This is a genomic window from Streptomyces sp. MI02-7b, assembly GCF_033793585.1.
GTDB lineage: Bacteria > Actinomycetota > Actinomycetes > Streptomycetales > Streptomycetaceae > Actinacidiphila.
Genome location: NZ_JARAWX010000007.1, coordinates 1 through 56,629, shown reverse-complemented (window position 1 = coordinate 56,629; position 56,629 = coordinate 1). Strand labels below are relative to the sequence as shown.

The 56,629-nt window shown below is 72.4% G+C and carries 48 protein-coding genes and 1 pseudogene (1 of these 49 cut by a window edge); 19 read left to right on the top strand and 30 right to left on the bottom strand.

From position 1 onward, the window contains the following. Both PV364_RS13245 and PV364_RS13240 read left to right on the top strand, forming a co-directional pair. Positions 1-1,150 carry the 3' portion of an MFS transporter gene (locus tag PV364_RS13245; RefSeq protein ID WP_319660104.1) on the top strand. It extends 101 nt beyond the left edge of the window, so the window shows 1,150 of its 1,251 coding nt (coding positions 102-1,251); its start codon lies off the left edge, out of view; it ends in the stop codon at positions 1,148-1,150. A gap of 322 nt (positions 1,151-1,472) precedes the next feature. Next, positions 1,473-2,960, top strand: a complete 1,488-nt coding sequence (locus PV364_RS13240; protein ID WP_319660103.1) for a cellulose-binding domain-containing protein — start codon at positions 1,473-1,475, stop codon at positions 2,958-2,960. A 57-nt stretch (positions 2,961-3,017) separates the two neighbouring features. Here PV364_RS13240 and PV364_RS13235 read toward each other — a convergent pair whose 3' ends face one another. The 3 genes from PV364_RS13235 to PV364_RS13225 all read right to left on the bottom strand — a co-directional run bounded on the left by PV364_RS13235 (position 3,018) and on the right by PV364_RS13225 (position 8,023). Then, positions 3,018-4,664, bottom strand: coding sequence for a glycosyl hydrolase family 18 protein (locus PV364_RS13235; RefSeq protein WP_319660102.1), 1,647 nt, complete (start codon positions 4,662-4,664; stop codon positions 3,018-3,020). A 148-nt stretch (positions 4,665-4,812) separates the two neighbouring features. After that, positions 4,813-7,335, bottom strand: a complete 2,523-nt coding sequence (locus tag PV364_RS13230; RefSeq protein ID WP_319660101.1) for a SpoIIE family protein phosphatase — start codon at positions 7,333-7,335, stop codon at positions 4,813-4,815. A gap of 424 nt (positions 7,336-7,759) precedes the next feature. Then, the gene (locus PV364_RS13225) at positions 7,760-8,023 is read right to left on the bottom strand and encodes a chaplin (protein ID WP_319660100.1); all 264 of its coding nucleotides are present in this window, start codon (positions 8,021-8,023) and stop codon (positions 7,760-7,762) included. 370 nt (positions 8,024-8,393) lie between these two features. Between PV364_RS13225 and PV364_RS13220 the strand changes: the two genes are divergently transcribed. Further along, positions 8,394-9,404 (top strand): magnesium and cobalt transport protein CorA, encoded by a 1,011-nt coding sequence (locus PV364_RS13220; RefSeq protein WP_401973426.1) that lies wholly within the window; start codon positions 8,394-8,396, stop codon positions 9,402-9,404. A gap of 31 nt (positions 9,405-9,435) precedes the next feature. Here the strand turns inward: PV364_RS13220 and PV364_RS13215 are convergent, their stop codons facing one another. After that, positions 9,436-9,705, bottom strand: a complete 270-nt coding sequence (locus PV364_RS13215; RefSeq protein WP_319660098.1) for a DUF1876 domain-containing protein — start codon at positions 9,703-9,705, stop codon at positions 9,436-9,438. A 127-nt stretch (positions 9,706-9,832) separates the two neighbouring features. Between PV364_RS13215 and PV364_RS13210 the strand changes: the two genes are divergently transcribed. Next, positions 9,833-10,255 (top strand): CBS domain-containing protein, encoded by a 423-nt coding sequence (locus PV364_RS13210; protein WP_319660097.1) that lies wholly within the window; start codon positions 9,833-9,835, stop codon positions 10,253-10,255. Here PV364_RS13210 and PV364_RS13205 read toward each other — a convergent pair. After that, positions 10,252-10,605: an STAS domain-containing protein gene (locus PV364_RS13205; RefSeq protein ID WP_319660096.1), complete on the bottom strand. Its 354-nt coding sequence runs from the start codon at positions 10,603-10,605 to the stop codon at positions 10,252-10,254. The genes PV364_RS13210 and PV364_RS13205 overlap by 4 nt on opposite strands. A 132-nt stretch (positions 10,606-10,737) precedes the next feature. Then, positions 10,738-11,607 carry a helix-turn-helix transcriptional regulator gene (locus tag PV364_RS13200; RefSeq protein WP_319660095.1) on the bottom strand — a complete coding sequence of 290 codons (870 nt, stop codon included), beginning with the start codon at positions 11,605-11,607 and terminating at the stop codon, positions 10,738-10,740. Between the two features lie 193 nt (positions 11,608-11,800). On the opposite strand from PV364_RS13200, the gene PV364_RS13195 reads away from it, so the two are divergent. Further along, a complete protein-coding gene (locus PV364_RS13195) occupies positions 11,801-12,289 on the top strand; it encodes an ATP-binding protein (protein WP_319660094.1) in 489 nt (162 codons plus the stop codon). Between the two features lie 40 nt (positions 12,290-12,329). Here PV364_RS13195 and PV364_RS13190 read toward each other — a convergent pair whose 3' ends face one another. The 4 genes and pseudogenes from PV364_RS13190 to PV364_RS13175 form a co-directional block, all read right to left on the bottom strand. Next, entirely contained in the window at positions 12,330-12,569 is a 240-nt protein-coding gene (locus PV364_RS13190; RefSeq protein ID WP_319660093.1) for a DUF397 domain-containing protein, read from the bottom strand. 234 nt (positions 12,570-12,803) lie between these two features. After that, positions 12,804-13,757: a pirin family protein gene (locus PV364_RS13185; protein WP_319660092.1), complete on the bottom strand. Its 954-nt coding sequence runs from the start codon at positions 13,755-13,757 to the stop codon at positions 12,804-12,806. A 147-nt stretch (positions 13,758-13,904) separates the two neighbouring features. After that, a complete protein-coding gene (locus tag PV364_RS13180; protein WP_389249720.1) occupies positions 13,905-14,378 on the bottom strand; it encodes an SseB family protein in 474 nt (157 codons plus the stop codon). Positions 14,379-14,399: 21 nt separating this feature from the next. After that, a pseudogene (locus PV364_RS13175) lies at positions 14,400-16,492 on the bottom strand (ATP-binding SpoIIE family protein phosphatase). Between the two features lie 117 nt (positions 16,493-16,609). On the opposite strand from PV364_RS13175, the gene aspS reads away from it, so the two are divergent. Beyond that, positions 16,610-18,388: an aspartate--tRNA ligase gene (gene aspS, locus PV364_RS13170; protein ID WP_319660091.1), complete on the top strand. Its 1,779-nt coding sequence runs from the start codon at positions 16,610-16,612 to the stop codon at positions 18,386-18,388. 200 nt (positions 18,389-18,588) lie between these two features. On the opposite strand, the gene PV364_RS13165 is transcribed toward aspS, so the two are convergent. Together PV364_RS13165 and metG are read right to left on the bottom strand one after the other, a co-directional pair. After that, a complete protein-coding gene (locus tag PV364_RS13165) occupies positions 18,589-19,143 on the bottom strand; it encodes a hypothetical protein (RefSeq protein ID WP_319660090.1) in 555 nt (184 codons plus the stop codon). Further along, complete coding sequence (gene metG, locus PV364_RS13160) at positions 19,143-20,870, bottom strand: methionine--tRNA ligase (protein ID WP_319660089.1); 1,728 nt, start codon at positions 20,868-20,870, stop codon at positions 19,143-19,145. The genes PV364_RS13165 and metG overlap by 1 nt, the downstream gene beginning before the upstream one ends. Before the next feature lie 135 nt (positions 20,871-21,005). Here metG and PV364_RS13155 point away from each other — a divergent pair, with 135 nt between their 5' ends. The 4 genes from PV364_RS13155 to PV364_RS13140 all read left to right on the top strand — a co-directional run bounded on the left by PV364_RS13155 (position 21,006) and on the right by PV364_RS13140 (position 25,719). After that, on the top strand, positions 21,006-22,082 hold the full coding sequence (locus PV364_RS13155; protein WP_319660088.1) for an AI-2E family transporter: 1,077 nt from the start codon (positions 21,006-21,008) through the stop codon (positions 22,080-22,082). 112 nt (positions 22,083-22,194) lie between these two features. Further along, positions 22,195-24,024, top strand: coding sequence for an acyl-CoA dehydrogenase (locus PV364_RS13150; RefSeq protein ID WP_319660087.1), 1,830 nt, complete (start codon positions 22,195-22,197; stop codon positions 24,022-24,024). Positions 24,025-24,120: 96 nt separating this feature from the next. Further along, positions 24,121-25,410 carry a M18 family aminopeptidase gene (locus PV364_RS13145; RefSeq protein ID WP_319660086.1) on the top strand — a complete coding sequence of 430 codons (1,290 nt, stop codon included), beginning with the start codon at positions 24,121-24,123 and terminating at the stop codon, positions 25,408-25,410. Between the two features lie 87 nt (positions 25,411-25,497). Continuing rightward, complete coding sequence (locus tag PV364_RS13140; RefSeq protein ID WP_319660085.1) at positions 25,498-25,719, top strand: hypothetical protein; 222 nt, start codon at positions 25,498-25,500, stop codon at positions 25,717-25,719. A gap of 16 nt (positions 25,720-25,735) precedes the next feature. Here the strand turns inward: PV364_RS13140 and PV364_RS13135 are convergent, their stop codons facing one another. Then, the gene (locus tag PV364_RS13135) at positions 25,736-27,553 is read right to left on the bottom strand and encodes an NHL domain-containing thioredoxin family protein (RefSeq protein ID WP_319660084.1); all 1,818 of its coding nucleotides are present in this window, start codon (positions 27,551-27,553) and stop codon (positions 25,736-25,738) included. Positions 27,554-27,621: 68 nt separating this feature from the next. Here PV364_RS13135 and PV364_RS13130 point away from each other — a divergent pair, with 68 nt between their 5' ends. Beyond that, complete coding sequence (locus PV364_RS13130; protein WP_319660083.1) at positions 27,622-28,374, top strand: hypothetical protein; 753 nt, start codon at positions 27,622-27,624, stop codon at positions 28,372-28,374. 69 nt (positions 28,375-28,443) lie between these two features. On the opposite strand, the gene PV364_RS13125 is transcribed toward PV364_RS13130, so the two are convergent. The 6 genes from PV364_RS13125 to pdhA (PV364_RS13100) form a co-directional block, all read right to left on the bottom strand. Further along, positions 28,444-31,920: an IPT/TIG domain-containing protein gene (locus PV364_RS13125; protein ID WP_319660081.1), complete on the bottom strand. Its 3,477-nt coding sequence runs from the start codon at positions 31,918-31,920 to the stop codon at positions 28,444-28,446. Positions 31,921-32,076: 156 nt separating this feature from the next. Further along, positions 32,077-32,574 (bottom strand): DUF4240 domain-containing protein, encoded by a 498-nt coding sequence (locus PV364_RS13120; protein ID WP_319660080.1) that lies wholly within the window; start codon positions 32,572-32,574, stop codon positions 32,077-32,079. A 42-nt stretch (positions 32,575-32,616) separates the two neighbouring features. Then, complete coding sequence (locus tag PV364_RS13115; RefSeq protein ID WP_319660079.1) at positions 32,617-32,811, bottom strand: hypothetical protein; 195 nt, start codon at positions 32,809-32,811, stop codon at positions 32,617-32,619. A gap of 104 nt (positions 32,812-32,915) precedes the next feature. Then, complete coding sequence (locus PV364_RS13110; protein ID WP_319660387.1) at positions 32,916-34,325, bottom strand: dihydrolipoamide acetyltransferase family protein; 1,410 nt, start codon at positions 34,323-34,325, stop codon at positions 32,916-32,918. A gap of 52 nt (positions 34,326-34,377) precedes the next feature. After that, on the bottom strand, positions 34,378-35,352 hold the full coding sequence (locus tag PV364_RS13105) for an alpha-ketoacid dehydrogenase subunit beta (protein ID WP_319660078.1): 975 nt from the start codon (positions 35,350-35,352) through the stop codon (positions 34,378-34,380). Between the two features lies 1 nt (position 35,353). Beyond that, positions 35,354-36,496, bottom strand: coding sequence for a pyruvate dehydrogenase (acetyl-transferring) E1 component subunit alpha (pdhA, locus tag PV364_RS13100; protein WP_319660077.1), 1,143 nt, complete (start codon positions 36,494-36,496; stop codon positions 35,354-35,356). 310 nt (positions 36,497-36,806) lie between these two features. On the opposite strand from pdhA (PV364_RS13100), the gene PV364_RS13095 reads away from it, so the two are divergent. The 3 genes from PV364_RS13095 to PV364_RS13085 all read left to right on the top strand — a co-directional run bounded on the left by PV364_RS13095 (position 36,807) and on the right by PV364_RS13085 (position 39,586). Further along, a complete protein-coding gene (locus PV364_RS13095) occupies positions 36,807-37,529 on the top strand; it encodes a response regulator transcription factor (protein ID WP_319660076.1) in 723 nt (240 codons plus the stop codon). A 78-nt stretch (positions 37,530-37,607) separates the two neighbouring features. Further along, positions 37,608-38,282 (top strand): GntR family transcriptional regulator, encoded by a 675-nt coding sequence (locus PV364_RS13090; protein WP_319660075.1) that lies wholly within the window; start codon positions 37,608-37,610, stop codon positions 38,280-38,282. Further along, complete coding sequence (locus PV364_RS13085) at positions 38,282-39,586, top strand: MFS transporter (RefSeq protein WP_319660074.1); 1,305 nt, start codon at positions 38,282-38,284, stop codon at positions 39,584-39,586. Before PV364_RS13090 ends, PV364_RS13085 begins: the two co-directional genes overlap by 1 nt. 15 nt (positions 39,587-39,601) lie before the next feature. Here PV364_RS13085 and PV364_RS13080 read toward each other — a convergent pair whose 3' ends face one another. After that, a complete protein-coding gene (locus PV364_RS13080) occupies positions 39,602-40,432 on the bottom strand; it encodes a maleylpyruvate isomerase family mycothiol-dependent enzyme (protein WP_319660073.1) in 831 nt (276 codons plus the stop codon). Between the two features lie 131 nt (positions 40,433-40,563). On the opposite strand from PV364_RS13080, the gene PV364_RS13075 reads away from it, so the two are divergent. From PV364_RS13075 to PV364_RS13065, 3 genes are all read left to right on the top strand, one after another. Then, the gene (locus PV364_RS13075; RefSeq protein ID WP_319660072.1) at positions 40,564-41,379 is read left to right on the top strand and encodes a carbon-nitrogen family hydrolase; all 816 of its coding nucleotides are present in this window, start codon (positions 40,564-40,566) and stop codon (positions 41,377-41,379) included. Between the two features lie 73 nt (positions 41,380-41,452). Beyond that, entirely contained in the window at positions 41,453-41,824 is a 372-nt protein-coding gene (locus tag PV364_RS13070; RefSeq protein ID WP_319660071.1) for a pyridoxamine 5'-phosphate oxidase family protein, read from the top strand. Further along, positions 41,818-42,873 (top strand): phosphotransferase, encoded by a 1,056-nt coding sequence (locus PV364_RS13065; protein ID WP_401973424.1) that lies wholly within the window; start codon positions 41,818-41,820, stop codon positions 42,871-42,873. The genes PV364_RS13070 and PV364_RS13065 overlap by 7 nt, the downstream gene beginning before the upstream one ends. On the opposite strand, the gene PV364_RS13060 is transcribed toward PV364_RS13065, so the two are convergent. After that, positions 42,863-44,506 carry a protein kinase domain-containing protein gene (locus PV364_RS13060; protein WP_319660069.1) on the bottom strand — a complete coding sequence of 548 codons (1,644 nt, stop codon included), beginning with the start codon at positions 44,504-44,506 and terminating at the stop codon, positions 42,863-42,865. The two genes, PV364_RS13065 and PV364_RS13060, sit on opposite strands and share 11 nt — an antisense overlap. A 230-nt stretch (positions 44,507-44,736) precedes the next feature. On the opposite strand from PV364_RS13060, the gene PV364_RS13055 reads away from it, so the two are divergent. After that, on the top strand, positions 44,737-46,527 hold the full coding sequence (locus PV364_RS13055; protein ID WP_319660068.1) for a Stk1 family PASTA domain-containing Ser/Thr kinase: 1,791 nt from the start codon (positions 44,737-44,739) through the stop codon (positions 46,525-46,527). 152 nt (positions 46,528-46,679) lie between these two features. On the opposite strand, the gene PV364_RS13050 is transcribed toward PV364_RS13055, so the two are convergent. From PV364_RS13050 to pdhA (PV364_RS13010), 9 genes are all read right to left on the bottom strand, one after another. Beyond that, positions 46,680-47,240, bottom strand: coding sequence for a bacterial proteasome activator family protein (locus PV364_RS13050; RefSeq protein ID WP_319660067.1), 561 nt, complete (start codon positions 47,238-47,240; stop codon positions 46,680-46,682). A 250-nt stretch (positions 47,241-47,490) separates the two neighbouring features. Then, entirely contained in the window at positions 47,491-47,847 is a 357-nt protein-coding gene (locus tag PV364_RS13045) for a hypothetical protein (RefSeq protein WP_319660066.1), read from the bottom strand. A 51-nt stretch (positions 47,848-47,898) separates the two neighbouring features. Further along, positions 47,899-48,870 carry an NAD(P)H-quinone oxidoreductase gene (locus PV364_RS13040; RefSeq protein WP_319660065.1) on the bottom strand — a complete coding sequence of 324 codons (972 nt, stop codon included), beginning with the start codon at positions 48,868-48,870 and terminating at the stop codon, positions 47,899-47,901. Positions 48,871-48,880: 10 nt separating this feature from the next. Further along, entirely contained in the window at positions 48,881-49,903 is a 1,023-nt protein-coding gene (locus tag PV364_RS13035) for a potassium channel family protein (protein ID WP_319660386.1), read from the bottom strand. 104 nt (positions 49,904-50,007) lie between these two features. Further along, complete coding sequence (locus PV364_RS13030) at positions 50,008-51,441, bottom strand: molybdopterin molybdotransferase MoeA (RefSeq protein ID WP_319660064.1); 1,434 nt, start codon at positions 51,439-51,441, stop codon at positions 50,008-50,010. Next, positions 51,438-52,340, bottom strand: a complete 903-nt coding sequence (locus tag PV364_RS13025) for an NTP transferase domain-containing protein (RefSeq protein ID WP_319660063.1) — start codon at positions 52,338-52,340, stop codon at positions 51,438-51,440. The genes PV364_RS13030 and PV364_RS13025 overlap by 4 nt, the downstream gene beginning before the upstream one ends. 28 nt (positions 52,341-52,368) lie before the next feature. After that, positions 52,369-53,721 carry a dihydrolipoamide acetyltransferase family protein gene (locus tag PV364_RS13020; RefSeq protein ID WP_319660062.1) on the bottom strand — a complete coding sequence of 451 codons (1,353 nt, stop codon included), beginning with the start codon at positions 53,719-53,721 and terminating at the stop codon, positions 52,369-52,371. Continuing rightward, positions 53,721-54,743 (bottom strand): alpha-ketoacid dehydrogenase subunit beta, encoded by a 1,023-nt coding sequence (locus PV364_RS13015; protein ID WP_319660061.1) that lies wholly within the window; start codon positions 54,741-54,743, stop codon positions 53,721-53,723. The genes PV364_RS13020 and PV364_RS13015 overlap by 1 nt, the downstream gene beginning before the upstream one ends. Next, the gene (gene pdhA, locus PV364_RS13010; RefSeq protein WP_319660060.1) at positions 54,740-55,840 is read right to left on the bottom strand and encodes a pyruvate dehydrogenase (acetyl-transferring) E1 component subunit alpha; all 1,101 of its coding nucleotides are present in this window, start codon (positions 55,838-55,840) and stop codon (positions 54,740-54,742) included. Before pdhA (PV364_RS13010) ends, PV364_RS13015 begins: the two co-directional genes overlap by 4 nt. 151 nt (positions 55,841-55,991) lie before the next feature. On the opposite strand from pdhA (PV364_RS13010), the gene PV364_RS13005 reads away from it, so the two are divergent. Next, entirely contained in the window at positions 55,992-56,534 is a 543-nt protein-coding gene (locus PV364_RS13005; RefSeq protein WP_319660059.1) for an Lrp/AsnC family transcriptional regulator, read from the top strand. The last annotated feature ends 95 nt before the right edge of the window (positions 56,535-56,629 follow it).

Genomic DNA, 56,629 nt, shown 5'->3' with positions numbered 1-56,629 from the left:
CGCGCTGGCGTTCGCCGTGCTGGAGAACGGTGGCGGCGGTACCGAACTCGGCCTCGTCCTCACCGCCCGGATCCTGCCGCTGGTCCTGGTGCTCCTCGCCGGCGGCGTCCTCAGCGACCGCTGGGGCAGCCGGCGGGTGATGCTCACCGCCGACATCACGCGCTGCCTCACCCAGGGCGGCCTGGCCCTGGCCCTGCTGGGCGGCGCACCGCACCTGGCGACGCTGACGGCGCTGGTCGTCGTCTGGGGCGCCGCCGAGGCGTTGTTCACCCCGGCGCTCGACGCGCTCGTGCCGCGCATCGTGCGGGGCGACGCGCTGTCGGACGGCAACGCGCTCCTGGGCGTGGCCCGTTCGGCGGCGTCGGTCGCCGGGCCCGCGCTCGCCGGCGTGCTGACCGCGACCGCGGGCGCGTCGGCGGTGTTCGCGGTGGACGCCGCCAGCTACGGCGTCAGCGTCGCGGCGCTGCTCCTGCTGCCCCGTACGGCCGGACCCGCCGGACCCGCGGCTTCCTTCCTCACCGACCTGCGGGAGGGCTGGACGGAGTTCCGCTCCCGGACCTGGCTGTGGGTCACCTCCCTCCACGTCTGCCTGTTCAACCTCTTCGTGTGGGCGCCGTTCCTGGTCCTCGGCCCCCTCGTCGCCCAGCGCCGCCTCGGCGGGGCGACCTCGTGGGGCCTGGTCATGGCGCTGTACGGGGCGGGCGCGGTCGCCGGCGGCACGGCCATGCTGGGCCGCAGGCCCCGCCGGCCGCTGTTCGTCGCCACGGCCGCCACGGTGTGCTGGGCCCTGCCCTCGGCGGCCCTCGCCGGCGGGTGGCCGCTGCCGTGGGTCTGCGCCGGCGCGCTGGCCGCGGGCATCGGCTCGTCCGTCTGCGCAACCCTCTACGCCACCGTCACCCAGTCCCAGGTCCCACCCGGGGCCGTCGCCCGCGTCAGCGCGTACGGCGCCTTCGGCGCGTTCGCCCTGGGCCCCGTCGGCCTCGCCGCCGCCGGGCCGCTGTCGGTGCTCCTGGGCACCTCCGGTGTCCTCGGCTTCGGCGCCGTCTGGCAACTCGGCGCGGTGGCCGCGGTCCTGACCCTCCCGGCCATCCGCACCGCCCTCCCACGCCCCGCCGCTCCCACCTCCGCCCCCGCCGACGGAACGGCGTGACGCTCCGGGAGGGCCCGCCCTCGGCACCGCACACCAACGGCGCACGCGCCGACCGGACGGCGTGCGGGTCCCGGTGGGCGCCGCGTCGCACTGCGAATGCCCTCGGCACCGCCGATCCGCGTCGGGGGCGGCGCGGTGGCCTCGGGCGCCGCACCACGGGCCGTCCTGCGCGCGCACGGACGTCGCGCATCCCGTCAAAGCTGCATCAACACCCCCTGCACGCAAGGGACATCGCGTCTTGCTGCTTGTGCAGGAAGCGTGAAAGGCTCCCGGCACCACAAAGGCGCAGCCTCCCCGACGCCGAAGGGTGGTCCCCCGCTCCATGACCCCCGCAGCCCCGGTCCCCGAGGCCGTCCTGCTGTCCGAGTACTGGGGGGAAGTGCTCTGCCTCGCGCAGCTGTGCACCCTCACCCGCGAGGCCGGCGATCGGTTGGCCGCCGACGCCTTCGACCGCGGGCTGGCGGCGGCCAAGGAGCCGTACACGGCGCACGCGCCCGGTACCGGTACCGGTGGTGCGGGGCTGCCCTGCCTGCCGTTCCTGCTGACGGCCGTCCGGGACACCACCGCGCACTGGGCGGCCGCCGGCGACGGCGACAGCCTGCAGCCCGAGTTGCGGATCTGGCTGAACGCCGAGCGTGCCGCCCGCCGGGCCCGCACCGGGGCGCGGCGCCCGGAGCCGCTGGCGCTGCGCGGGCTGCGGGCGATGCCCGAGCGGGCCGCGGAGACGCTCTGGTACGCGGAGGTGGAGCGCCACCCGGCAGTCACCCCCGAGGAGACCGACCGCGCGCGCGAGTTCTTCCGCGAGTACTGCCTGCGCACGCACATGGCGGAGCCCCCGACGCAGGAGTGCGGAGGCTACGCCGGGCTGCTGGACACGGCGAGGTTCCTGCCGCAGGAAGCGCTGCCGGAGGACCTGCGCCGGCACCTCGACCGGTGCCCGGACTGCGCGAAGGCGGTGGTCTGCCTGACCCCGCACGGCGACGGCGACGCCCTGGCGCAAGCGCTCGCCGAGGGCGTGCTGGGCTGGGCGGGCCCGGCGTACCTGGAGGCCCGCCGGCAGGCGACCCGCGTCGGCGGGGCGCAGCCGCCGTTGCGGCGTGCGGACCGCAGGCCGCCGCGCCGCACCGCCCGCCCGGCCGGGCGGGCCCGCGGGCACCTGCCCGGCGGCCGGATGGCCGTGGTGGTCGTCGCGGGCCTGCTGGCCGCCGTGGTCGGGCTGACGGTCCTGGTGACGGCCGACGACTCCGCGCCGCGGGCCGCTTCCGCCGCGCCCACCCCGCAGGGCGGCACCGACCGAGGTCTGCCCCCGCTGCCCGGACCCGGTGTGCCCAGTGCCCCCGCGACGGCCGGGACCCAGGACCCCTCCGACGGCGCGTCCTTCCCCGGTGACGCCGAGCCGTCCGCCGCGGAGCACACGATCCCCGCCGTGCCGGCCCGCCGCCCGTCGGACGCCGCCCCGCCCGCGCGGTCCCCGCACGGCTCGCCCTCCGCCCCCGCGGCGACGTGTTCCGTCACGTACACCCTGGTCGACGAGTGGGACAGCGGCTTCCAGGCGGCGGTGACCGTCACGACCCGCATCCCGCGGTCGGACTGGCGGCTGGACTGGACGTTCCCCGACGGCCGGCGCGTGACGCAGATGTGGGACGCGGACTTCCACCAGTCGGGCGGGTCGGTCACGGTCCGCGCCAAGGGCTACAACCGCTCGCTGGGCACGGGCGGTTCGGCGACCTTCGGCTTCATCGGCGCCCGGTACTCGGGCAACGCCGATCCCGCGTCCTTCTCCCTCGACGGCTCCCGCTGCACGGCCTGAGCACGCGGAAGGCCGGGGAGGCGGCTGGACCGCCTCCCCGGCCTTCCTCCGGCCGGACTAGCTCAGGCCGTTGTTGATCGCGGTGACCAGCTCACCGTTGCTGGTGTCGCCGCTGAACTCCCAGAAGAACGCTCCGCCGAGGCCCTGGCTCTTCACGTAGGCCATCTTGCCCGCGATGGTCGCCGGGGTGTCGTAGCTCCACCAGTTGCTGCCGCAGTGGGCGTACGCGGTGCCGGCGATGGTCCCGGTGGCCGGGCAGGTGTTCTTGAGGACCTTGTAGTCCTCGTTGCCCGCCTCGTACGTGCCCGGCGCGGCACCGGTGGCCGAGCCGCCCGGGGCGTCCTGCGTGACGCCGGTCCAGCCGCGCCCGTAGAAGCCGATGCCCAGGTTGAGCTTGTTCGACGCGATGCCCTTGCTCTTCAGCTTCTGGATCGCCGCGTCGGAGTAGAACCCGGCGATCGGGATGCCGCTGTAGGAGGTGAGCGGGGAGTGCGGGGCGGTCGGGCCGTCCGCGTCGAAGGAGCCGAAGTAGTCGTACGTCATCACGTTGTAGTAGTTGACGTACTGCGCGGCGCCCGCGTAGTCGGCAGCGTCGATCTTGCCGCCGTTGGTGCCGTCGGCGGTGATGGCCGCGGTGACCAGGTTGTTGGAGCCGAACCGGGTGCGCAGCGCGGACATCAGCGTCTTGAAGGACGAGGCCCCGCTGGTGTCGCAGGACAGGCCGCAGGCGTTGGGGTACTCCCAGTCGATGTCGATGCCGTCGAAGACGTCCGCCCAGCGCGGGTCCTCGACCAGGTTGTAGCAGGAGTTGGCGAAGGCGGTCGGGTTGGCGGCCGCCTGGCCGAATCCGCCGGACCAGGTCCAGCCGCCGAACGACCACAGGATCTTGATGTTCGGATACTGCTTCTTCAGCTTGCGCAGCTGGTTGAAGCTGCCGCGCAGCGCACCGGTGTCCCAGGTGTCGGCGACGCCGTCGACGCTCTGGTCCGCGGTGTAGGCCTTGTCGTAGTCGGCGTACGAGTCGCCGATGGCGCACTGGCCGTTGGTGACGTTGCCGAAGGCGTAGTTGATGTGGGTCAGCTTGCTCGCCGTGCCGGAGGTCACCAGGTTCTTGACGTGGTAGTTGCGGCCGTAGACGCCCCACTCGGCGAAGTAGCCGAGACGGATCTTGCTGCCCGCCGGGCCGGTGGGGGTCGGCGTGGGCGTCGGGGTCGGGGTGGGCGTGGGGGTGGGGGTCGGCGTGGGCGTCGGGGTCGGGTCGCCGCCACCGCCGCCGGTGCAGGAGCCGCCGTTGAGCTTGCAGCCGCTGGGGCTTCCGGCGCCTGCGCCGTTGAATCCGAAGCTGACGCTGGCACCGGGAGCCAGGGTGCCGTTCCAGCTCTTGTTCTTGGCGGTCCAGTGGGTGCCGGTGCTGGTGACGTCGGCGTCCCACGCCGAGGTCACCGAGGTGCCGGCGGGGTAGTCCCACTCGACGGTCCAGCTACTGATGCTGGTGGTGCCGCTGTTGGTGATCGTCCACTTGCCCTCGAACCCCGTTCCCCAGTCCTGGGTCTTGGTGTACGTGGCGGTGGTGCCCGCGGCGTGCGCAGGGGTGGCCAGACCGACGAGAGCCGCGACGGGCAGCAGCAGCGCGGTGAAGCCCGCGACCGCCGAGGCCCTGAGGCGTCTGGTCCGTGAGGTGCGTGGGGTGTCTCCAGTGCTCAAGGGGTGCTCCTCGAGTGGGGGGCCGACGGGGAAACCTTGCCGCCTGGCGGGCCGTTGACACGATGTCATGCCCACCACAGTTCACTCGCAGAGCGTAGAAAGGTCTGGACCAGCCGGTCAATAGGTCTGGACCATAGAAAACGGAGCGTCAGACCCGTGCGCGCACCGGGATCTCGCCCAGGTCCAGGCCGGCACCGGCGCCCGGGCCCTGGCCGTCCAGGAACTGCTCCGCCCAGATGATCTTCCCGTCGCCCGTGTAGCGGGTGCCCCAGCGCTGGGCGAACTGCGAGATCAGGAAGAGCCCCCGGCCGCCCTCGTCGAGCGTGCGGGGATGGCGCAGATGCGGCGAGGTGCTGCTGGCGTCCGAGACCTCGCAGATCAGCGCCCGTTCCAGGATCAGGCGCAGCCGGATGGGGCCGGAGGCGTGCCGGATGGCGTTGGTGACCAGCTCGCTCACCACGAGCTCGGTGGTGAACGCGAGGCCGGGCAGCCCCCACGAGTCGAGCTGCCGGGTGGACATCTCCCGGGCCCGGCCGACCACCGCGGGATCGCTGGACAGCTCCCAGGAGGCGACGCGGCTGGTGTCGAGGCTGCGCGTCCTGGCCAGCAGCAGCGCCACGTCGTCCGTCGGCCGCGCCGGGGCGAGTTCGTCGACCACGCTGCGGCACAGTCCGTCCAGCGGGAGGTCGCCGCCCTCCAGCGCCGCGCGCAGCCGCTCCCGCCCGGTGTCCTGCAGGGTCATGGTGCGCGGGGCGCCCGGGGAGGCGAGCAGTCCGTCGGTGTAGAGGGCCAGTACGCTGCCCTCCTCGAGCGTCAGCTCGGTGGCCTCGAAGGGCAGTCCGCCCAGCCCGAGCGACGGGCCGATCGGCACGTCGGGAAACCGCACCGCGTCCCGTCCCGGCGACAGCACGGCGGGCGGCAGATGCCCGGCGCTGGCCATGACGCAACTCCGGCTCACCGGGTCGTACGTGACGTACAGGCAGCTCGACCCGAGCACGCCGCCGTCCGTCCCCGGCGGCAGGGCATCGCGCTGCTCCCGGGCCACCTGCACCACCAGGTCGTCCAGGTGCGCCATCAGCTCCTCGGGCGGCAGGTCGAGATCGGCCAGCGTGCGCACCGCCGTACGCAACTGGCCCATGGTCGCGGCCGCGTCGATGCCGTGCCCCACCACCTCGCCCACCACCAGGGCGACCCGCGCCCCGGACAGCGGGACGACGTCGAACCAGTCCCCGCCGACCCCCGACAGCTCGTCGGCCGGACGGTAGTAGGTGGCCACGTCCACGGCGTCCTGCGGCGGGAAGACGTGCGGCAGCAGGCTGCGCTGCAGCACCAGCGCGGCATCCCGCTCCCGCGTGTAGCGGCGGGCGTTGTCGACGCACACGGCGGCGCGCGCCATCACCTCCTCGGCCAGCCGCAGGTCCTCCGCGTCGAAGGGCTCGGCCCTGCGCACCCGGAAGAACAGGGTCACACCGAGGGTGACCCCCCGGGCGCGGATCGGCACCACCATGGCGGTGTGCAGGCCCAGTTCGCCGAAACGCTGCGCCCTGCCGCCGGGCGCGCCCGCGCACCACTCCAGGCCCAACGGGTCCAGCCGTGGGGTGAACCAGGACCGGCCGTCGGTCAGCGCCCGGATCGGCGGTGTGCCGGGCAGGTAGGAGACGACCGCCCCGAGGCCGAAGGCTGGTTCCGGCTCGCCCTGCCGCGCGGCCCGCATGCCCGCGCGGCGCAGTGTCGTGGTGAGCGGGTCGTCGATCGGGCCCGGCTGCGGCTCGGCGCCCTTGATGACCGACTCCAGCAGTTCGACGGCCACGTAGTCGGCCAGGTCCGGCACCACGACGTCGGCCAGGTCCTGCGCAGTGTGCATGACGTCCAGCGTGCGGCCGATCTGCTCACTGGCGCGGTCCAGCAGCGACAGCCGCTGGCGGGCCCGCCAGCGGTCGCTGATGTCGATCACGGAGTAGCAGACCCCGACCGGGACGCCGCGCTCGTCCTCCAGACGGACGAAGGACATCGAGTGCGCCTGCTCCCGGCGCGGGGCGGTCCGAAACCGGCCGACGTGCTCGTAGTCGATCACCGGAACGCCGGTCTCCAGGACCTGGCGCATCTGCGCCTCCAGGACCGTGGCGTTCAGACCGGGCTGGATCTCCGCGAGCCGGTGCCCGATCCGCTCCTGGGTGGGGCCGCCGCCGAACCGCTCCAGCGCCGCGTTCGACCACACGCAGCGCAGTTCGGTGTCGACCACGGCCAGCCCGATGGGCGTCTGGCCGACGATCCGCTCCAGCATCGTGTCGGTCAGCCCCGAGGCGGCCGAACGCGCCGTGTGCGAGGACTCGGCGGCCAGGACGAGCCAGCGGACCCCGGAGCCGGTGGCCTCCGCGGGCAGTGCCGCCACCCGGACGCCCAGCGTGCGCACGGAGCCGTCGGCGTGGCGCAGCCGGAGCACCCCCGTCCAGCCGCCCTCGGACCGGCAGCGGGACCGGATCTCCGGCAGCCGCGCCACGTCCTGCGGGGCCAGCAGGTCCTGCGCCGGGTGGCCGACGACCTCGTCGGGGGCGAGCCCGAGCAGCCGCCGCGCGGTCGGCGGCCAGCTCAGCACCAGACCCCGGGCATCGAGCACCAGCGTGACGGCATCCGCCACGCCGGCGACCGCGTGTTCCTCGGGTGTCCCCATGGCCAGCCACTCCGTATCCGCCCGCAACGTTACGCTCCGTCCACCGTTCTTCCCACTCGGCGAGGGCCGCCCACGGGATCACGGGATCGGGGAGTCACGGGACGGGAAGGACGGGGAAGAACGGACCGGTGGCGACGGGGCCGGGTCCGGGTCCGGGGTGCGCACGGAACCCGTCGCGCCCTGTCAGGGATCGCCTGCCGCGGCCCCCGCGACTCAGGTTACTCGTGGCCCCCTGCCACCGCCCGCCGCGTGCGGACCGCCGCTCGCCCGGTGGCCGCGGCCGGCCCGGGAGGGGCGCGGCATGCGAAACGGCGGCCCGGAGGCCGCCGTGGAACCGCGGGACGAAGCAGGGGCACACGACGGGCGCCGCTTCGTCCACGGCCGGGCCGGGCCGGCGCCGGAGATCCGGGGCCGGCCCGCCGCGTCAGCGGTTGATGCAGACGTTGCCCAGGGTCGGGTTGACCAGGGAGATGATGAGGTTCACGGAGTTGCCGCAGACGTTGACCGGGATGTTCACCGGGACCTGGATGACATTGCCGCTGACGACACCGGGGGATCCGATGGCCTTGCCCTCGGCGTGCGAGCCGCCGTGCCCGTGGCCGTCGAGGGCGAGGGCGCCACCGGCGCTGCCGACGACGGCGGCACTCGCAGCGGCGGTGAGAGCGGCGGCCTTGGCGATACGGTTCACGAGCGTGGTTCCAATCAGTGATCACGGATGGGATCTGTCCAACGAGAAGCGCACGGGTGCCGATACGTCGGCGGCCCCGTCGTCACCCGTTCGGCCCTCCCCGACGTGCGGCCGGCCGCGCGGCACGGCAGGGCACGCGACCGCGGGGCAGGGCCTAGGCTGCACAGGTGTCCCGTGAGAGGTGGTGTTGCCGGTGTCCGGGCGTCGCCTGCGTACCCTGCGCGCACTGAGGAACTCGGCGAAGGAGAGGGCGAGGACGGCGAAGCACGCCCGCCCCGCCCCGCCGGCCCCGGCGCCCTCCGGTGAGGCGCACGTACCCCTGGAGCCGGAGTCGTCCGGCGGCGCCGGTGGCGTGAGGGTCAGCAGCGTCATGGACGCGGCCCTCTACCGGGGCGGCCGCCGCATCGCGACCCCGTCGTCCCTGGCCGAGGCGTACGCGCAACTGCGCGCCGAACCGGGCGCGATGGCCTGGATCGGGCTGTTCCGGCCGACCGAGGCCGAGCTGGTCTCCCTGGCCAAGGAGTTCGACCTGCACCCGCTCGCGCTGGAGGACGCCATCCAGGCCCACCAGCGCCCCAAGCTGGAACGGTACGGGGACACCCTCTTCGTCGTGCTGCGCGCGGCGCGCTACCTGGACCTGCCCGAGGAGGTCGACTTCGCGGAGCTGCACATCTTCGTCGGCCCGGGCTTCGTGCTGACCGTGCGGCACGGTTCGGCCCCCGACCTGTCCGCCGTGCGCCGCCGTATGGAGAGCAACCCCGAGCTGCTCAAGCTCGGCCCGGAAGCGGTGCTCTACGCGATACTCGACACGGTCGTCGACGGTTACGCGCCGGTCGTGGCGGGGGTCGAGAAGGACATGGAGGAGAGCGAGATCCAGGTCTTCGGCGGGGACCCGCAGGTCTCCCGCCGGATCTACGAGCTCTCCCAGGAGGTACTGGAGTTCCAGCGCGCCACCCGCCCGCTCACCCCGATGCTGGAGGGTCTGCAGGCGGGCTTCGAGAAGTACGGAACCGGCGAGGAGCTCCAGCGCTACCTGCGCGACGTCGCCGACCACGTCACCCACACCATCGAGCGCGTCGACGGCTTCCGCCAGGCGCTCGGCGACTTGCTGACGCTGAACGCCACGCTCGTCGCCCAGCAGCAGAACGCGGAGATGCGGGCGCTGGCCGAGGCGGGCTTCGAGCAGAACGAGGAGATCAAGAAGATCTCCGCGTGGGCCGCCATCCTCTTCGCGCCCACCCTCGTCGGCACGATCTACGGCATGAACTTCGACCACATGCCCGAGCTGCACTGGCTGCTCGGCTACCCCTTCGCGATCGTGCTGATGGGCGTGGTCTGCGTCAGCCTCTACCTGGTCTTCAAGCGGCGGGGCTGGCTCTGACGGCGGTGGCCGGCGACGCCGGCCGGAGCGGTCAGATCCGGGGGTGCGCCGAGATGTGCGTGACCTCCTCGATCTCGTGCGCGGCCTTGCCCAGCAGCTGACGGGCGAGGTCGTTCAGCGCCCGCGCGGCGGCGAGCTCCTCGCCGACCCGGTCCTGGGAGGGGTCGGCGGGATGCCGGTTGGCGTGGCCGTGCGACCTGACCTCCGTCCCGTCCGGGAGGCGGAGCAGCGCCGCGGCCTTGGTCCTGGACCCTTCCTCACGGAAGTCCATCTCGATGTGCCATCCGACGAGGGTCTGCATGACGTGCACCTCCAGCGGTCCCCGGTGTCGGTGTCCCTTCCAGGGTGCGCCCTCTCGCGGAACTACTCCACCAGGGTGACGATGGAGCCAGGGAAGAGGCGATCCACGCCACGGAGGAGGCGCCGTCATGACCACGGCTCTGGACATCATGCATCCCGGCGCCATGTGCATCGGTGAGCGCGAGAACCTGGCCGACGCGGCCCGGATCATGAGCGAGCAGTGCGTCGGGGCCCTGCCGATCTGCGGGGACGACGACGTGCTGGTCGGCATCGTCACCGACCGGGACATCGTGCTGAAGTGCGTCGCGGAGGGGCGCGACCCGTCCGAGGTGTCCTGCGGCGAACTCGCCCAGGGACGGCCGGAGATCATCGAGAGCGACGAGGAGGTGGACCGGATCCTGGAGGTGATGGAGGAGGCCAGGGTCCGCAGGCTGCCGGTGATCGACCACCCCGCGCACCGGCTGATCGGCATGATCAGCGAGGCGGACATCGCCCGCCACCTCGAGAAGGACCGGGTCGCCGAGTTCGTCACGGCGATCTGCGCCGACTAGGGATCATCCCCGGCGGGCCGGGCCAGTGCCGTGTCGAGGTCGGCGACCGGCCGGAAGGCGGTCATGAGCCCGGTGGCGCGCAGGATGCGCAACGTCATGGGGCGCGCGCAGACGAGCTGCACGGTGCCCCCGTGGGAGAGCACGCGCCGGCGGGCCCGGCACAGCACCGCGAGCCCCGAGCAGTCGATGAACCGCACCGGGCTCAGGTCGATCACCAGGGTAGGGCCGGGGGCCTGGGTGAGATCGTCGAGGAACGGGGTGATCGCCACCGCCGCTTCGACGTCGATCTCCCCGTTGAGCTCCACCACGAGGCACCCGTTGCTCTCGTAGGTGCGCAGGTACCGGTCCACCGGAGCATGAGATCACCGGGCCGATGAACTGATCGGCATGTCAAGGATCACTTCACTCGATCAGGTGAATGGCCGGAAACCCCGTGAAATGACGGCCCGGGATGGGAACGGAATCCGGTCCCCCGGGGGTGGTCACATGGCGTGCAGAATGTCGTTCAGCCGCTCCCGGGTTGCCGCCGGCGAGAGGCTGTCCGTACGCAGTTTCTCCATGACGACGTGGTACTGGTCCACTTCGTCCCGCTTGTCGATGTACATGGCGCCGGTCAGCTGCTCGACGTACACGACGTCGGAGACATCCGATTCCGGGAAGCTCAGCTGGGTGAAGGTGCCGCTCGCGCCCGCCGAGTAGCCGGTGAACTCCAGCGGCAACAGCTGCACCGTGACGTTCGGCTGGTGCGACACCTCCACGAGGTGCCGCAACTGGGCGTGCATCACCCCGGCGCCGCCGAAGCTGCGCCGCACCACGGCCTCGTCCATCACCGCGACGATCTCCGGTGCGTTCTCGCCGGTCAGCAGCTTCTGACGCTTGTGACGCAGGTCCAGCCGGCGCTCGACCTCCTCGGCGGGGGCGTCCGGGTGCCCCAGCTCGATGACGGCGCGGCTGTACTCGTCGGCCTGGAGCAGCCCGTGCACGAACTGGCTCTCGAAGCTGCGGATGACCGAGGCCGACTCCTCCAGGCCCACATAGGTCTGGAACCAGGAGGGCAGGACGTCGCCGAAGCCGTGCCACCAGCCGGCGATATTGGCCTCGCGGACCAGGCCGAGCAGCGTCGAGCGCTCGGCGTCGTCGGAGATCCCGTAGAGGGTGAGCAGATCGGCCACGTCCCGCTCCTTGAAGCTCACGCGGCCGAGCTCCATCCGGCTGATCTTCGACTCGGACGCACGGATCGAGTAGCCCGCGGCCTCACGGGTGATGCCCTTGGATTCGCGCAGCCTGCGCAGCTGCGAGCCCAGAAGGATGCGGCGCACCATCGATCCGCTTCCCGACTGAACTGTGGTCATGTGCGCCTACCTTCTCCCCGTGGCATCCAGCAGTCTGCCATCTCCGCGCTGCGTTGAGTACGCGATCGGTCACTCTCGATCGCCACTTCCGTCCCACCCGTATCGCAGCATGCAAATGCACGTGCATCCGCCCCTTGCATCGTCCTGCGGCCGTACGGGACGATGATGTACGTGCCGATACCGGGTGGTGCGCATGTGGACCGATAGCTCGACCGGACTGCAGCCCTTATGGGACGGGCTGATCCCCGAGCGCCTTTCGTCGTCGAGCGCCACGTCCTGCCCGCTCCCGCCGCGCTACGAGGCCGTCGGTGACGCGCGCCGGTTCACCCGGTCCATTCTCCGCGCATGGGACCTGGAAGCACTCCAGGACGGCGTGGAACTCGTCGCCTCGGAACTGGTCACCAACGCGCTGCGCTACGCGCTGCCCGAGGAGGCCGCCGAGGGGTGCGTCCGGCTCAGCCTGGTGCGGTGGTCAACGCGCGTAGTCTGCGCGGTCCGCGACCCCAGCAGTCACGGGCCGGTCACCAAGGCGCCCGACTTCGTGGCCGAGTCCGGCCGGGGACTGCACCTGGTGGAGTCCTTCAGCGAGACCTGGGGCTGGCACCCGCTGAGCGGGACCGGCAAGGTCGTCTGGGCGCTGTTCACGCTGCCCGGCGAACCCGGGGACTCCGAGGAGCCGTAGGACGTGAGCGGCGCGCCGTCACCGTAAGTGACGGCCGCGGTCAATTCGCCACAAGGTGATCGAACTCCCCGTTCTTCATCCCGAGAATGAGGGATTCGATCTCTTCCTTCGTATATATCAGCGCCGGTCCGTCCGGAAAACGCGAATTGCGGACGGCCACATCACCGTCGGGCAGTGCGGCGAGTTCCACGCACTGCCCGTTGGCATTGCTGTGCCGGCTCTTCTGCCACGCCACGCCGGAGAGATCGGACGCGGCCATGCCGTTGTACGTGTGGCGCATGCTTCTCTCCAGGTAAGTACCGTGCAGGACAGGGGAGATGATAGCCAGAGATCGAAGTCACGTGCATCTGCACGTGCAAGTGCACGTGCAGTCACTCAGGGTGAATGCACCTGCCAACGAACACCGCAACGACCCGCCGCGCGGAACTGTCCCCACCGTATGCGACGGCCCCGGACGGGAATCGGATTCCCGGCCGGGGCCGCGTTATGCAAGGTGCCGCCGAGCGGCGCCGGATCACTCCTGACCGGCGGGAATCCTGCCGAGCCGGCCGGCCTGGAAGTCCTCGAAGGCCTGGGCGAGTTCGGCGTGGGTGTTCATCACGAACGGGCCGTACTGCATCATCGGCTCGCGGATCGGGAGCCCGCCGAGGAGCACGACCTCGAAGTTGGGGCTGCGCGTTTCCTGGCTCTCGTCGGCGGTGATGGTGAGCGAGTCACCGCGCCCGAAGACCACGGCCTGCCCCATCCGGAACGGCCGGCCCTCCGGGCCCGCGGTGCCGCGGCCGGCCAGGCCGTACGCCAGGGCGTTGAAGTCCGCGCGCCAGGGCAGCGTCACCTGGGCACCGGGGTTCACCGAGACGTGCAGCATGGTGATCGGGGTGTGCGTGGCACCCGGGCCCTGGTGGCCGTCGATGTCGCCCGCGATGATCCGGATGAGCGCGCCGCCGTCCTCGGAGGCCAGCATCTTGACGTTGCCGCCGCGGATGTCCTGGTACTTCGGCGCGATCATCTTGTCCTTGGCCGGCAGGTTCACCCACAGCTGCAGGCCGTGGAAGAGGCCGCCGCTCATGACCAGCGCCTCCGGCGGGGTCTCGATGTGCAGCAGGCCGCTGCCCGCCGTCATCCACTGCGTGTCACCGTCGCTGATGGTGCCGCCGCCGCCGTGCGAGTCCTGGTGGATGAAGGCGCCGTCCATGATGTAGGTGACGGTCTCGAAGCCGCGGTGCGGGTGCCAGGGGGTGCCCTTGGGCTCGCCCGGCGCGTACTCCACCTCGCCCATCTGGTCCATCATGATGAACGGGTCGAGGTTCTTGTAGTCGATACCGGCGAAGGCCCGGCGGACCGGGAATCCCTCGCCCTCGAAGCCGGTCGGGGCGGTCGTCACCTGCAGCGCGCGACGCGCGTTCGCGCCCGCCGGAGCGGTGACACGCGGCAGGGTCAACGGGTTCTCGACGGTCACTGCGGGCATGATCCGGATCCTCCTCGGTTAGTTCAACGTTCAACATAGTTGAACCCTGAACTTCCCGCAAGCATTCCCTGGGTGTTTGTCCGGTTACTGCCCTGCGGCAGCGCCGGGGTGGGCAGCCAGGCGCCGGCGACCGACGGCCGGCGGCGGTCAGCCGTACATGCGGCGCATGGTGAACTCGACCATCTGCTCCACGGCCTTGGCGTCGAACACCATCCGGTGCTCGCCCTCCATGTCCAGCACGAAGCCGTAGCCGGTCGGCAGCAGGTCCAGCACCTCGGCGCCGGTGATGACGAAGTACTTGGACTCCTTGCCCGCGTACCGGCGCAGCTGCTTGAGCGAGGAGAACATCGGGATCACCGGCTGCTGCGTGTCGTGCAGCGCCAGGAAGCCCGGGTTGTCGCCGCGCGGGCAGTACACCTTGGAGGTGGCGAAGACCGCCTGGAAGTCCTCCGCCGACATCGAGCCGGTCGTGAACGCCCGCACCGCGTCCGCGAGCGACGGCGGCGACGGCTCGGGGTACCCCCCGCCCATCGGGGCACCGCCCATCGGCGCACCACCCATGGGCGCCCCGCCCATCGGAGGCGCCGCACCCGCCATAGCGTTCTGGTCGTAGCCGTACACGGGGGCAAGCGTATCGGGCCGCTAGCCCGCTGTGGGCGCTGTGGGCGCCTCGTACAGCTCGAACCAGATCGACTTGCCGTCGCCCCGCGGATCGACGCCCCAGGCGTCCGACAACTCCTGGACGAGCAGCAGACCGCGCCCGGAGGAGGCCATCTCCCCCGGTCTGCGCAGGTGCGGCATCTCGTCACCGCGGTCCCGCACATCCACCCGCAGCCGCCGCCGGCCGCCCGGCATCCCGCGCAGCTGGGCGGAGAGTGCCGCGTCCTCGTCCGTGTGCAGCAGGACGTTGGAGGCCAGTTCGGAGACCAGCAGCACGGCCGCGTCGACCTGCTCGGCGCAGGTCCAGTCGTGCAGGAGGGCCCGGACCTCCTCGCGGGCCGCCCCGACCTCCCGGGGGTCGGTCTGGGAGACGGTGAGCACGCTGCGGCGCAGCGGCACCTCGCAGACCGGCGGGTCGGCACGACGGCGCAGCAGCAACAGGGCGATGTCGTCCTGGCGGCGGTCGGCGAGCGGGCCGGTCGTGCGGTGCGAGGCGGGTCCGTGGACCGCCCCGACCACCGCGTCGGCCAGCGCCTCCAGATCGTCGGCCGGGCCGGACTCCAGCACGGTGCGCAGCCGGTCCCAGCCGGTGTCCAGGTCGTGGCCGCCGGTCTCGATCAGCCCGTCGGTGCAGAGCAGCAGGGTCTCGCCGGGCTCCAGGGTGATCCGGGTGGTCGGGTAGTCGGAGTCGGGGGCGATGCCCAGCGGGAGGCCACCCGCCGTCCTGCGCGGGAGCACGGTGCCGTCCCGCAGCCGGACCGCCGGGTCCAGGTGCCCGGCCCGCACCACGTCCAGGGTGCCGTGCTCCGGGTCGACCTCCAGGTAGACGCAGGTCGCGAAGCGGTCGTCCTCCGTCCGCGCGCAACCGGCAGCCCGGCCAGGAAGCGCGAGGTGCGGGACACCACCGCGTCCGCACGGTGCCCCTCGGCCGCGTACGCCCGCAGGGCGATCCGCAGCTGACCCATCAGCCCCGCCGCCCGTACGTCGTGGCCCTGGACGTCGCCGATGACCAGCGCGGTGCGCCCGGAGGGCAGATCGATCACGTCGTACCAGTCGCCGCCGACCTGCAGTCCGCCGCCGGTGGGCACATAGCGCGTCGTCACGGTCATCCCGTCGATGTGCGGACGGCGCGTGGGCAGCATCGTGTGCCGCAGCCCGTCGGAGAGCTCGCGTTCCGACTCGTGCACCTGCGCCCGCCACAGCGCCTGGGCGAGCATCCGGGCGACGGTGGTCAGCACCGAGCGCTCGTCGGGCGTGAAGGCGACGGGCTCCCGGAAGGCGGCCATCCACGCGCCGATCGACCGCCCGGCGACGACCAGCGGCAGATAGGCCCAGGAGCGCCGGCCGAAGCCCCGGACCAGCGGCCAGGTCGCCGCGAAGCGCTCCTCGTAGGCCTCCGGGCTCGGCAGGTAGACCGCCTGGCCGGTACGGGCGGCCACCGCCGCCGGGTAGCCGGTGGTCAGCGGCATCTCCAGGAAGGGCGTCTCGGCGCCGGGCCGCTGCCCGTGGTGGCCGATGACCGACAGGTGGTCGCCGTGCACGCCGAAGACCGCCAGGCCGTCCGGCGAGAACCCGGGCATCGACAGATGAGCGGCGACCCGCAGCACCTCCTGCGTGCTGTCGGCCTCGGCCAGCGCCCGGCCCGCGTCCAGGAGGAACGCCTCGCGGGCCCGCCGCCGGGCGACGGGGCCCACCGCCGCGGTGCCGGCGCCGGGGCCGGGGGGCGCGGGCACCTCGTGCAGGGTGCCGACCATCTCCCGCGGCCGTCCGCCGGCGCCGCAGGTGCCGTAGGCCCGCATGGCGACCGTCCGGACGATCCTCCCGTCCCGGCCGACCACCCTCAGACACGACTCGCACGGCGTGCCCTCCGCGACCGCCAGGGCCACTGCCGCCGACATGTCCACGTAGTCGGAGGCGTCGTAACAGGCGCGGACCACGCCCGAGTGCACCTTCTGCGGCCGTGGCGCCAGCCCGATCAGGCCCGCGCCGACCGCGTCGAGCTCCACCAGGTCCGTGGTGCCGTCCCAGCGCCATACGCCGGTGCCGAGCGCGGAGAGCACGTCCTCGATGCGCATTGGCAGCATTGTCATAGTTCAGGTTTGTTCGCGCCCTTGATACGAATGGGGCCGCGGGTGCGCGGGCCCGTAGACTGGGGGCGCCTCATCCCCGCAAACAGACGACTTGGACGAACGATGCATCGGTACCGGTCCCACACCTGCGGTGAGCTGCGCGCCACCGACGTAGACGCGGAAGTGCGCCTCAGCGGATGGCTGCACAATCGCCGGGATCTGGGCGGCATCCTCTTCGTCGATCTCCGCGACCACTACGGCGTGGTGCAGCTCGTCGCCCGCCCGGGCTCGCCCGCGTACGAGGCGCTGAGCCACCAGTCGAAGGAGTCCGTGCTCCGCGTGGACGGCCGCGTGCTCGCCCGCACCGCGGAGAACGTCAACCCCGACCTGCCCACCGGCGAGGTCGAGGTCGAGGTCACCGAGCTGGAGGTGCTCGGCGCCGCCGACCAGCTGCCGTTCCCGGTCTTCCCGGAGGACAACGCCAACGAGGAGATGCGGCTCACCAACCGCTTCCTCGACCTGCGCCGCGCCCGCATGCACCGCAACATCATGCTGCGCACCCAGGTCATCAGCTTCCTGCGCCGCGAGATGACCGCGCTCGGCTTCAACGAGCTGGCCACCCCGATCCTGTCCGCGACCTCCCCCGAGGGCGCGCGCGACTTCCTGGTGCCCTCCCGCGTGCACGCCGGCAAGTTCTACGCACTCCCGCAGGCCCCGCAGCAGTTCAAGCAGCTGCTGATGATCGCCGGCTTCGACCGCTACTTCCAGATCGCGCCCTGCTTCCGCGACGAGGACAGCCGCGCCGACCGCTCGCCCGGCGAGTTCTACCAGCTCGACGTCGAAATGAGTTTCGTCGAGCAGGAGGACGTCTTCGGCGTCATCGAGAAGGTCATGACGGACCTCTTCGAGGAGTTCGGCGGCGGTCGCCACGTCACCTCGCCCTTCCCGCGGATCCCGTTCCGCGAGTCGATGGTGAAGTACGGCAACGACAAGCCCGACCTGCGCGCCAAGCTCGAACTGGTCGACGTCTCCGACCTGTTCGCCGAGTCCGGCTTCAAGGCCTTCGCCGGCAAGCACGTCCGCGCCCTGCCGGTGCCGGACACGGCGGACCAGCCGCGCAAGTTCTTCGACAACCTCGGCGACTACGCCGTCGAGCAGGGCGCCAAGGGCCTGGCCTGGGTGCGGGTCGGCGAGGACCTCGCCCTCACCGGACCGATCGCCAAGTTCCTCACCGAGGACGACGTCAAGGCGCTGCTCGCCGCCGTCGACGCCAAGCCGGGCCACGCGATCTTCTTCGGCGCCGGCGAGTTCGACGAGGTCTCCAAGATCATGAGCGCGGTCCGCGTCGAAGCCGCCAAGCGGGCCGGGCAGTTCGAGGAGGACGTCTTCCGCTTCTGCTGGATCGTCGACTTCCCGATGTTCGAGAAGAACGAGGACACCGGCCAGATCGAGTTCTCCCACAACCCGTTCTCCATGCCGCAGGGCGGCCTGGAGGCGCTGCAGACCAAGGACCCGCTGGACATCCTGGCGTGGCAGTACGACATCGTCTGCAACGGCGTCGAGCTCTCCTCCGGCGCGATCCGGAACCACGAACCGGACGTCATGTACAAGGCGTTCGAGATCGCCGGCTACACCCGCGAGACCGTCGAGCACGAGTTCGGCGGCATGCTCCGCGCCTTCCACTTCGGCGCCCCGCCGCACGGCGGCATCGCCCCCGGCGTCGACCGCATGGTCATGCTGCTCGCGGACGAGCCCAACATCCGCGAGACCATCGCCTTCCCGCTCAACCAGAACGCCCAGGACCTGCTCATGGGCGCCCCGAGCGAGGTCGACGAGGCGCGGCTGCGCGAGCTGCACCTCGCGCTGCGGCTGCCCCCCGAGAAGCCCGAGAAGAAGGCCTGACGGCCTCGGCACACCGTGACGCGGAGGGGCCCGGACCGTTCTTCGGTTCCGGGCCCCTCCGCGTTCAGGTCGATCTTCACCCGGGCGCCGACGGTGCCCTTGCCGTTGCCGCTGCAACGCCACAGCTCAGTGCCGCTGTCACCTTCGCCCGGCGGGCGGCCGTGCACCTCCGCGGCGACATGCGACGACGGCCCAGCGGGTCAGGTGTCCATGGCGATGAGGGAGACGACCGGGCGGGCGCGGTCGGAGTCGTCGACGGCGATGCCGCGGACGTAGGCGCCGTGGGTCGCGCCGTCGGCCGCGACCTGGTCGCCTGCGTAGCGGGCGTGGGGCAGGCCCTCGGAGTCCTGGCGGCAGGGGTTGGCCTCGGGCTGCCCGGTGCGCAGGACGTCCACATCCCCGCTGAGCTTGGGGAGGCCGGAGCCGGTCAGGAAGTGCTGGAGGCCGGCCGCCGTGGTGCGGAAGCGCAACTCCAGGTCGTACTCCCCGGACAGGCCGCCGGACTGGGCGAGGTAGTGCACGTCCTTCGCGTCGGCGGGGAGCTCCAGCCGGAAGCGCCGGGCGGCCTTGTCGAGGGCGACGTTGCTGCCGCGGCAGGCGCCGCCCGCGTCCGGGGCCGCCCCGGTGCGGGAGTCGTGGTCGCCGGTCAGCGAGACGGCGACGATGACGGCCGCGACCACCAGGGCCAGGGTCAGGCCGACCGACAGCAGGAGCAGGAACGGGGACTTGCCCTGGACGGGCGCCGGCGTGCTCATCAGGCGGCTTCCGGCTGTCCGCCGAAGCGCTCGCGGTAGGACTCCAGGTCCTCATCGGTGATCTTGGCGAAGAGCACCGGTGGGACGGTGAAGGCCGTGCCCGGCGGCACCGCGGACAGGGCGCGGGCCTCGTCGGCGGTGACCCAGACCGCGGTGTCGTCCGCCAGCGCGAAGGCACCGCGCATGGCGGCGGCGGAGGCCGGGATGAAGGGCTCGGAGACCACCGCGTACAGGTGGATGAGGTTCATCGCGGTGCGCAGGGTGAGCGCGGCGCCGTCCGGATCGGTCTTGATCTCCAGCCAGGGCGCCTTCTCCTCCAGGTAGGAGTTGCCGGCGCTCCACAGCGCGCGCAGTGCCTGCGCGGCCTTGCGGAACTGCAGGTCCTCCATGTGCCGCTCGTACTCGCCGAGGAGCTCGGCGATCTGCGCGCCGAGGCGCTGCTCGGCCTCGCCCGCCGCGGAGCCCGCGGGCACCTCGTCGCCGAAGCGCTTGCGGGAGAAGGACAGCACGCGGTTGACGAAGTTGCCGAGGGTGTCGGCGAGGTCCTTGTTGACCGAGGCCGCGAAGTGCTCCCAGGTGAAGGAGGTGTCGTCGGACTCGGGCGCGTTGGCGATCAGGAAGTAGCGCCAGTAGTCGGCCGGCAGGATCTCCAGGGCGGCGTCGGTGAAGATGCCGCGGCGCTGCGAGGTGGAGAACTTGCCGCCGTAGTAGGTCAGCCAGTTGAAGGCCTTGACGTAGTCGACCTTCTTCCACTTGTCCCGGGTGCCCAGCAGTGTCGCCGGGAACATCACGGTGTGGAAGGGGACGTTGTCCTTGGCCATGAACTCGGTGTAGCGGACGTCGGTGTCGACGTCGTACCACCAGGAGCGCCAGTCCCGGGTCTCGCCCGCGGCAGCCGCGTCCGACCACTCCTTGGTGGCGCCGATGTACTCGATCGGCGCGTCGAACCAGACGTAGAAGACCTTGCCCTCGGCCGCGAGCTCCGGCCAGGTGTCGGCCGGGACGGGCACACCCCAGTCGAGGTCGCGGGTGATCGCGCGGTCCTGCAGGCCCTCGGTGAGCCACTTGCGGGCGATGGAGGAGGCGAGGGTGGGCCAGTCCTTGCCGTGCTCGTCGACCCAGGCCTCGACCTCGTGGGAGAGCTTGGACTGCAGCAGGAACAGGTGCTTGGTCTCCCGGACCTCCAGCCGGCTGCTGCCGCTGATCGCGGAGCGGGGCTCGATCAGGTCGGTCGGGTCCAGGACCCGGGTGCAGTTCTCGCACTGGTCGCCGCGTGCCTTGTCGTAGCCGCAGTGCGGGCAGGTGCCGACGATGTAGCGGTCGGGCAGGAAGCGCTCGTCGTCCAGGGAGTAGACCTGGCGGATGGCGCGCTCCTCGATGAAGCCGTTCTCCTTCAGCTCCCGCGCGATGGCCTGGGTGATCTCCCGGTTCTGCTGCGAGGAGCTGCGGCCGAAGTAGTCGAACGAGAGCGCGAAGCCGTCGTAGACCGCCTTCTGCGCGTCGTGCTGCTGGGCGCAGAACGCGTCGACCGGCAGGCCGGCCTCCTGCGCGGCGAGCTCGGCCGGGGTGCCGTGCTCGTCGGTGGCGCAGATGTAGAGGACCTCGTGGCCGCGCTGGCGCAGGTACCGGGAGTAGACGTCGGCCGGGAGCATGGACCCCACCATGTTGCCCAAGTGCTTGATCCCGTTGATGTACGGAAGGGCGCTGGTGATGAGGTGTCGAGCCATTGCCGGCTGCTCCCAAGTCGCTACTGTGGGTGAGGATTTCCTCTACGGACCGTCAATAGCGTATCCGACCGCGCGACGCCACCCGTTCGCCGTGCCCGGCATGCGGACACCGCGGGGCCGTGATCCGGTGGGCAGGTGGACGCGCCCCTCCTGCCGGCCGCCGCGCGCCGGACGGGCGCGTGGTGCGCCGTCGTGCTGCTCCTGGCCGGCGTGGGCGCGCTGGTGGTCTGGCTCGTCGTCACCTTCGCGGCGGTCGTGACGCCCGTCCTGCTGGCGCTGCTGGGCAGTGCCCTGCTGGGGCCGCTGTACCGCTGGCTGCGGACGGTACGGGTGCAGCGGTCGCTGGCCGCGGCGCTGACGTGCCTGGCCCTTCTGGTGTTCGCCGCGGGCGCGATGTACATCGTGGTGCAGAGCCTCATGCACTCCGGGGGCCAGATCGTGGCGTCCCTGAAGGAGGTGGCCCACAAGGTGATGCCGGAGCTCGGCGTGTCGGGGCCGTCGCTGGACAACACCTTCGACAGCCTCAAGTCCTTCGCGACCAAGTACGGCGCCCGGGCCGCCTCCGGGGTGGTGTCCGGGATCAGCATCGTGGGCCAGATCATCGCGACCGCCATTCTGGCGCTGCTGCTGACCTTCTTCTTCCTGCGCGACGGCGGCCGCTTCCCCGTCCTGCTGCGCGAACTGGCCCCGCACGGCATCGGGCCGCTCCTGGAGCGGATCGCCCACCGGGCCTTCGCCGCGGTGCAGGGCTTCATGCGGGGCACGACGCTGATCGCGCTGATCGACGCCGTGTGCATCACCGTCGGACTGCTGATCCTGCGGGTGCCGGGAGCGGTCGGGCTCGGCGCGCTCGTCTTCGTGGGGGCGTACATCCCGTACCTGGGGGCGTTCATCTCCGGCGCGGTGGCGGTCCTGGTGGCGCTGGCGGACCGCGGATGGCTGGTGGCACTGTGGGCGCTGGGCGTGGTGCTGGCCGTGCAGGTGCTGGAGGGGCACGTGCTGCAGCCGACGATCCAGAGCCGCACCGTCCACATGCACCCGGCGGTGGTGCTGCTGGCGATCACCGCGGGGGCGAGCCTGGCCGGCATCCTCGGGATGCTGCTGGCGGTGCCGATCGCGGCCGCGGCCTTTGCGGCCGTGGACGAACTCAGGCGCCGGGGCGGGGGTGTTCCTCCAGAAGTCGAAGGGCCTGCGTCACATCCGGCCGGATAGGGGTTGTTTTTATTACCGGCGGGTAGCATCATTACCGACTGGTAAGTGATAAAGCTGCGAGGACTGCGAACTCCCACCCGCTGTCCGACCGATCCCCGACGGAGCCGTCGCCATGGGCCACTACAAGTCAAACCTTCGCGACATCGAGTTCAACCTCTTCGAGGTCCTCGGGCGCGACAAGATCTACGGCACCGGCCCGTTCGCCGAGATGGACGTCGAGACCGCCAAGGACATCCTGGGCGAGATCACGCGCCTCGCGGAGAACGAGCTCGCCGACTCCTTCGCCGACGCCGACCGCACCCCGCCGGTCTTCGACCCCAAGACCAACACGGCGCCGGTCCCGGACACCTTCAAGAAGAGCTACAAGGCCTTCATGGCCGCCGAGTACTGGCGCCTGGGCCTGCCCGAGGAGATCGGCGGCACCACCGCCCCGCCGTCCCTGATCTGGTCGTACGCGGAGCTGGTCCTCGGCGCGAACCCGGCCATCTGGATGTACTCCTCCGGCCCGGCCTTCGCCCGCATCCTCTTCGAGGAGGGCAACGAGGTCCAGAAGAAGATCGCCGAGATCGCCGTCGAGAAGACCTGGGGCTCCACCATGGTCCTCACCGAGCCGGACGCCGGCTCGGACGTGGGCGCCGGCCGCGCCAAGGCCGTCGAGCAGGAGGACGGCTCCTGGCACATCGAGGGCGTCAAGCGCTTCATCACTTCCGGTGAGCACGACATGGAGGAGAACATCCTCCACTACGTCCTCGCCCGCCCCGAGGGCCACGGCCCCGGCACCAAGGGCCTGTCCCTCTTCCTGGTCCCGAAGTACCTCTTCGACTTCGAGACCGGCGAGCTGGGCGAGCGCAACGGCGTCTACGCCACCAACGTCGAGCACAAGATGGGCCTGAAGGCCTCCAACACCTGCGAGATGACCTTCGGCGACAAGCACCCCGCCAAGGGCTGGCTGATCGGCGACAAGCACGACGGCATCCGCCAGATGTTCCGCATCATCGAGTTCGCCCGCATGATGGTCGGCACGAAGGCGATCTCCACGCTCTCCACCGGCTACCTGAACGCGCTGGAGTACGCCAAGGAGCGCGTGCAGGGCCCGGACCTGGCGCAGTTCATGGACAAGAGCGCCCCCAAGGTCACCATCACCCACCACCCCGACGTGCGCCGCTCGCTGCTGACGCAGAAGGCATACGCCGAGGGCATGCGCGCCCTGGTCCTGTTCACCGCCTCCATCCAGGACGCGATCGCCGCGGCCGAGGTGACCGGCGAGGACACCAAGGAGCTGGAGGCGTTCAACGACCTGCTGCTGCCGATCGTCAAGGGCTACGGCTCCGAGAAGGGCTACGAGCAGCTGGCGCAGTCCCTGCAGATCTTCGGCGGCTCCGGCTTCCTGCAGGAGTACCCGATCGAGCAGTACATCCGGGACGCCAAGATCGACACCCTCTACGAGGGCACCACCGCCATCCAGGGCCAGGACTACTTCTTCCGGAAGATCGTCCGCAACCAGGGCGCGGCACTGACCACCCTCTCCGAGGAGATCAAGAAGTTCCTCGCCGAGGGCTCCGGCGGCGAGGAGCTGGCCGCCGCCCGCGAGCAGCTCGCCAAGGCCGCCGTGGACCTGGAGGCGATCGTCGGCAGGATGCTGACCGACCTCGCCGAGACCGAGAAGGACGTCAAGTCCATCTACAAGGTCGGCCTCAACACCACCCGCCTGCTGCTCGCCTCGGGCGACGTGGTCGTCGGCTACCTGCTGCTCAAGGGCGCGGCCGTCGCCCAGGCCAAGCTGGCCGCCGGCGCCTCAGCCAAGGACACCGCCTTCTACACCGGCAAGATCGCGGCGGCCCGGCACTTCGCCGCCGACGTCCTGCCGCAGGTCTCCGTGGCGCGCTCCGCCGCCGAGAGCGTGACCCTCGATGTGATGGAGCTGCCCGAAGAGGCCTTCTGATCACGGTTCGACCGGTTCCGGACGGGACCGATCGCGGCTACGGCGGCCCGCTCCCGCGACGAGGAGCGGGCCGCCGTGCGTCCCTATCCTTGAACCATGAACCCTCAGCCCCACTTCGACCGCAGCCACACCGATGACCTCGCCGCCTTCGTCGCGGCCAGCCCGTCGCAGTACCACGCGGTCGCCGGTGCCGCCGAGCGCCTGGAGAAGGCGGGTTTCCGACAGGTCGCCGAGACCGAGCCTTGGAACGCCGAGGCGGGCGGCAAGTACGTGCTGAGGGGCGGCGCGATCATCGCCTGGTACGTGCCCGAGGGCGCCGGCCCCGCCACCCCCTTCCGGATCGTCGGCGCGCACACCGACTCCACCAACCTGCGCGTCAAGCCCCGCCCCGACTCCGGCTCCTTCGGATGGCGCCAGATCGCCGTGGAGGTCTACGGCGGCGCCCTGCTCAACACCTGGCTCGACCGCGACCTGGGCCTGTCCGGCCGCCTGGTGCTGCGGGACGGCAGCACGCCCCTGGTCCACATCGACCGGCCGCTGCTGCGGGTGCCGCAGCTGGCCGTCCACCTGGACCGCGGCGTCAACGAGAACGGGCTCAAGCTCGACAAGCAGCGGCACATGCAGCCGATCTGGGGCCTCGGCGAGGTCGACGAGGGCGCACTGATGGCCTTCCTCGCCGAGGAGACCGGCGTCGCCGCCGCCGACGTCGTCGGCTGGGACCTGATGACGCACGACGTCCAGCCGCCCGCCTACCTCGGCCGCGACCGCGAGTTCCTGGCCGCCGCCCGGCTGGACAACCTGCTCTCCGTGCACGCCGGCACCGCCGCCCTGGCCTCCGTCGCCGGGTCGGCGCTGCCGTACATCCCGGTGCTGGCCGCCTTCGACCACGAGGAGACGGGCAGCGAGTCCGACACCGGCGCCGCCGGCCCGCTGCTCGGCAACGTCCTGGAGCGGTCCGTCTTCGCCCGCGGCGGCGGCTACGAGGACCGCGCCCGCGCCTTCGCCGGCACGGTGTGCGTCTCCGCCGACACCGGCCACGCCGTGCACCCCAACTACGCGGAGAAGCACGACCCGACGCACCGCCCGATGCCCAACGGCGGCCCCATCCTCAAGGTCAACGTCAGCCAGCGCTACGCCACCGACGGCGCCGGCCGCGGCGTCTTCGCGGCCGCCTGCGAGCGCGCCGGGGTGCCGTGGCAGTCCTTCGTCTCCAACAACGCCATGCCCTGCGGTACGACCATCGGCCCCATCACCGCCGCCCGGCACGGCATCACGACCGTGGACGTCGGCGTGCCGATCCTGTCGATGCACTCCGCGCGCGAGCTGTGCGGCGCCGACGACCCGCACCTGCTGGCGAGCGCGCTCAAGGCGTTCCTTGAGGGCTGACCGCCCACACCGGTCATGAGATGTCCGCCTCCGGGTAGGCGAAGGTCTACCAGCCCCTAGGGCCAGAGCAGTTCGGAGGCGGACATCATGGGCATCGGCGGTTGCATCGGTCTCATCGCGGTGGGGGCGATCCTCACCTTCGCGACCGACTGGCACATGGCCGGGGTCAACCTGGACCTGGTCGGCCTCATCATGATGGCGGTCGGCGTCATCGGTGTGGCGGCGTACGTCAGCATCTTCAAGCGGCGCCGGATCGTGGAGCCGATGCCGGTCGTCGAGGAACGGGACCGCCACTACCCGCACATCTGACCGGCATGACGGCGCCTCAGGCGTCCATGCCCGCCAGCACCAGGGCCAGGCGGGTGTCCCCGTCGCCGGTCAGGCGTACGGGGACACCCCAGTCCTGCTGGTGCACATGGCAGGCCGGGAACTCGTTGTCCGGGTCGTCGTCGCACGAGGCGGCCATCGCCGACACGTGCAGCACCCCTTCCGCCACCTCGGCGTTGAGCACGAGGTCCCGGAAGAGGTCCGTTCCCTTCCCCTCGCCCTCCAGCAGCAGTTCGGGCGGGGTCGAGCTCACCAGCAGCCGGGTCGAGGGACCGTAGCGCCGGTCCAGCTTCTGGCCGGCCGGCGCGGTGAAGACCACGTCCAGCCGCAGCGCCCCCGGCGCCACCTCCGTGGCGGGACGCTGCGTGCGGTGCGCCGCGGCCTCGACCCGCACGGCCTCCTCCGGCAGCCGCAGCCGCGTCAGCCGGTGCCGCGCCGACTCCACGACCACCACCTCGTCGCCGTCCAGCACGGCCCCCGAGGGCTCGCGCAGATCGGTCGCCAGCGTGGTCACCTCACCCGAGGCCGGGTCGAACCGGCGCAGGGCGTGGTTGTACGTGTCGCTGACCGCGACCGAGCCGTCGGGCAGCGCGGTCACGCCCAGCGGGTGCTGGAGCAGCGCCTGCTCCGCCGCGCCGTCGCGGTGGCCGAAGTCGAACAGGCCCGTCCCGACCGCGGTGCGCACCGCGTAGCCGTCACCGGCGTCGGCTCCGGCTCCGTCCCGCTCCACCCAGCGCAGCGCGCTGGTCTCGGAGTCGGCGACCCACAGCCGGTCCTCCGCCGCCGCGAGTCCGGACGGCTGCGCGAACCACGCCTCGTCCGCCGGGCCGTCCACCAGGCCCTCGTTGGTCGTGCCGGCCGCGACCCGCACGGTGCCGTCCTGCGGGTCGTACGTCCACAGCTGGTGGACGCCGGCCATCGCGATCCACACCTTGCCGTCCCACCAGGCCACGTCCCACGGCGAGGACAGATCCACCTCAAGGGCCGGGCCCGACGTCGCCGACCCCTGCCACCACTGCCTGCCCGTCCCGGCGACCGTCTGCAGGGCGCCGCTGTCCGGGTCGAACGTGCGCAGCCGGTGGTTCACGGTGTCCGCGACCACCACGGTGCCGTCCGGCAGCAGCGCCAGGCCCTGCGGCTCGTTGAAGTCGCCCGGCTCCCCGATCCGCCGCACCACGGTCTCCGTGTCCGGGGCGACCTCCACCAGCTGGTGCCGCGTGGAGTCCGACACCAGCAGGTTGCCCGACGGCAGCCGCAGCGCCTTGCCCGGGAACCGCAGATGCGTCGCCACCGGCTCCGGCGGCACGTACGGGCCGTCCCCGCGCCGCAGTGTGCCCTTCGCCGCGTGCTCCTCCTCCAGCTCCGTGACCAGCGCCTCCAGCGCGTGCGCGTGGCCCTCACCGGAGTGCTGGGCGACGATGTAGCCCTCGGGGTCGATCACGGTGAGCGTGGGCCACGCCCGCACGGCGTACTGCTTCCACGTCGCCAGCTCGGGGTCGTCCAGCACGGGGTGGTGCACCCCGTACCGCTCCACGGCGTCCACGACCGCCTGGTGCTCCGCCTCGTGCACGAACTTCGGCGAGTGCACGCCGACGATCACCACGGTGTCGCGGTGCTTCTCCTCCAGCTCGCGCAGTTCGTCCAGGACGTGCAGGCAGTTGATGCAGCAGAACGTCCAGAAGTCCAGAATGACGACGGATCCGCGCAGGTCGGAGAGGGTCAGCTGCTTTCCGCCGGTGTTCAGCCAGCCGCCCTTGCCGATCAGCTCGGGGGCACGGACACGGGCACGGCGGGAGGCGGGAGCGGCATCGTTCATGCTGCAAGGATGCCATCCGGGCGCGGACACCTGTTCACGCGCGAGGGGCACGGAACAGGGGGCGGCGGATGACCACGGACGGGCGCGGGACGGACGACGGCGGGACGGCACGGCGGGCACAGCCGCCACAGGTGTTCATGGCGCTGCCGGAGCACGCGGAGGACCGGCGCGAAGCGTTCTCGCGGTGTCTGGCGGACGTCGCCCGCCTCCTGCGGCTCGACGTCCCTGCCCGGCCGGAGCCGGGCCCTGTGCCCGGGGGCGAACGAGCCTGGGAGCACCGTGTCCGGACGGCGCTGCGTGCGGCGTGCCGCCGGGGGCTGAGCCTCTCCGAGGAGTCCTTCGACGTGCTGCTCAGGGCGGCCGTCCACGACCCGGATCCGAGCTTCGACCGTCAGTTCGTCGAGCCCGCCCTGAACGCTTTCGGGTACCGGCGCGTCCGGGCCGCGCTGCTGCGGTACCTGCGGACGGGCACGGATCCGGAACGGGCGGGCGCCGCACGGGCCTGGTACTGGACCGCCCTGCCGCTGCGGATGCCGCTCGTGCGGGCGGAGGAACCCCGCACCGCCGACCGGGAGGAGCCCGAGGACGGTCGGGCCCTGGTCGCGAAGTGGCACCAGGCCGCGCTGCGGGAGTTCGTGGAGAACGAGCACCTCGACGTCCGCCGCAGCATCCTCCCGGAACTGCCGCTGCGCACATCCGCCTATCCGCCGGAACTGCACGATCTGGTGCACGCGGCGGTGGCCATCGCCCGCTCCCACCCCGACGCGTACATCCGGCACCGGGTCGAGCACCAGGTGGGGGACGGGCACTCCGCCGGATGAACGCGTCCGCCCCCGGCCGCGTGTTGGCGGCCGGGGGCGGACGGGAGCGGGAGCGGGCAGCGGGACGGCTCAGCGGGCGACGGTCGGCGTCGCCCTGCTCGTGGCCGACCCGGTGGAGTGGCCGGTGCGTACGGCGCTCACCTTGACGGTGATCCTCTTGCCCCGCTGGGCGGACTTCAGGACCAGCGTGGACTTGGTCGCGCCCGCGATCGCCTTGCCGTTCGCGTACCACTGGTAGCGGTACGAGGTCGGCGCGGGCGACCAGGTACCGTGCCCCGCGGTGAGCGTGCGGCCCACCTTGGCGGTGCCCGAGATCGCCGGGAGCTTGGTGGCCTTGGGCGCGAGGCCCCTGGCGACCGTGACCGCGGACGTGGTGGCGGAGCCGTCACTGCATCCCGCGCGGCGGGCGGTCACCGTCAGGGACAGCTTCCTGCCCGCCAGCGAGGCCGGGACCGTGTACGTGGATTTCGTCGCCCCGGAGATCGCCTTGCCGTCGGCCTTCCACTGGTAGGCGTAGGAGGACGGGGCGGGCGACCACGTGCCGGGGGCCGCGGTGAGCTTGACGCCGACCCGCACGGTTCCCTTGATCGCCGGGTGGGCGGTGGCCTTGGGCGCGAGCCCCTTCGCGACGGTGGCGGAGGGGGTGGTGGCAGTGCCGTCGCGGTAACCGGCGCGGCGGGCCGTCACCGTCACGGTGAGCTTCTTGCCCAGCAGCGAGGACGGCACCGTGTACGCCGACCCGGTGGCGCCGGAGATCGCCGTACCGTCGGCCCTCCACTGGTAGGCGTACGCCTCGGGCGCGGCCGACCACGTGCCGGGGGAGGCGGTGAGCTTCTCGCCGACCCGGACCGTGCCCTTGACCGCCGGGGCGGTGGTGGCCTTCAACGCGGGCTGCTCGGTGACGGTGAAGGTGCCCTGCTGACGCTCCCAGCCGTCGTGGGTGAAGACGCTGAGGCTCAAGGTGCCGGGGGCGACCCCGCTGAGGTCCAGCACGGCGGTCAGGGTCCTGCGGTCGGCCGAGACCGAGACCGTGGTGGCGGTGATCGGGGTACCGCCGGACCGGTAGATCCGGACCTTGTCGTCCTGGTGCAGGGCGCTGCCCGTCACCGTGACGGTGGTTCTGCCGCCGCTCGGACCCGTGGTCGGGGTCACCCCCGTGACGCCGATCCTCTCGGTGCCGCAGGGTCCGGACGTGCAGACGAGTTCGGCCCGGTAGGAGGTCTGCGCCGCCTTCTCGGGGAGGCCGAGGACGAAGACGCTCGGGGTCGTCTTCGCCGTGGCCGGCTCGTTCACCGAGCACTGGTACCCGCTGGGGATGTACAGCGTGCAGCCGTTGTCGAGGCTCTCGTCGTAGAGGGCGGGCACCGCGGTCTCGGTGGCGCCGGCGGTGTCGGTCACGGGGACGTCGAAGCGGTCGTGGTAGGCGGTGGGCAGCGCCGCGCAGACGGCGGTGTGCTGCTCGTCGAGGGTGCCGGTGACGGGCCCGTACCCGTAACTGATGTTCGGGACCGTGCCGCACTCGGGCGCCGGGCCCTGCGGCGTGGCGATGCGCAGGGCGTCGAATCGGTAGGAGGAGGCGGCCTTCAGGGAGGACGGGACCGTGACCAGCACCTGGTAGCGAGTCGAACCGCTCACGGCGCAGGACGAGTTGGCACGAAGGCAGAGGCTCTTGCCGTCGGCGTCGAAGACGTACGAGTTCGCGGTGCCGAGTGCGTCACGGACATTGACGTGCAGGGTGTCCCCCGCGTTCGCCGTGGTGACCTGCCGGCACACCGTCTCGCCCGGCACGCCCAGTGCCCCGCCCGTGGACGGACCGCCCACCGCGGTCGCCGGGTTGGCGGTGCAGCCCTTGGCGGTCGCCGTGACGTCGCGGCGGACGAGGGTGTAGGTCGCAGCGGTCTCCCGGCCGGTGACCAGCACGGTGTGCGCCACACCCGGAGTGAGGCCGCAGGCGACCCAGGTCAGCAGCGAGGGCCCCGCGGAGCACACCTGCTTCCCGTCGGCGTCCAGGACCGAGAAACGTGCCGTGCCCGTGGTCCCCGGAGCCGCGCGCAGGTGCAGGGTCTCCATCGCGCTGTGGTCGTCGGCCGGAATGGTCAGGCAGTGGGAGAAGGCACCGTCGCCGGTTCCGAATCCGGCCGAGGCACTGGCGGCGGTGAAGTCGCCGGCCGGGAAGACCTGGCAGCCGCTCGCGTCGTCCGTCCGGTGGAAGGCGAGGTCGTACGGACCCGTGGGCGTGGACTGAGTCGTGGTGGAGACCAGGGCGCGGAACGGGCCCGTGCCGGTGAGCGCGCACGAGCCCTGGGCGAGGTCCGTCCCGTCGCACCGCTGTACGCCCTCGGCGTCGACCACGACGACGTCGATGCTCGGGCCGGTCGTGCTCAGGGGCCGCAGCGCCGCCATCCGGGCCCCCTCGGGGAGGGACAGCGTCAGGCAGTCGACCTCGCCGACCTCGCCGAGTTCGCCGTGGTACGTGCCCAGTCCGGCGGGCCGGCAGCCTGCGGTGGAGGAGCGGTCGAGGATGAGGGTCGACTGATCGGTGAGCACGGTGTAGGTGCCCGCGGGCAGCTCGCAGGAACGGCAGACGCTCTTGCCGGCCCGGTCGTAGACATCGGTCCCGGAACGGCTGTCGGAGGAGACCTGGTACACGTCGTAGCGTCCGGCCTTCGGCGCCGTGAAGACCTTGCACTCGGTGCCCGGGGTGGTCGCCGTGGGCCCGGAGCCGAAGGTGTTGAGCGGGACGGTCTCGCAGCCGGCGGGGTCCGACAGCCGGCGAACGGCGACGGTGTGCTCGGCCGGCGACCCTTCGCCGGTCCCGGTGACCTGCCTGAGTACCCGGTACGGGCCGTCACCGGGCAGCACACAGCCGATGCTGTCGTCCTCGTTGAAGTGCGGGCAGATGCGCGCCCCGGTCGCGTCCGTGATCCAAGACGTGGCTCCGGCGTACAGGGTGGTGCCGTCCGCGTACAGCAGGACCCGTTCGCCCGCCGTGCCGGTGAACGGCACGCACGCCATCCCCAGCGGGCCGGGCACGGACACGTCCACGGCCGGGGTGTCCCACGACGTGCCGGTCTCCGGCCCGCAGTTCGCGGTCGTGGCGAGAGCGACCACCGCGAGGTCGAACGTATCCGTGGTCCACCCGTAGTTGGCAACCGTGACGGTGTAGGCGCCCGCGTGGGGCAGTTCGCACCAGCCCGCGCTGCCCCACTCCGCGTCGTAGCAGTTCAGCGGGGCGGCGCCGTCGTACACCTGGGCGCCGGTCTCGCCGTGGAGGTCGTGCACCAGGACCCGGTGCAGCCCCGGCTGCTCAGCGGTGAAGGTGTAGCAGACGGTGCCGTCCTCGGGAAGGGTCGCCGAGGCCACCGCGGACCCCGGGTCGCCGAACGGGGCAAGCGGCAGGACGGCGCAGTCGCCGGGTTCCGCGGCGGTATCGGCGTACGCCGGTGCCGCGCCCACCGGCAGCAGGGCCGCCAGCAGGGCCGACAGGACGAGCAGCAGTGCGGCGTACGGCGCGGGTCTGCCCGTGGTACGCGGGTGTCGAGGCATTCCGTTCCCCCCGGAGCGGTCTGTTGTGACGCATGGGTGCGTCGGGTCCGCCCTGACGGCGGACGTGTGTGCGGCGCGTGGTGAGCCGGAGAGGATGATCGCACAGACGTTTCACGGGCAGCTCGCCTTTATCCCGGTCCCGAGCGGACTTCCGCGTCAGAGCGCGCTCAGAGCCGGCAGGCGGCGGGCCATCTCGGCCGGGTCGCCGAAGCCGAAGCGCCAGGCGGGGTCGAGGTCCGGGTAGCTGATGGTGAACACGTCACCGGGAAGTTCCTCGCCGGTCGCCGTCAGGTGCGCGTCCCAGACGATGGCGAGGTCGCCTCGCACCCCAGGTCCGGGCCGGTGCCGGCGCACGCCGCACGGACGGACGGCGCGGCCGAGGACCTCGCGGCCCTGGGTGATCAGCCAGCCGCGGACGTAGTCGAAACCGTCGCCGGAACACCCGCCGTTGATCAGGTGGGCGGCGGCCCACAGGGGCGCACGGTAGGAGGCCGCCATGAGGTCCCACAGGACCTGCTGGGCGGCGACGATGCGCTCCGGGGACTGCCCGGCGAGCGGCCCGCCGGCGCCTGCGGCGACCGCCTCGGGGTCCGTGGGGTCGGCGACTTGGCCTCGGGCGTCGTGGATGAGCTGCCAGAACTGTCCGGTGTCCATACACCGGCGGAGTCTGCCGGAGGGGTGTGACAGAACAGCGGCTCAGGGGCGTAGGTCGCCCACGACGTCGGTGGTGGCGACGAGTCCGGAGTGGATGGTGGGGGCCAGGCTGGAGCTCGCGAGGCAGAAGCCGAGGAGCATGCAGAGCAGGGCGTGGGAGACCTTCAGCGACTTGGCGCGCAGGAGCACCAGCGTGAGGACTGCCAGCAGCAGGATCAGCGAGATGGATACCGCCATGGCCGTATGACGTCACAGATCCGGCCCGCGTGGGGGGCGACACGCGGGAGAAGGGCCCGGACGCACACACGTCCGGGCCCTTCTCGATGGTGTGACGGGGGTGATCAGGCCCAGGTCATCAGGCGCTTGGGGTACTCCAGGACCGCCGCGACGTCGGCGAGGACCCTGGAGCCGAGCTCGCCGTCCACCAGGCGGTGGTCGAAGGAGAGCGCGAGCGTGGTGACTTGGCGGGGCTTGACCTTGCCCTTGTGGACCCAGGGCATGTCCTTGACCGCGCCGAAGGCGAGGATCGCGGACTCCCCGGGGTTGAGGATGGGGGTGCCGGTGTCGATGCCGAAGACACCGACGTTGGTGATGGTGACCGTGCCGCCCTGCATGGCGGCGGGGGAGGTCTTGCCCTCACGCGCGGTGGCGACGAGTTCACCGAGGGCGGTGGCCAGTTCGGGCAGCGTCTTGGCCTGGGCGTCCTTGATGTTGGGGACGATCAGGCCGCGCGGGGTGGCCGCGGCGATGCCGAGGTTGACGTATCCCTTGTGGACGATCTCCTGGTTCGCCTCGTCCCAGGCGGCGTTGATCTCCGGATTACGCCGGATCGCCACGAGCAGGGCCTTGGCGACGATCAGGAGCGGGCTGACCTTGAGGCCGGTGAAGGCCGGGTCGGTCCTGAGCTCCTGGACCAGCCGCATGGTGCGGGTGATGTCGAAGGTGACGAACTCGGTCACGTGCGGCGCGGTGAAGGCGCTGGCCACCATCGCCGCGGCCGTGGCCTTGCGGACGCCCTTGATCGGGACCCGGGTCTCCAGGGGGGCGGTGCTCACCGAGGTCGCCGTGGAGGGCGCCTCGAAGGCCGCCGTGGCCGCGGCGGCCGGAACGGCCGCGGGTGCGGCCTGGACCGCCGGAGCGACCGCGTTCTGGACGTCCTCGCGGGTGATGGTGCCCTGGGGACCGGTCGGGGTGATCCCGGCCAGGTCCACGCCGAGGTCCTTGGCGAGCTTGCGCACCGGCGGCTTGGCCAGCGGACGCGCCTCGGCCGGCGCGAACGCCGTCGGAACCGCGGGCACGGCCGGGGCGGCCGGGGCGTGTCCGTTGAGCTCGGCCTGGAGCGCGCCGGCGGCGGCGCCCTGCGCCGGCACGGCGGACTGCTTGCGCGGGCGGCGCTTGGTCGACGAGGCGGCGACGCCGTAGCCGACCAGCACGGGCTGCCGCTTCTGCTCGGGCTCGGCGCCCGCGGGGGCGGGGGCGGCGGCCTGCGCGGGGGCCGCCACGGCCACCGGTGCTTCCTCCGCCTCGCCCTGGCCGGTGTCCACGGCGATGATCACCGTGCCGACGTCGACCGTCTCGCCCTCGGGGAAGCGCAGTTCGTGCACGACCCCGTCGAAGGGGATCGGCAGCTCGACGGCGGCCTTGGCGGTCTCGACCTCGCAGACCACCTGACCGTCGGTGACCGTGTCACCGGGCTTGACGTACCACTTGAGGATCTCCGCCTCCGTGAGTCCCTCGCCGACGTCCGGCATCTTGAACTCGCGGAAGCGCTGCGGTGCTGCCACTGTCGTCACAACCCTCTCCTCAGTACGCCAGTGCGCGGTCGACCGCGTCGAGTACGCGGTCCAGGCCCGGCAGGTACTCCTCCTCGACCCGGGCCGGGGGGTACGGCGTGTGGAACCCGCCGACCCGCAGCACGGGTGCCTCGAGGTGGTAGAAGCACCGCTCGGTGATCCTGGCCGCGATCTCCGCGCCGGTGCCGAGCTGCACCGGGGCCTCGTGCACGACGACCAGGCGGCGGGTCTTCTCGACCGAGGCCTGGATCGCGTCGAAGTCCATCGGCGACAGGGAGCGGAGGTCGACCACCTCCAGGCTACGGCCCTCCTCGGCGGCCGCGGCGGCGGCTTCCAGGCAGACCTTCACCATCGGGCCGTAGGCGACCAGCGTGAGGTCGGTGCCCTCCAGGACCGTACGGGCCTTGTGCAGCGGAGCGGGGATGGACTCGGTGTCCACCTCGCCCTTGTCCCAGTAACGGCGCTTGGGCTCCTGGAAGATCACCGGGTCGTCGGACTCGATCGCCTGCTGCAGCATCCAGTAGGCGTCCTGCGGGGTCGACGGGGTGACGACCTTGAGTCCGGCGGTGTGCGCGAAGTACGCCTCGGGCGACTCGCTGTGGTGCTCCACCGCGCCGATGCCGCCGCCGAACGGGATGCGGATGACGACCGGCAGCTTGATCTTGCCCAGGGCGCGCGCGTGCATCTTGGCGAGCTGGGTGACGATCTGGTCGTACGCGGGGTAGACGAAGCCGTCGAACTGGATCTCCACGACCGGGCGGTAGCCGCGCAGGGCCAGGCCGATCGCGGTGCCGACGATGCCGGACTCGGCGAGCGGGGTGTCGATGACCCGCTCCTCGCCGAAGTCCTTCTGCAGGCCGTCGGTGATCCGGAAGACACCGCCGAGCTTGCCGATGTCCTCGCCCATGAGGACGACCTTGGGGTCGGTGTCCAGGGCCTTGCGCAGTGCCTCGTTGAGGGCCTTGGCGATGGTCATCGTTGCCATGTCAGTGGCCCTCCTCGAAGGCGGCGAGGTACTCGGCGAACTGGGCGCGCTCCTCGTCGACCAGCGCGTGTCCGTCGGCGTAGACGTTCTCGAAGATCGACATGGGGTCGGGGTCGGGCATGGCGCGCACGGCCTCGCGGACCCGCTTGCCCAGGGCGAGGCTCTCCTCCTCGATCCCGGCGAGGAACGCCTCGTCCGCGATGCCCTGCTTCTCCAGGTAGGCCCGCAGCCGCAGGATCGGGTCCTTGCTCTCCCACTGCTCGCGCTCCTCGTCGAGGCGGTAGCGGGTGGGGTCGTCGGAGGTGGTGTGGGCGCCCATGCGGTACGTGAAGGCCTCGACCAGCATCGGGCCCTGGCCGGAACGGGCGTGCTCCAGGGCGGCGCGCGTGACCGCGAGCACCGCGAGGACGTCGTTGCCGTCCACCCGCACGCCCGGGAAGCCGAAGCCGGCGGCGCGCTGGTAGATCGGGACGCGGCTCTGCTTCTCGGTGGGCTCCGAGATCGCCCACTGGTTGTTCTGGCAGAAGAAGACCACGGGGGCGTTGTAGACGGCCGCGAAGGTGAAGGCCTCCGCGACGTCGCCCTGGCTGGAGGCGCCGTCGCCGAAGTAGGCGATGACGGCGGAGTCCGCGCCGTCCTTGGCGACGCCCATGGCGTAGCCGGTGGCGTGCAGCGTCTGGGAGCCGATGACGATCGTGTACAGGTGGAAGTTGTTCTCGTTGGGGTCCCACCCGCCGTGGTTGACCCCGCGGAACATGCCCAGCAGATTGACCGGGTCCACCCCGCGGCACCAGGCGACGCCGTGCTCGCGGTAGGTGGGGAAGACGTAGTCGTCCTGCCGGGTCGCCCGGCCCGAGCCGATCTGCGCGGCCTCCTGGCCGAGCAGCGAGGCCCACAGACCGAGCTCGCCCTGTCGCTGCAGGGACGTGGCCTCCGCGTCGAAACGGCGGGTCAGGACCATGTCCCGGTACAGACCGCGCAGCTCTTCGGGGCTCAGGTCGATGGAGTACTCACTGTGCTCGACGCGATCGCCCTCGGGAGTCAGGAGCTGTACCAGCTCCGGCTCGGCCTCACGGCGCTTCGCGCCACCGCGGGTGCCCGTACGGGGCGTACGGGGCTTCGCGGCAGTGCTTTTCACGCTCACGCTTGCTCCTCCGTCTGTCCGGCCCCCGGGATCCGCCGGCGGCCAGTGCGGCTCCTACCGTCTCGTCGCGGCGCACGGGGTGTGTGCGGCACGGCCGAGCCGGAAGTGTTGATGGACCCCGGCAGGCAGCCCTGCGAAGTGAACGTTACCCACACCTCCCGCTTTCGCGCGAAGAGGGTTCTACCTGCGGTTTTGGTTGGATTTCCTAGTAAATGGACGTTCTCGCAGGCCACCGGGACAACGGCACGGTATCCCGCGGATCGAATCTGCGTAAGAGGTCGGCTGTGGTCGGGTGTGCAACGCTGAAGTTGTGCCCGAAAAGTCGACAATCGCGGTATTCCTGCTCGACGATCACGAAGTCGTACGGCGGGGGGTGCACGAACTGCTCTCCGCGGAGCCCGGCATCGAGGTCGTCGGCGAGGCCGGCACGGCCGCCGAGGCGCTGGCGCGGCTGCCCGCGGTACGGCCCGACGTGGCGCTGCTGGACGTCCGGCTGCCGGACGGCAGCGGGGTCGAGGTGTGCCGGGAGGTCCGGTCCCGGCAGCCGGAGACCAAGTGCCTGATGCTCACCTCGTACGCGGACGACGAGGCGCTCTTCGACGCGATCATGGCGGGCGCGGCCGGTTACGTGCTCAAGGACATCCGCGCCAGCGACCTGGTGGGCGCCGTGCGGGACGTCGCCGCGGGCAGGTCGCTGCTGGATCCCGCCGCGACCGCCCGGGTGATGGAGCGGCTGCGCGGGGGCGGCGCCGAGAAGGCCGAGGACCGCCTGTCCGACCTCACCGAGCAGGAGAAGCGCATCCTCGACCTGATCGGCGAGGGACTCACCAACCGGCAGATAGGCGAGCGGCTGCACCTGGCCGAGAAGACGGTCAAGAACTACGTCTCCTCGCTGCTGGCCAAGCTCGGCATGCAGCGCCGCACCCAGGCCGCGGCCTACGTCGCCCGGCTGCACCCCGAGCGGCCCGAACGATCCGAGCGGCCCGACCAGCGCCCGGAGGGCCCCGGCACGCCGGGAACGGCCGGAAACTGACGGCTCACGGTCCGTGCCCGTCCGTATCGCGGACGTGAGCTGCCGGCGCATACCTGTTGTATCTATGATGTGCGCATCATGAACCAGAGCCCCGTCGCGACCGCCGCCGCCGAGCCGGCCGCCAAGCAGCCGCCCGCCGCCGAGCGGGTCTACACCCACGTCAAGCGAGCCGTCCTGGACCGCAGCTACGAGGGCGGCACCCTCCTGAGCGAGGGCGAGCTCGCCGAGGCGGTGGGCGTGTCGCGGACCCCGGTGCGCGAGGCCCTGCTGCGCCTGGAGGCCGAGGGGCTGCTGAAGCTGTACCCGAAGAAGGGCGCCCTGGTGCTGCCGGTCTCCGCGCAGGAGATCGCCGACGTCGTGGAGACCCGGCTGCTGGTGGAACGGCACGCGGTGCTGAAACTGGAGCCCGTCCCGCCGTGGCTGCTGTCCCGGCTGCAGCAGTTGCTGGAGGAGCAGCGCGGCCACGCGGCCACCGGCGACCTGGCCGCCTTCGCCATGGCGGACCGGAGCTTTCACGCCGAGATCGTGCGCGCCGCCGGCAACCGCATCATGTCCCATCTGTACGACCAGTTGAGGGACCGTCAGCTGCGGATGGGGGTGGCGACCATGCACGCCGACCCCGGCCGCATCGCCAAGAACATCACCGAACACACCGAGATCCTCGACGCGTTGCGCGCCGGGGACGCCGGCGCGGCCGCCGCTCTGGTCGAACGCCACGTCAGCTGGGTGAACCATCTGGCCCGGGGGGAGTAATGGCATCGATCGGCACCACCACCGGTGAACCACCCGGCGGCGTCAGGGCGGTCGGGGTCTGGGGCATCGGCACCCTCGTCTACATGGTCGCGGTCGTGCACCGCACCAGCCTCGGCGTCGCCGGCATCGACGCCGCCGAACGCTTCCACATAGGCGCGTCCGCGCTGTCCACGTTCTCGATCCTGCAGGTGCTGGTCTACGCCGGCATGCAGATACCCGTCGGCCTGATGGTCGACCGGCTCGGCACCAAGCGCGTGCTGACCATCGGCATCGTGCTCTTCACCGCGGGCCAGCTCGGCTTCGCCCTGTCGCACTCGTACGGCATGGCCCTGACCGCCCGCGCGGTGCTGGGCTGCGGCGACGCGATGACGTTCGTCAGCGTGCTGCGGCTGGGTTCGCGGTGGTTCCCGGCCCGCAGGGGGCCGATGATCGCGCAGGGCGCGGCGCTGTTCGGCGTCGCGGGCAACCTGCTCAGCACCGTGCTGCTGGCGCGGCTGCTGCACTCCGCGGGCTGGACGCCGACCTTCGTCGGCACGGCGCTCGGCGGCGCGCTCGTCCTCGTCCTCGTCCTGCTCTTCATGAAGGACCACCCCGAGGGCTTCGAGCCCGCCCCCGCCGAGCACCACGGGCGCGGTTATGTGAAGCGGCAGATCGCGGCGGCCTGGCGGGAGCCGGGCACCCGGCTCGGGATGTGGACGCACTTCACCACGCAGTTCTCCGGCATGGTGTTCCTGCTGCTGTGGGGCCTGCCGTACCTGGTGCAGGCGCAGGGGCTGTCCCGTGAGGCGGCCGGCACCCTGCTGACCGTGGTCGTCGTGGCCAACATGGTCTTCGGAATGCTCTTCGGCCAGATCATCGGCCGCCACCACGGCGCCCGGATGCCGCTCACCCTGGGCGTCGTCGGCGCCACCGCCCTGATGTGGGCGGTGGTCCTGGCGTGGCCCGCCGAGCACGCCCCGCTGTGGCTGCTGGCGCTGCTCTGCGTCGTCCTGGGGACCTGCGGGCCGGCGTCGATGATCGGCTTCGACTTCGCCCGCCCGGCGAACCCCCCGGAGCGTTTCGGCACGGCGTCCGGCATCGTCAACATCGGCGGCTTCACCGCCTCGATGGCCACGCTGCTGGCCATCGGCGTCCTGCTGGACGCAAGCGGCGGCGACTACCGGATCGCCTGGAGCAGCGTGTTCGTCCTCCAGGCGCTCGGCGTGGTCCAGATCCTGCGGCTGCGCGGCCGGGCCGCGCGGCTGGAACGGCAGCGGATCGCCGTCAGCCGCGTCGAGAGCGTCCACGTGCCGGCCGGGACGTGAACGCCCCCTCCTGGCTCACTGCGTGACCGCGATGTTGGCGAGGATCGCCTCGGCCAGCGCCTGGTCGCCCTCGATCTTCATCCGGTCCTCGACCGCCTTGGCCCGCGTGCGGCCGCAGGTCAGCCGCAGGAAGGTCTCCCAGTCCATGGTCATCGTCACCGCGGGGCCCAGGGAGACGCTGCCGTCGATCGAGCCCTTGCCGTCGGGACCGACCCGGACGGTGCGCATGAACTCCTGCTCGCCGTGGATGTCGAAGACGACCGCGGAACCGGCCGGGGCGGCCGCCCGCTCGGCGACGACCCGCGGCAGCTCGGCCAGGATCCAGTCACGGGCGTAGGCCGCGGCGGGGGAGTCCAGGTTGCCCGGCTCGCCCAGCGCGCGGCGCAGGTCCTGCTCGTGCACCCAGACGTCGAAGATCCGCCACTTCAGCAGCTCTTCGAGGGTGGTCTCCTTGCCCATCGGACCGCGGACGGTGTCCTGCGGCCCGCGGGTCTCGTTCCGCAGCTGGCGGGACCGGCGGATGATCGTGTAGTCGAGCTCCCCGACCACCTCGGGCGCGGTGTGGTGACGCCGCTTGTCGACCGGCACCTCCACGTAGCGGGCGTACTCTGACGTCATGTGACGCAGATCGCTCGGAAGTGTGTGGATCGGGCGAGGATCGCCGAGCAGTTCGCATTCAAAACCGATCACGTGTGACACAACGTCACGGACGGACCAGTAGGGGCACTCGGTCGGCCGGTTCCATGCACCCGCCGGAACGGGGCGGACCAACTCGGCCATGGATTCTATGGAGTGGGTCCAGGCGTCGATGTACGGCTGGAGCTGGCTGTGGACGGTGCCGGTCACGGGACCCCTCGACGGTCGGTGCGCGGTCGTGGTGTGCGCCTTAAATTACGCTGCGCAGTGACACCACGGGAGTGCTTTCGTGTGACGATCGTAGGCCCGGCAGGATGTCCCGACTCATGGGCGGTGGTACCGTGCGCGTTTCCCTGATCCAGATCGACGTCGACCCGGCGGAACCGGTGCACGCCCGGCGCGAACGCGCCGCCGCACTCGTCCGCGACCGGGCCGGCTCCGACCTGGTCGTGCTGCCCGAGCTCTGGCCGGTCGGCGCCTTCGCCGCCGACCTCTTCGAGACCGAGGCCGAACCGCTCGACGGGCCCACCGCCGAGGTCATGAGCGCCGCCGCGCTCGACGCCGGGGTCTGGCTCCACGCGGGCTCCGTCGTCGAACGGGCCGCGGACGGCTCCTTGTACAACACCTCCCTGCTCTTCTCCCCGGACGGCGCACTGCGGGCGACCTACCGCAAGATCCACCGCTTCGGCTTCGACCGCGGCGAGGCCGTGCTCATGAGCGGCGGCGACCGGATCGTGACCGCCGAGGTCCAGGGCATCGGCGTGGGCCTCGCCACCTGCTACGACCTGCGCTTCCCCGAGCAGTTCCGGCTGCTGGTCGACGCGGGCGCGGAACTCCTCGTCCTCCCCGCCGGCTGGCCCGCGCGGCGCCGCGAGCACTGGACCCTGCTCGCCCGCGCCCGTGCCGTGGAGTCCCAGGCCTTCGTCCTGGCCTGCGGAACCGCCGGGACGCACGCCGGCGTCGAGCTCGCCGGGCACAGCCTGGTCGTCGACCCCTGGGGCGCGGTCCTCGGCGAGGCGGGCGCCGGCGAGGAGGTCCTCACCGTCGACCTCGACCCCGGCCTCGTCGCCAAGACCCGTGCCGACTTCCCGGTGCTGCGCGACCGCCTGCTCGGCATTCCCGGCATCGCCGTTCCGCCGCCCGATTCCGACCGGTAAGGGACCATCGGCCCCGCAGCTGGGGGCGGAGTGCTCTGCGCCGGCGGCCCACCGCCCCGGCAAGGTGGGAGCCATGGAGTTCGAGGAGGGGCACGCTGCGCTGGCGTTGCTGGAAAGGGTCCGGTACGGACGGCTGGCGCTGACCCGCCGGGCCCTGCCGTACATCGCCGTCGCACGGCACGTCGTCCACGACGGCGCCGTACTGATCCGCACCCGCCGCGCCTGGGGCGTGGACGGCACCGTCGTCGCCTACCAGGCGGACGACGTGGAGGCAGGGTGGGCGGTGCAGTTCCTCGGGACGGCGCGGGCCTTCGAGCCCTCGGACGAGCAGCGGGCACTTTTCGGCACAGAAACTCGAAACGATACAACCCCGTCACCGGGCTATGTGTACGTACGCCTCGACCCGCGAGTCCACCACCGAAATGATCTAGCATCTGCCTGGTGATCGGGAGTACGGCGACGGCGCCGCCCTCCGGCGGGACCCTGCACGCCCTGCTGCGCCGATACGCCGACGCCGGCGATCCGCTGTCCTGCGAACCCGTGGCCACGGGCCTACTCAACAAGGGCTTCCGGCTGGCCACCACCCGCGGCAGCTTCTTCCTCAAGCTGTACGTCGAACCCGCCACCGCCGACTCCGCGGTCATCGCCCGCCAGCACCGCGCCACCCAGCGCCTGGGCGCACTCGGCCTGCCCGTCGCCCCGCCGCTGCCCGACTCCGACGGCCGCACCGTCGCCGAACTCGACGGACGCCGCTTCGCCCTCTACCCCTGGATCGAGGGCCGGCACCGCGACGGCAGCGAACTGACCACCGCCGAGTCCCGGCGGCTGGGCGCCCTGCTCGGCCTCGTCCACACCCTGCTCGCACAAGTGCAGCCCGCCCCCGGCGAGGAGCCGGGCCGCCCGGCGGGGGGTCACGCCGGCGCCGATCCGCAGGACACCTACGCCCTCATCCGGACGCTGCTGCGGCGGGTGCGCGACCAGGCGCCGCGCGAGGCCTTCGACGAACTCGCCGAGTACCGGCTGGTGGAGCGGCGCGCGCTGCTCGACCGGCACGCCCACCGGCGTCCGCCGGAACCCGACGCGGCCGAACCCGTCACCGGGTGGGTGCACGGCGACTTCCACCCGCTGAACCTGCTCTACCGCGAGGACGAGCCCGTCGCCATCGTCGACTGGGACCGGCTCGACGTGCAGCCGCGCGCGGAGGAGGCGGTGCGGGCCGCCGCCATCTTCTTCGTGACGCCCGGCGGCACCCTGGAACTGGACAAGATCCGCGCCTACGCGCGCGCCTACCGCCGCGCCGCCGACGTCCCGGAGGCCGAACTCGCGGCCGCCGTGCACCGCGTGTGGTGGGAACGGCTCAACGACTTCTGGATGCTGAGCTGGCGCTACCTGCGCGACGACCGGCGCGCCGACCCGCTCTTCCCGGCCTCGTCCGCCCTGATCGTCTGGTGGACGGGGGCGTACGAGGCCGTCATGGACGCCTTCACGGAGTGACGCCGCCCGCGCCGTCGGTGCCCGCGGCGGAGTCACCGCCGTCGCCCCCCGAGCCGCCGGCGCCGCCGTTGCCCGCGGTCCCGCCGTTGCCACCGGCCGGCTCACCGCTGCCGCCCTCGCTGGCGTCACCCGAAGACGGCGCGCTGGGCGTCGTGCTGGGCGGCGCGGAGGTGGCCGGGGTGGTCGGCGCGGTCGTGGTCGGCTGGCTCGGCGAGGGTGTCCACGAGGGCGTCGAGGACAGTGACGGGGTCGAGCTGCTCGGCGGCTCGCCGGAGACCGTGCCCGTGGTGTCCTGCGTACTGCCCTGCGTGGGCTCCCCGTTCGGCTCCGAGGACTGCTTCGTCGTCTGCGACTGCGTCGGCGTCACGTGGTCGGTCGGGGGCTTGGCGCCGCCACCGGAGTGGGCGACCGCGAACCAGACGCCGAGCGCCACCGCGAGCACGGCCGCGATCACGAACAGGGCCGGTTTCACCCAGCGGTTGCCGTCGCCCCCACCGGGCGGACGCGGATCGCCGTAACCGGGGTCGCCGTGGTCGCCGCCGTCGCCCCCGGGCGGCCCGAGCAGCAGCGGGGCCTGGAACTCGGCCGTGGTGTGCTCCGGGTGCGGCTGGGCGTACTGGCCCGGCATGCCCATCGCCGGCGTGGAACCCCCGTTGTGCACCGGCACGAAACCGGTGTCCCAGGTGCCCGTGTGGCCGCCGCGGTCGTGCAGCATGCCCAGCGCGTACTGGACGACGCCGCGCATCTCCTCGGCCGTCTGGAAACGGTCGTCGGGGTGCTTGGCCAGCGCGTGCAGCACCAGGCCGTCCAGCTCCGGCGGCACGCGGTCGCTGGTCTGCGACGGCGGGCGGGCCTCGTCCTGCACGTGCTGGTAGACCACCGAAAGCGGGGTCTCACCGGTGAACGGCGGTCGCAGCGCCAGGAGTTCGTACAGCAGGCAGCCCGTCGCGTACAGGTCGGAGCGCGCGTCGACGGTCTTGCCGAGCGCCTGCTCCGGCGACAGGTACTGCGGGGTGCCCATCACCATGCCGGTCTGGGTCATCGTGGTGGAGGCGCCGTGCAGCGCCCGCGCGATGCCGAAGTCCATCACCTTCACCGCGCCGGTGTTGGTGATGATGACGTTCGCGGGCTTGATGTCCCGGTGCACGATGCCGTGCGCGTGGCTGTAGGCCAGTGCCTCCAGCACGCCCGAGACGATGATCAGAGCCTGGTCCACCGGCGGCGGCTCGTCCGAGCCGACCAGCAGGTCGCGGATGGTCCTGCCCTCGACCAGCTCCATGACGATGTACGGGACGGTGCCGTTCGGCGTGACGTCCTCGCCGGTGTCGTAGACCGCCACCACCGCGTGGTGGTTGAGCCCGGCGACGGACTGCGCCTCGCGCGTGAAGCGGGCCTTGGAGACCGGGTCCTCCGCCAGGTCCGAGCGCAGCAGCTTCACCGCCACCGTCCGCCCGAGCCGTACGTCCTCGGCGGCGAAGACCTCCGCCATGCCGCCGCGGCCCAGCCGTCCGGTCAGCCGGTAACGGCCGTCACCCACCAGGCCCGAGGCGCCCCAGTGCTCCGGCGAATCGGGCACTCCCGCACCACCGGCAGAGGGCTCGTCCGTGCCGCCGGCGGCTGTCGTCTGTGCCATCAGTCCTCGCCGTCGATCGTCGCCGTACAGGGTCCTCCGGCGCACCACGCTACCGCGTTCCGCGGCGGTCGTGTGGCTGAGCCACTTGTGAAGGGATTCATACGCATCCGGTGACGAACAGGTCAACGAACTTGACCTGAGTAGGGGGTCGGGCAGACTTGGCGGTCAGGGTCGGGACACGCCTTTGTGCGCCTGGTGCGCTCGGGGGGACGTTCAAGGGGCGGGTACGTATGGGCGGGGACGGCGCGCAGGGCACGCATGCGGGGCGTTCGGTCGGCGGTGGCCGCTACGTACTGCGCGACCTGCTGGGACAGGGGGGCATGGCCTCGGTGCACCTGGCCCATGACACCGTGCTCGACCGGCCCGTGGCCGTCAAGACCCTGCACACCGATCTCGGGCGCGAACAGTCCTTCCGCGAGCGGTTCCGGCGTGAGGCGCAGGCCGTCGCGAAGCTCAACCACCCCAACATCGTCTCGGTCTTCGACTCCGGCGAGGACACCGTCGACGGCGCCGTCGTGCCGTACATCGTCATGGAGTACGTCGAGGGCAAGCCGCTGCGCACGGTACTCGACGAGGACATCGCGCAGTTCGGCGCGATGCCGACGGAGAAGGCCCTGAAGATCGTCTCCGACGTGCTGGCGGCGCTCTCGGAGAGCCACAGCGTGGGCCTGGTCCACCGCGACATCAAGCCGGGCAACGTGATGCTGACCCGCCGCGGCGTCGTCAAGGTGATGGACTTCGGCATCGCCCGCGCGATGCAGTCCGGCGTCACGTCGATGACGCAGACCGGCATGGTGGTCGGCACCCCGCAGTACCTCTCCCCCGAGCAGGCGCTGGGCCGGGGCGTGGACGAGCGCTCCGACCTGTACTCGGTGGGCTGCATGCTCTTCGAGCTGCTCACCGGGCGGCTGCCCTTCGACGGCGACTCCCCGCTGTCCATCGCCTACCAGCACGTCCAGGAGATGCCGCCGGCCCCCTCCGGGCTCAACCGGGTGGTGACGCCGGGCGTGGACGCGCTCGTCGCCCGCGCCCTGCGGAAGAACCCGGCCGAGCGCTTCCCGACCGCCGACGCGATGAAGGACGAGACGGACCGTGTGGCCGCGCCCGAGCGGGGCGCCGGCACGACGCCGCTGATCATCGGCGAGGGCCCGAGGGCCCGCGGCCGCGGCGAGGCGGTCTCGCAGGCGGTCTTCCCGCCGGTCCAGGGCGATCTGCGGACCCCGCAACCGCCCGTGCGGCAGCCGTACCAGCCGCATCCCTCGCACCAGTCGCACCAGTCGCAGACTCCGCCGGCGCCGTACCAGGCACCTCAGCACACGCAGCACACCCCGCAGCAGGCCCCGCTCCACGGCGGCTGGGGCCAGGCCGCGCAGACCCCGCCGCCGGCGTCCCGGCCCGCGTACGGATATCCGCAGAACGGCGGGCAGCAGCACCCCGCCCAGCACTCCACCACCCCGTACACGCTGCAGCCGAACCATCCCTCCGGAGGCGGCAGACGGGGCGGCGGGGGATCGACCGCGGTCGTCGCGATCGGCGCCACGGTCGCGGTCATCGCGATCGTCGTCGTCGTGGCCATCGTCCTCTCGCTCAACAAGGACAACGGCACCGGTGCCGACAACGGCGCCGGCGGCCGCACGCCGACGGACGGTTACCAGGCGAGCGCCCCCGCGACCGACCGGTCCACCGGGCGGACCCCCTCCCAGCCGACCGGCGACGACAACCAGCCCGCGCCGGGCGTCAGCCAGGCCGACCAGAGCCGGACCATCGACGCCGCGCGCTGCACCGAGGCCACCAAGAACTACCAGGACGACAACTCGGTGATCATGCCGGACTTCTTCACCAAGTACGTGGACTCGGTGAAGGCCTGCATGACCGAAGCGGGCTGGAAGTACCAGGTCAAGTACCGCAACGAGCAGGTCTACGGCAAGGGCGCGGTCATCGACCAGCAGCCCCGGCGCTACGACCCGCTCAAGGCCGGGGACACCGTCACCATCTGGGTCTCCACCGGCGAGAGCGGCTGAGCCGGGCGGCCGCGGGCAACGCCCCCGGGCACGGACTCGCCGGACCGCGCGGCACGAGGGCCGCTCCCGGCCCCCGTCACCCTGTACCTACGAGTACGGAGGTGGCCCCGCCGGCACGGCGCGGACGGCCGCCCGCGCACCGGCCGCGCCGCCTACAGGTACGGACCCGAGCGGGCGCCGCCCGGCAGGTGCCCGTCCTCGTCGCCCTCGTGCACGGCACCGGGCGGCAGCGCGCGGCGCATCTGCTCCAGCTGGGCGCGGGCCGCCATCTGCTGCGCGAACAGCGCCGTCTGGATGCCGTGGAAGAGGCCCTCCAGCCAGCCCACCAGCTGCGCCTGCGCGATCCGCAGCTCGGCGTCGCTCGGCACGCCGTCCTCGGCGAAGGGCAGCGACAGCCGCTCCAGCTCCTCGACCAGCTCGGGGGCCAGCCCCGCCTCCAGCTCCTTGACGGAGCTGTGGTGGATCTCCTTCAGGCGGGCCCGGCTGGCCTCGTCCAGCGGCGCCGCCTTGACCTCCTCCAGAAGCTGCTTGATCATGCTGCCGATCCGCATGACCTTCGCGGGCTGTTCGACCATCTCCGTCACGGGGACCTCGCGCTGCTCGTCGCCTTCTCCGGCGCGTCCGGCGTGTCCGCCGCCGAGGGCCATCCCGTCCGGGCCGACGACCAGGACCTGCGGGCTCTCCTGCGACCGTTCGTTCATCGGCATCTCCATGCCGCCATTGTCGCGCACCGGCGCTTGCGAAGGTTTTCTGCCCCCTGAAAGCATCCGCTACCCCCACCGGACGTCGCGCAGCCCGGCGGGCGGGGGGAGCGCCTACCGGGATCGGGGGGCGGGAGGCTTCCTGATGGGGTGCGGCGGGAGCGGGATGGCCGGCCTCCTGCCCGCGGGCAGCCCGCCGCCAGGACGCCGCGCGGCCCACCGCCCTCCGCATGGTCCGCCCGACCACGCTGCCCGGCGGACCTCAGGCCCCGCGCCGCAGCCGCCACCCCAGGAACCCCAGGCCCAGGCCGATCAGGAGCAGCCCGGCGCCCAGCGGCAGCACCTCCAGCACCCGACCCGTGGGGCTGGGCACGGCCTCGGGACCGGAGGTCTCCCCGTCGTCGAAGACCTGCCGCGGTCCCTGCGGCACCGGCTGCTCGCTCGGCTCCGCCGGCGGCCGCTCCGGGCGGCCGGGATGCCTCCGCCCCTCGCCGGGCACGCTCCCGGCCAGGCCGGCCGTGGGCGAGGCGCTGGGCGCGGGGCCGGGCGCGGCGGCCCCGGTGACACCGAGCCCGGCGACGACGGCGGAGGCAGCCGCCACCGCACGTCGCCAGTCCATGCGCCCAGCGTCACACGGGGAACCGACCCGGGCACCTTGGGTCCCGGCTGCCTAGACCGTCAGAAGGACCTTGCCCACGTGGGAGCTCTCCTCGACCACGCGGTGCGCCTGCGCGGCCTGCTCCATGGGGAGGGTGCAGTCCACGACCGGGGCCACAGCGCCCGTCTCGAACAGCGGCCACACGTGCTCGCGGACGGCGGCGACGATCGCCGTCTTCTCCTCCAGCGGGCGCCCGCGCAGCGAGGTCGCCGTGACCGCGGCCCGCTTGGCGAGCAGCTTGCCGAGGTTGAGCTCGCCCTTGACACCGCCCTGCAGGCCGATGACGGCCAGCCGGCCGTTCACCGCGAGGGCGTCGATGTTCCGGTCCAGGTACTTGGCGCCCATGATGTCGAGGATGACGTCCGCGCCGCCGAACACGTCCCGTACGGCCGGCACGAAGTCCTGGGCGTGGTAGTCGATCCCGAGGTCGGCGCCGAGTTCACGGCAGCGCTCCAGCTTGGCCGCGCTGCCGGCCGTGACGGCGACCTTCGCGCCCACGGCCTTGGCCAGCTGGATCGCCATGGTGCCGATACCGCTGGAACCGCCGTGCACGAGCAGCGTCTCGCCCGGGCGCAGGTGGGCCACCATGAAGACGTTCGACCACACCGTGCACACCACCTCCGGCAGGGCGGCCGCTTCCACGAGCGACACCCCCTTGGGGACGGGCAGCAGCTGGCCGACCGGCACGGCGACCTTCTCCGCATAGCCGCCGCCGGCCAGCAGCGCGCAGACCTCGTCGCCCACGGTCCAGCCGGTGACGCCGGGGCCGAGCGCGGCGACCCGCCCCGAGCACTCAAGACCGGGGTAGGCGGACGTGTCGGGCGGCGGGTCGTAGAAGCCCTGCCGCTGCAGAAGGTCGGCCCGGTTGACGGCGCTGGCCACCACGTCGACCAGCACCTCGCCCTCGGCCGGTACGGGATCGGGGACCTCGGTCCAGACAAGCGCTTCCGGGCCGCCGGGTTCGGGGATCGTGATCGCATGCATGAAGCCGACGCTACCTCTGCCCGGGCGGAATCGGGTCCCGTCGGTCCACCCTATGGATGACGATGACCCGGTCGGTCAGCTGGAGCTCGGCCGCCTCGGAGTCGTCGTGGTCCAGCAGCCGGTGGCCGCGCTTGACGGCCACCACCAGGTCGCCGATCTCCCGCGGCGCCCGTCCGGCCTCGGCCTTGGTGACGGGACGCTCGATGAGGTCCAGACCGCTGCCGTAGGTGATCAGCTCCTCCATCACCTCGCCCGCGCTGGGGCTGAGCATCGACATCCCGAGCAGCCGCCCCGCCGCCCCGGAACTGGTGACGACGGCGTTCGCCCCCGACTGCCGCAGCAGCGGGGCGTTCTCCTCCTCGCGAACGGAGGCGACGATGGTGATCCGCGGATTGAGCTGACGCGCCGTCAGGGCGACCAGGACGGCGGTGTCGTCGCGCTGCGCGGCGATGATGAGCTCCTTGGCGCGCTGGATCTCCGCCCGCATCAGGACGCCGTTGCGCGTGCCGTCGCCCGTCACGCCGGCGAACCCGGCGGCCACCGCGGCGTCCACCGCCCTGGGCTCGGGGTCGACGACCACGATGTTCTTGGCGGGCACGCCGTGACCGGTCAGCGTCCTGGCGGCGGACCGGCCCTTCGTGCCGTATCCGACGATGACGGTGTGGTCGCGCACCGAGGACCTCCAGCGCTGTTGGCGGTACTGCTCGCGGGTGCGTTCGGTGAGCACTTCGAGCGTGGTGCCGACCAGGATGATCAGGAAGAGCACGCGCAGCGGCGTCACCAGCAGCACATTGGTCAGCCGGGCGCCCGCGCTGTAGGGGACGATGTCGCCGTAGCCGGTGGTGGAGAGGGTGACGGTGGCGTAGTACAGGCAGTCCAGGAACGACATCGGGCCGCCCGCGTTGTCGTGGTACCCCCCGCGGTCGGCGTAGACGATGGCGACGGTGGCGAACAGGCAGGCCAGCGCGTACACGAGACGCTGGGCGACCTGCCGCAGCGGGCTGCGGGGGACGTTGTGCGGCAGCCGGAGCAACTGCGCCCCGTCCTGACCGCCCTGGACGTAGCGTCCTCCCGACCGGGGCCGGCGACCCGGACCGCCCGGACCGGGCGGGTCGTCGGAACCGCCCGGCGTCGGGGTCACAGGCGCCCCCAGCCGGTCTCCAGCACGGCCGTGGTGTCGCCCTTGGCGGCCCCGCCGGGCGGGATGACGGCCATCCCGTCGGCGGTGGCGATGCCGCGCAGCATGGCCGGCCCGCTGAAGCGCAGCGGGACCGCCCGCGACTCCTCGTCCAGGATCACCGGCACCAGCCGGGTGTCCGTGGGGTGGCCGGGCACGTCGCCGGTCAGCCGGACCGCCGAGGGCACCGCCGCCGGCCGCCCCGCGAGCCTGCGCACCAGGGGCACGATCAGCGTGAGCACCCCGGAGACGGCGGCCAGGGGATTCCCCGGAAGGCCCACCAAATGACCGCCATCACCCGGGAGTTCGGCGAGCAGCATGGGATGGCCCGGCCGTACGGCGACACCGTCGACGAGCAGCCGCGCGCCGATGCGCGAGAGCACGGGGTGCACGAAGTCGACCGGGCCGCCCGCCGTGCCGCCCGTGGTGACCACCAGATCGGCGCCGGCCCCCGTGACGGCCTCGCGCAGCAGGTCGGCGTCGTCCTTCAGTCGGCGGGACGTGACGACGTCGGCACCCAGCGCGGCGAGCCAGGCGGGCAGCAGGGGGCCCAGCGCGTCCCGCACCCGGCCGGAACCGGGAACGCCGCGGTCCAGCAACTCGTCGCCGATGACGAGGACCTCGACGGTCGGGCGGACCGTCACCGGCAGTTCGTCGTAGCCCGCCGCGGCGGCCAGGCCCAGCACGGCGGGCGTGACGAGGGCGCCGGTGGCCAGCAACTCGTCGCCGCTGCGGCATTCCTGGCCTCGCGGGCGCACGTCCTGTCCGGGCCCGGGGCCGCCCCGCGTGGCGTGCAGCAGACCGTCCGGGCCGAGGCGGCTGTACTCGCTGCGCAGCACGGCGGTCGTCCCGGCCGGGAGCGGGGCGCCGGTGGCGATGCCGGTCGCGTGGCCGTCCGGCAGCGCGGCGAGGGCGCGTTCACCGGCCAGCACCCGGCCCTCGGGCCGCCAGGGGCCCGGCCCGGCGACGGCCCAGCCGTCCATCGCGGAGGTGTCGAAGGACGGCAGGTCGGTCAGCGCCGTCAACGGCTCGGCGAGGGCGCAGCCCAAGGCCCTCGCGAGCGGCCTGAGTTCGCGCCGGAGGGGCGTGCCCGCGGCGGTGGCGATACGGCGGGCTTCGGGCCAGGAGGTGTCGTGGTGGGCGTGAGGAGGGTGCGGGGGATGCGGGATGTCGGTGTCCTGGGGGGCGAGGGGCTCCGGGGCGGTGGCGTCCGTGCGCGGGCTCGCCGCGGCGTACCGGACGGGGCCGCGGCGCGCGTTGGCGAGGGCGAGGGCCTGCTCCAGCTCGTCGTCGACCGCCGCCTCGGCGGCCGCGAGGTCGACGGGTGGCGCGGTGTCCCGGCCGTTCCCGGTGTTCCCGGCGTTCCGGCAGCGGGCCCCGTCGGGAACGCTCATGCCTCCGCTTCCCCGGCGTCCGCCTCCTTGGCCCAGCGTTCGGCCAGCTCGGCAGCGCGCCGGGCGGCCTCGGCGACGGCCTGCTCGCCGCCACCGGCCGTGGCGGCCGCGTAGCCGACCAGGAAGGTGGTCAGGGGCGCCGCGGGGCGCGCCACGCCGTGCGCGGCGTCGCGCGCGAGATCCAGCAGTACACCGGTGTCGACGTCGAGGTCGATGCCCAGTTCCGCCTTGACAGTGGCAATCCATTCGTCCAGCACGGTCCCATGCTCCCTGATGCGGGCCCTCGCTGTGGAGAGGTCGTCCCAGGTGTCGCAGTCGAAGGAGGCCTGTCCGGTGGGATCGGCCAGCCGCAGCAGCCGCAGTTCCGCGGTGAGCAGGCGCAGCGGCAGGCCGGACAGGCCGCCGTGCTCCGTGGCGAGCAGGGCGATCTCACGCCGCAGCGACTCCGCGCGGTAGGCCGCCGCCAGCGGCTGGTCGCGACCGTCCGGGTCGGTGAGGACGACGCCGTCGTGGCCCTGCCCGCCGTCCCGCCCGCCGAGCGCCGCGAGCAGCGCCCGCACCGTCGTGGGGGACAGGAAGGGCAGGTCGGCGGCGAGCACCAGCACCACGTCGGCGGTGACACCCGCGCCCAGTCCCGCCGCGAGGGCGGGCAGCGGGCCGCCGCCGGGCGGCTCCTCACGGGCCCAGACGACCGGGCGGCTGGTCGCACGGCGCGGGCCGACGACGACCGTCGTACCCGCGCCGGCGCACGCGTCCAGGACACGGTCGATCAACGCCCGTCCCGCGACCGGAAGTCCGGGCTTGTCGGCCCCGCCGAGGCGCCGCGCGGCACCCCCGGCGAGGACGACCGCGTCGAAGGGCTCGTCATGGGGTACGGCCGCACCCGGCTGCGAAGTCATGCCCGGAGTATGGCCCCACGCGAGGCGCTCACACCCCCCGCAGCAGGACCGCAGGCTGCTCCACGCAGTCGGCGACATAGCGCAGGAATCCGCCGGCGGTCCCGCCGTCGCACACCCGGTGGTCGAACGTGAACGACAGCTGCACGACCTGACGCACCGCCAGCTCCCCCTGGTGCACCCATGGCTTGGGCGCTATACGGCCGACTCCCAGCATCGCTGCCTCGGGGTGGTTGATGATCGGCGTCGAGCCGTCGACGCCGAAGACGCCGTAGTTGTTGAGCGTGAAGGTGCCGCCGGTCAGTTCGGCCGGGGTCAGACGGCCGGCCCGCGCGGCCTCGGTGAGCCGGGCGATCTCAGCCGAGAGCTCCTCCGTACTGCGCGCCTGCGCGTCCCGGACGACGGGGACGACCAGGCCGCGGTCGGTCTGGGCGGCGAAGCCCAGATGAACCGCGGGCAGCCGGACGATCTCGCCGCGCTCGGTGTCCACCGTGGCGTTGAGGTCGGGGTGACGGGCGAGCGCGGCCGTGCAGATCCGCGCCAGCACGGCGAGGACGGACACCTTGGGACCGCCCGCCGCGTTCATCGCGGCCCGCGCCGCGAGCAGTTCGGTGGCGTCGGCGTCCACCCAGCACGTGGCGTCCGGGATCTCCCGGCGGCTGCGGCTGAGCTTCTCGGCGACGGCTCCCCGGATGCCCTTGAGCGGGATGCGGGTGCCCTCGACGGCCGGCGTCGTGGTGGCGGTGGCGGCCGCGGTCACCGGCACGGCGGCCGCGGTGATCGCGCGCTCGACGTCCGCGCGCAGGATCAGCCCGTCGGGCCCGGACCCCTTCAGCGCGCGCAGGTCGAGCCCGTGCTCGCGGGCGATGCGCCGCACCAGCGGCGAGATGACCGCCACCGGTCCGGTCACCCCCTCGTCCACCACGAAGCCCGCGGCGGAGGCGGGGGCCGGGGCCGGGGTAGGGGCGGACCGGGGGACGGTCGCCGGAGCGGTCCCCGTGGAAGCGGGTGCGAGGGCCTGGCGGACCCGGCGACGCCGGGCCGCGGGGCCGCTCGTCCCGTAGCCGACCAGGACGTTGCCCGAGCCGGAGTCCCCGTCGGGGGAGGCCCCGTCGGCACCGACCGGGACCGCCTCCTGGGACTCCACCGCGACGGTGATCAGCGGGCGTCCGACGTCAAGGGTCTCGCCCTCCTCGCCGAACCGGGCGGTGACGACTCCCCCGTAGGGGCACGGCACCTCGACCACGGCCTTGGCCGTCTCCACCTCGACCACCGGCTGGTCGATGGCGACGACGTCACCGACCTGCACCATCCACCGCACGATCTCGGCCTCGGTCAGGCCCTCCCCGAGGTCGGGCAGCGCGAACTCGCGGACGACGGCCATCACGCCCCCTCCCACTGCAGCCGGCCGACCGTGTCGAGGATGCGGTCGACACCGGGCAGGTGGTGCCGCTCCAGCATCGGCGGCGGATACGGGATGTCGAAGCCGGCGACCCGCAGGACCGGGGCCTCCAGATGGTGGAAGCACCGCTCGGTGACCCGGGCGGCGATCTCCGCGCCGATGCCGCCGAAGCCGGACGCCTCCTGGACGACCACCGCGCGCCCGGTGCGCCGCACCGACGCCGCCACCGTCTCGTCGTCGAAGGGCACCAGGCTGCGCAGGTCCACGACCTCCAGGTCCCAGCCCTCCTGCACGGCGGCCTCCGCGGCCTCCATGCAGACCGGCACCGAGGGGCCGTAGGTGATGAGCGTCGCCGAGCGGCCGGGACGCCGGACCACGGCCCTGCCGATCGGCGCGACCTCCTCCGGTGCCTCCGCCGACCAGTCGGCCTTGGACCAGTACAGCCGCTTGGGCTCCAGGAAGATCACCGGGTCGTCGGACGCTATCGAGGCGCGCAGCAGCCCGTAGGCGTCGGCGACCGTGGCCGGGGTGACGACGTGCAGGCCGGGGGTGTGGGTGTAGTACGCCTCGGAGGAGTCGCTGTGGTGCTCCACGCCGCCGATGCCGCCGCCGTAGGGCACGCGGATGGTGATCGGCAGCGGCATCGTGCCGCGCGTGCGGTTGCGCATCCGGGCCACATGGCTGACCAGTTGCTCGAACGCGGGGTAGGCGAACGCGTCGAACTGCATCTCGACGACGGGGCGCATGCCGTACATCGCCATCCCGACGGCCGTGCCGAGGATGCCGGCCTCGGCGAGCGGGGTGTCGGTGCACCGGGTGTCGCCGAACTCGGCGGCGAGGCCGGCGGTGATGCGGAAGACACCGCCGAGGGTGCCGATGTCCTCGCCGAAGAGATGGACGTCCGGGTCGTCGGCGAGGGCGTCGCGCAGGGCCCGGTTGAGGGCCTGCGCCATGGTCGCGGGCTTGCGCGCGGCGGCGACCGGGGTCGTGGTTGCGGTGGTCATGACTGGGCCTCGGCCTCCAGCTCGGCCTGCAGCATCGCCGCCTGCTCCCGCAGCTGCGGGGTGGGCTCGGCGTAGACGTGGGCGAACAGATCCATCGGGTCCAGGACCGGGTCCTGGTTCATGCGCTCGCGCAGATCGGCGGCCATGGCCTCGGCGTCCTTCTCGGCCTGGGCGGTCAGCGCGTCGTCCAGCAGGTCGCGGGAGCGCAGCGCGCGCTCCATCACGGCGATCGGGTCGTGCTCGCGCCAGGCCTCGACCTCGGCGTCCTCGCGGTAGCGGGTGGCGTCGTCGGCGTTGGTGTGGGCGTCGATGCGGTAGGTGACGGCCTCCACCAGGGTGGGTCCGCCGCCCTGACGGGCGCGGGCGACCGCCTCGGTGAGCACGGAGTGCACGGCGGCTATGTCGTTTCCGTCCACGAGGCGGCCGGGCATGCCGTATCCGACGGCCTTGTGCGCCAGCGAGGGCGCGGCCGTCTGCTTGGCGAGGGGCACCGAGATGGCGAAGCCGTTGTTCTGCACGAAGAAGACCACGGGCGCGCGCCAGACGGCGGCGAAGTTGAGCGCCTCGTGGAAGTCGCCCTCGCTGGTGCCGCCGTCGCCGACCATGGCGAGCGCCACGACGTCGTCGCCCTTGAGGCGGGCGGCGTGCGCGAGGCCCACCGCGTGCGGGAGCTGGGTGGCCAGCGGGGTGCTGAGGGGGGCGACGCGGTGCTCGTGGGGGTCGTAGCCGGTGTGCCAGTCGCCGCGCAGCAGGGTCAGCGCCTCGACGGGGTCGACGCCGCGGGCGACGGCGGCGAGGGTGTCGCGATAGCTGGGGAACAGCCAGTCCCGCGGCTCCAGGGCGAGCGCGGCGGCGATCTCGCAGGCCTCCTGACCGGTGCTGGAGGGGTACACGGCGAGCCGGCCCTGCTTCGTCAGCGCGGTGGCCTGCCGGTTGTAGCGGCGGCCGCGCACCAGCTGTCCGTACATCGAGGTCAGGAGTCCGGCATCGAGGGCGCCGGCCGCCGGGGTGCCGAGCAGCCGGTACGGCTCGGCATCGGGCAGCAGCGGCGCCGGATCGGTGCGGGGGTGCCAGACAGGCTGGTCCAGGACGGTCATCGCGAGCACCTCCTCGTGGGCGTGTTCGTATCGGGGCAGCGGGTATCGCTTCCCCTACCGATTGTTCGGTCGCCGGAGGCATTTTGGCTACAGGTGTGTTCCGCCTGTGGACAAACGGTTCTGCACAGCCTGAGATGGAGCCAGTACGTCCATGACAGGGAGGCTCGGGGGCGTGACGGATTCCCAAATTTCTCGGGGGACCTCCCCCGAAACCCAGAGCGCCGCGGCGTCCGACCCCGCGGCGGCGGTCCGGCCGCTGGACGCGATCGACCGCGCGATCCTGCGCTACCTGCAGGAGGACGGCCGGGCGTCGATACGGTCGGTCGCCGAGCGGGTCCACGTGTCGCGGGCGAACGCCTACGCCCGCATCAACCGGCTCATCGAGGACGGCGTCATCCGCGGCTTCACCGCCCGCGTCGACCACGAGCGGGCAGGTCAGGGAGCGTCCGCGTACATCACCTTGAAGATCGTCCAGAACTCCTGGCGCACCGTGCGCGAAAAGCTGATGGAACTGCCGGGGGTCGCGCACATCGCCCTGGTCAGCGGGGACTTCGACGTGCTGATGCTGGTGCACACCCCGGACAACCGCAGCCTGCGGGAGCTGGTGCTCACCCGGATCCAGGCGGTGCCGGAGGTGCTCAGCAGCCGCACCCTGCTGGTCTTCGAGGAGACCGACCGCGTGCTGACCGACTAGATGATCGATTCCAAGGGTTAGTGGTCGTAGGCGGTCAGGGAGCGCAGGGTGGGCTGGCCGGTGTGGTGGTTGTGCCAGATCGCGGCGGTCAGGGC

What these genes read in the sequence shown, in the direction of transcription:
- PV364_RS13050 (WP_319660067.1), bottom strand. Translation starts at nt 47,240, where the DNA reads ATGGAGATGCCGATGAACGAACGGTCGCAGGAGAGCCCGCAGGTCCTG.
- PV364_RS13040 (WP_319660065.1), bottom strand. Translation starts at nt 48,870, where the DNA reads ATGCATGCGATCACGATCCCCGAACCCGGCGGCCCGGAAGCGCTTGTC.
- PV364_RS13190 (WP_319660093.1), bottom strand. Translation starts at nt 12,569, where the DNA reads ATGCGCCACACGTACAACGGCATGGCCGCGTCCGATCTCTCCGGCGTG.
- PV364_RS13110 (WP_319660387.1), bottom strand. Translation starts at nt 34,325, where the DNA reads ATGCCGGACGTCGGCGAGGGACTCACGGAGGCGGAGATCCTCAAGTGG.
- PV364_RS13030 (WP_319660064.1), bottom strand. Translation starts at nt 51,441, where the DNA reads ATGAGCGTTCCCGACGGGGCCCGCTGCCGGAACGCCGGGAACACCGGG.
- PV364_RS13195 (WP_319660094.1), top strand. Translation starts at nt 11,801, where the DNA reads ATGTGGACCGATAGCTCGACCGGACTGCAGCCCTTATGGGACGGGCTG.
- PV364_RS13045 (WP_319660066.1), bottom strand. Translation starts at nt 47,847, where the DNA reads ATGGACTGGCGACGTGCGGTGGCGGCTGCCTCCGCCGTCGTCGCCGGG.
- PV364_RS13165 (WP_319660090.1), bottom strand. Translation starts at nt 19,143, where the DNA reads ATGAGCACGCCGGCGCCCGTCCAGGGCAAGTCCCCGTTCCTGCTCCTG.
- PV364_RS13230 (WP_319660101.1), bottom strand. Translation starts at nt 7,335, where the DNA reads ATGGGGACACCCGAGGAACACGCGGTCGCCGGCGTGGCGGATGCCGTC.
- PV364_RS13200 (WP_319660095.1), bottom strand. Translation starts at nt 11,607, where the DNA reads ATGACCACAGTTCAGTCGGGAAGCGGATCGATGGTGCGCCGCATCCTT.
- PV364_RS13115 (WP_319660079.1), bottom strand. Translation starts at nt 32,811, where the DNA reads ATGGCGGTATCCATCTCGCTGATCCTGCTGCTGGCAGTCCTCACGCTG.
- PV364_RS13025 (WP_319660063.1), bottom strand. Translation starts at nt 52,340, where the DNA reads ATGACTTCGCAGCCGGGTGCGGCCGTACCCCATGACGAGCCCTTCGAC.
- PV364_RS13130 (WP_319660083.1), top strand. Translation starts at nt 27,622, where the DNA reads ATGACCACGGACGGGCGCGGGACGGACGACGGCGGGACGGCACGGCGG.
- PV364_RS13070 (WP_319660071.1), top strand. Translation starts at nt 41,453, where the DNA reads ATGGAGTTCGAGGAGGGGCACGCTGCGCTGGCGTTGCTGGAAAGGGTC.
- PV364_RS13140 (WP_319660085.1), top strand. Translation starts at nt 25,498, where the DNA reads ATGGGCATCGGCGGTTGCATCGGTCTCATCGCGGTGGGGGCGATCCTC.
- PV364_RS13145 (WP_319660086.1), top strand. Translation starts at nt 24,121, where the DNA reads ATGAACCCTCAGCCCCACTTCGACCGCAGCCACACCGATGACCTCGCC.
- PV364_RS13210 (WP_319660097.1), top strand. Translation starts at nt 9,833, where the DNA reads ATGACCACGGCTCTGGACATCATGCATCCCGGCGCCATGTGCATCGGT.
- PV364_RS13020 (WP_319660062.1), bottom strand. Translation starts at nt 53,721, where the DNA reads ATGGCCGTCGTCCGCGAGTTCGCGCTGCCCGACCTCGGGGAGGGCCTG.
- PV364_RS13135 (WP_319660084.1), bottom strand. Translation starts at nt 27,553, where the DNA reads ATGAACGATGCCGCTCCCGCCTCCCGCCGTGCCCGTGTCCGTGCCCCC.
- PV364_RS13060 (WP_319660069.1), bottom strand. Translation starts at nt 44,506, where the DNA reads ATGGCACAGACGACAGCCGCCGGCGGCACGGACGAGCCCTCTGCCGGT.
- PV364_RS13005 (WP_319660059.1), top strand. Translation starts at nt 55,992, where the DNA reads ATGACAGGGAGGCTCGGGGGCGTGACGGATTCCCAAATTTCTCGGGGG.
- PV364_RS13015 (WP_319660061.1), bottom strand. Translation starts at nt 54,743, where the DNA reads ATGACCACCGCAACCACGACCCCGGTCGCCGCCGCGCGCAAGCCCGCG.
- PV364_RS13185 (WP_319660092.1), bottom strand. Translation starts at nt 13,757, where the DNA reads ATGCCCGCAGTGACCGTCGAGAACCCGTTGACCCTGCCGCGTGTCACC.
- metG (WP_319660089.1), bottom strand. Translation starts at nt 20,870, where the DNA reads ATGGCTCGACACCTCATCACCAGCGCCCTTCCGTACATCAACGGGATC.
- PV364_RS13105 (WP_319660078.1), bottom strand. Translation starts at nt 35,352, where the DNA reads ATGGCAACGATGACCATCGCCAAGGCCCTCAACGAGGCACTGCGCAAG.
- aspS (WP_319660091.1), top strand. Translation starts at nt 16,610, where the DNA reads ATGCATCGGTACCGGTCCCACACCTGCGGTGAGCTGCGCGCCACCGAC.
- PV364_RS13150 (WP_319660087.1), top strand. Translation starts at nt 22,195, where the DNA reads ATGGGCCACTACAAGTCAAACCTTCGCGACATCGAGTTCAACCTCTTC.
- PV364_RS13240 (WP_319660103.1), top strand. Translation starts at nt 1,473, where the DNA reads ATGACCCCCGCAGCCCCGGTCCCCGAGGCCGTCCTGCTGTCCGAGTAC.
- PV364_RS13220 (WP_401973426.1), top strand. Translation starts at nt 8,394, where the DNA reads ATGGACGCGGCCCTCTACCGGGGCGGCCGCCGCATCGCGACCCCGTCG.
- PV364_RS13215 (WP_319660098.1), bottom strand. Translation starts at nt 9,705, where the DNA reads ATGCAGACCCTCGTCGGATGGCACATCGAGATGGACTTCCGTGAGGAA.
- PV364_RS13055 (WP_319660068.1), top strand. Translation starts at nt 44,737, where the DNA reads ATGGGCGGGGACGGCGCGCAGGGCACGCATGCGGGGCGTTCGGTCGGC.
- PV364_RS13085 (WP_319660074.1), top strand. Translation starts at nt 38,282, where the DNA reads ATGGCATCGATCGGCACCACCACCGGTGAACCACCCGGCGGCGTCAGG.
- pdhA (WP_319660060.1), bottom strand. Translation starts at nt 55,840, where the DNA reads ATGACCGTCCTGGACCAGCCTGTCTGGCACCCCCGCACCGATCCGGCG.
- PV364_RS13090 (WP_319660075.1), top strand. Translation starts at nt 37,608, where the DNA reads ATGAACCAGAGCCCCGTCGCGACCGCCGCCGCCGAGCCGGCCGCCAAG.
- PV364_RS13125 (WP_319660081.1), bottom strand. Translation starts at nt 31,920, where the DNA reads ATGCCTCGACACCCGCGTACCACGGGCAGACCCGCGCCGTACGCCGCA.
- PV364_RS13120 (WP_319660080.1), bottom strand. Translation starts at nt 32,574, where the DNA reads ATGGACACCGGACAGTTCTGGCAGCTCATCCACGACGCCCGAGGCCAA.